Below are 57,671 nucleotides of genomic sequence, written 5' to 3' on the forward strand. Positions count from 1 at the left end.
CACTCAATCGCCACACATCATTTCGCCCGGCCCGACAGCAGGTGCCCGACCAGATCAGGAGTGGCCGTAGGGCTCCGGGCCGGCGTCGGCGTCGGCGGTGCCGGGGGGCTGGTCCGGGACTGAGCCCGGGGAGTGCGCGGCCACCCCGACCAGCTCGATGTCGGTCGGAGTCAGGTCGGAGGGGTCCTCGTCGAAGGGGACCGGCTCCGGATGCGCCGAGGGCGCGATCAGCGCCTCCGAATGGGCTCCGCAGCCGTGGTCGACGGCTGTGACCCGGCCGTCATCCGGGGCGAGCTCGTTCGCGCACACCCCGAACAGGCGGCCGAGCGCACCGACGAGCCGGACATGGAAGCCGCAGGTCAGGCAGGCCGCCGGCGCGACCTTGGCGATGGACGCGTCCGGCCCGGAGTCACCGCCGTACCAGCGCTCGGCGGCTTCCTCCCGGCCGAAGGTCGACAGCATCCGGGGGCGGCCGATCCCGAGCCCCATCCAGGCCTCGGGGTCGTCGATCTCCTCCGCGTCACTCGCCCGCAGCGCCAGCCGGGGGTCGTCCACGGCCGTCGGGAGCAGGTCGCCCACGCCGACGTCACCCGGCCGCAGGCGCTCGGACCAGGGCACCCAGGCCGGGGCGAGCACCGCGCCCTCGCCCGGCGTCAGTATGACGTCGTTGACGGTCGCCTTCCGGATGCGCGACGCACGCGCGACGACGACGGTCCAGGTCCAGCCGACGTAGGCGCGGGAGAGGCACTCGAACCGGTGCAGGACGAGCCGCTCCGCCTCGGCCTCGACACCGAGGTGCCTGCCGACCTCTGCGGGCGAATCGGCCTCCTCCTCGGCCGCGGCACGGGCGAGGTCCACCGCGCCGGCGCACACCGCGTCGAGGACGGGCTCCCGCAGCAGACGTCCCGTCCGCGCGATCCGCGCCCGCGCCGCCGGCGCGGGGGTTTCGGGCTCGGATGTCCCGGGCACCGCACTTTCGTGCCCCGACACCGCACCAGCCGGAACGTCGACGGACGCATCAGCCGGCCCACCGGCGGGCGGCCCACCGGCGGGCGGGTCACCGGCGGGCGGGTCACCCGATGCGTCGGCGGCGGAGGCTGGCGCGTCAGGTGACGTCGGGGGAGTGGGCTCGGCCGCTGCCGCCCGCGTACGGCGCGACGACCGGCGCACGGGCCGGCGTGGCTTCTCGTCCGCGGGGGACGGCGCCGTGGCCTCACTGTGATCCGTCGCAGTGCCAGCGGGGGGAACGCCGGCACCATCCGACGAACCCCGGGACCCACGGGCCCCAGCCGACTCGGAACGAACTTCTAGTGCTTCCACGGCACGTATTCTCACCCAACGACGGTCGCCCCGCCCGATGTGGTCGTGGTCTCGAGCGGTACTGGCGAGGACACTCGGCAGAGTGAAGCCGGGAAGCACGCTCACCGAAGGACTCAACCGCCTGCGTGCGACCATTCGCCGCGACGGCGCGCAACAGTCCGGGCTGTCCTCGCTGACCGAGTTGTCTTTCGTCAACGCGGCGGGCGACGCGCTCGTCACGGTGGCGCTGGCCGGCTCGCTGTTCTTCGCGGTGCCGACCGGCGAGGCCCGGTCCAAGGTGGCACTTTACCTACTGATCACGATGGTGCCGTTCGCCCTGCTGGCCCCGGTCGTGGGGCCGCTGCTGGACAGGGTGGCCTACGGGCGGCGCACCGCGCTCGCGGCCATCTGCCTCGGGCGGTGCCTGCTGGCCTGGCAGCTGGCCGGCGCGCTGGACGGGCTCGCGGTCTACCCGCTCGCCCTCGGGCTGCTCGTCCTGTCGCGGGCGTTCGGCGTCGCCCGCAGCGCCGTCGTGCCGCGAGTCACGCCGCCGGAGATGACCCTGGTCAAGGTCAACTCCCGGATCTCCCTGGTCAACATCGTCGCCGGCGCGATCGTCGCCCCGGTCGGCCTCGGGCTGGCCAACATCCCGTTCGTCGGCTATCCGTGGGTCCTGCGGGTGTGCGCGCTGATCTACATGGCCGGGGTGCTGCTGGCCTTCAACCTGCCCGGCCACGTCGACTCCGCGGCCGGTGAGCGGACGCTGCGCGAGCTCACCGGCCCGCGCCGGCGGGGCAACCTGCGCACCCGGTTCGCCGCGGCGCTCGGCGCGCTGCCCGTCGCGTTGCGGGCGACGCTGGTCCTGCGCGGACTGGTGGGCTTCCTCACCTTTTACCTGGCATTCCTGCTGCGGACGAACGGCGGCAACAACCTGTGGCTCGGCGCCCTCGCGGCGACGGCGGGATTCGGCAGCGGAATCGGCGTCCTCATCGGCGGGCGGCTCGGGCGCCGGCGTCCCGAGGGAATTCTCATGCTGGGCCTGCTGCTGGCGGCGAGCGGATGCCTCGTCGCCGCGGTGACGTACACCCGGTTCACCTCGCTGGTCGCGGCCCTGCTGGCGATGACGGCGGGCTCGATGGCCAAGCTGGCGCTGGACGCCATAATCCAGCGCGACATCGTCGAGGACACCCGGGGCTCGGCCTTCGCCCGCTCCGAGACTGCGCTGCAGCTCGGCTGGGTGACCGGCGGCGCGTTCGGGCTGATCGAGATGCCGGGCACGCTCGGCTTCGCGCTCGCCGCGGCGGCGGTCGGGCTGGCCCTCGTCCTGCAGTCCCGGGCGCTGCGGGAGGCCCGCCGCCAGGCCCGCGAGCGCCACCGGCCCACGGCCCGGGAGACCACCGGCGCCAAGCCGCCGTGGGCGGGCCCGCAGGCACCGGCGCAGCCGTCCGCGCCCGTCGCCGACACCGTTCCCGCGCCGGCCGGCTACGCGACAACCGGCTACGCGACAACCGACCACGCTGTCGCCGATCCCACAGCGACCGACCCCACCGCGGTCGGTCCCCCACCGGTCAGCACCGCACCCGCGGGTGCGGTGCCCACGGGTTCCATGAACGGCTGGTACGCCCCCGATCCGCGGGCCGACGTCCCGGTCAGTTGGCGGGGGCCCGTCGGCGGCGGGCAGTGGGCCGGCGGCGATCCCGACGCTACGAACCCGCTGGGGCACCCGCCCGTCCCCGGGCCGGCGGCGGCCGAGGGCCCGGGCGGCGCGTACGGCCCGGCACCGCAGCTGCACCATGCCTACCAGCAGCCCTACCATCTGGACTCCGGGCAACCGGGCCACCAGCAGAACGGCTACCGGCAGGGCCGACAGCAGTCGTACCAGCAGGAACCGGTCCAGGACAGGCCGCCGGGGCCGGACGCGGGCGGGACACCCGGGCCGGGTACGGCGGGGCAGGAGCAGCCCGGTGTGCCCACCCCCGCGGTGCCGCGGACGCTGGAGGATCCCGACCCTCCGGACGGCTCCGCCCGCCGTGGCCGCTGGCGCCGCGACCGGCCACGATAGCTCCCCCAGGGCAGGCCACCCGCCGCGCCTGGAGATAACCGTGAGCGCCAGATCACAGCGGGTGCTCGGAACCACGGAGGGTCGATCGCGGTGCTAGGGTCCGTCAACTAAGTCCGGTTTGCACCACATCACAGGGATCGTGCCGTCACTGCGCCGTCCGGCACGGTGGCCTGGTCGCAGACCGGCGCCCCAACGGCGCGACGGAAGACGAGGACACGTCCAAACCATGATCTTGAGCAGGTCATGACCCGCACCCTCATCGTCACCGCGGTGAACGCCGAGGCGGACGCGGTGTGCGCCGGTCTGATGGGGAGTTGGTCGCGCGGTCGCTCGCGCACTCCGTCCGGGCCCGGCGGCCTGGTCTCGCCCGACTGGGACCGGCAGTTGCTGACCACCTCGACCCTCGGGCCCTACGTCGGGCGCCGGCGCGGTCCGGTGACCGTTCTCGCCGCCGGCCCGGCTGGTCCGGCGTCCGCGGCCGGGACGGCCGTCGCCCTGGCGGTCGCGAGCGCGGCCGGCGAGCCGTTCGGGCTGGTCATCTCGATGGGGATCGCAGGCGGTTTCCGCGGCTGGGCTGAGGTCGGCGACCTGGTGATCGCCGACCGGATGGTCGCCGCGGACCTCGGTGCCGAGTCCGGACTCGACGAGCCGGCCGAGCCGGCAGCCCCGGTCCGGATCAACGAGATGGACCGCAACCTGGGCTTCCACCCCGCCGGGGCACCCCCGTACCAGCCCGGCCCGCCACCGGGCCCGGTGGCGGCGGGCGCGTTCCTGACCATGGACGACCTGGGCCTCGGCTCGTCGACCCTGCAGCCCGACGCCGACCTCGTCCGGCGGCTGACGACCGTTCTCGACATCACCGGGCGCAGAATCGTGAGTGGCACCGTCCTCACTGTGTCGACCGTGACCGGGACGGAGCGGCGGGCCGCGGCGCTCACAGCACGGCTGGACCCGGTCGCCGAGGCGATGGAGGGGTACGCCGTCGGGATTGCCGCGGGTGCGTTCGGTGTTCCGGTGACGGAGATCCGCGCGGTCAGCAACCCGGTCGGCCGGCGGGACCGCGCGGCGTGGAACACGCAGGCCGCGCTGGGCAGCCTGCGCACCGCGGCGGCGGCGCTCGTGGCACACCCGGAGGGCCTGGTACCCGCCCCCCGCGCGGAGAAGGAGTCGGGGCCGACGGGCTAGCCCGGGCCCTCGGGAGGCAACGGACCAGGAGGTCGCGCATGAGTACACCGCCGATCGGAAGCGAGGGCGGAGCGCCGGCGCCGGACCAGCTGACGCTCGCCATCTCACCGTGCCCGAACGACACCTTCGCCTTCCACGCGCTCATCCACGGGTTGGTCCCGGGCGCCCCGGCGGTGTCGACGACCTTCGCCGACATCGACGTGCTGAACGCCCGCGCCGCCGACGGCCGGGACGACCTGGTCAAGGTCTCCTACGCGGCCCTGCCGTGGCTGCTCGACCGCTACTCGCTGCTCACCGCCGGCGGCGCGCTCGGCCGCGGGTGCGGACCGCTCGTCCTGACCGCCGGGCGGACGGACCTGCGCGGCGCCTCGGTCGCCATCCCGGGCACCCGCACCACCGCCTACCTGCTGTTCCGGCTGTGGGCCGAGCAGCTCGGCATCGGCTCGATCAACGTCGTGCCGTTCGACCGGATCATGCCCGCCGTCCGGGACGGCCAGTACGACGCCGGGCTGGTCATCCACGAGTCGCGGTTCACCTACCCGTCCTACGGACTGACCGCGGTGGCGGACCTCGGTGACTGGTGGGAGGGCCGGACGGGGCTCCCGATTCCGCTCGGCGCCATCGTGGCCCGCCGCGGGCTCGACACCGCCGCGCTGTCGGCCGCCGTGCGGGCCAGCGTGGCCGCGGCCTTCGCCGACCGGGCCGCCAGCGCGACCTTCGTGATCGAGCACGCGCAGGAGATGGCCCCCGAGGTCGCGAACGCCCACATCGAGCTCTACGTCAACGACTTCACTCTCGATCTGGGGGACGAGGGCTTCGCCGCCGTCCGGGAGCTGCTCGGGCGCGCCGCCGCCGCCGGCCTCGTCCCGGAGCTGCCCGCCGGCGCCCTGACCGCCACCGCCCCGACCGCCACCGCCCCGACCGCCAGCACTCTGACCACCGGCGCGTAGCCAGAGCCGCGCCGGGCCCGTGAGCAGGGCCGGGAGTGTCACACTGACGTTCATGCCGGCGACGAGGTCGGCCAAGCTCCACGAGGCCGTCACCGGCGTGCTGCGCGACGCGGAGCGTGCCGCGCAGGGCCTGGCCGCCGGCGACCTCAAGGCGGAGAAGAAGCTCGGGCTGAACGTGCACGGCCAGGCCGGGCTACCCTGCCCGCGCTGCGGGGACACCGTCCGGGAGGTGTCGTTCGCCGATCGCTCGCTGCAGTACTGCCCCACCTGCCAGACCGGCGGGCGGGTTCTGGCCGACCGGCGGATGTCAAGGTTGCTCAGGTGAGCGCCACGCCGCATCCGCCCAGCCCCGCGGCGGGTGGCAGGATGGCGCTGTGAGTCCCCAGCAGATACCGACCGTGAACGTGACGGAGCTTCCCGTCCACCTGCCCGCCGAGGGTGGCCCGCTGCTCGTCGACGTACGCGAGCCCGACGAGTGGGCCGCCGGTCACATCGACGGCGCGGTCCACATCCCGATGGGCGACTTCCTGGCCCGCATCAGCGAGGTCCCCCGGGAGCGGGAGATCGTCGTGGTGTGCCGTTCCGGCAGCCGGTCGGCCGCCGTCACCGCGCACCTGGCCCGTGAGGGCTGGCAGGCCCGCAACCTCGTGAACGGGATGATCGGCTGGCAGGCCGCCGGCCGCCCCATGATCAGCGAGACCCCGCTCGCCCCCACCGTGCTCTGACCGTGCTCTGACCGCCGCCGCCGCCGCGGCTCACCGCGGCGGCGCGGCTCCGCCTAGTCGGCTTCCACCCGCGCTGGTTCCACCCGGACGACATAGTCCTCGATCACCGGGTTCGCCAGCAGCGTCGACGCGAGGTGCTCGATGCGCGCCAGCGCCTCGGCGTCGGCCTCGCCGTCCAGGTCCAGCTCGAAACGCTTGCCCTGGCGAACGCCGCTGATCCCGGCCACGCCGAGGCGCGGCAGCGCCGTGAGCACCGCCTGGCCCTGCGGGTCGAGGATCTCCGGCTTGAGCATCACATCCACCACAACCCTGGTCACACCCGCGGACCTTACCGGCTTTCGGCGGCCCGTCCGCCTGGCTGGTTAGGCTCGCCGGGTGTCCCCCTGGAGAACATCCACCCTGGTCGTCGGTTTCGACCTGGACATGACCCTGCTGGACGCCCGCCGCGGGATCGTCGCCACCTTCGCCGAGCTGGCCACCGAGACCGGCGTCACGATCGATGGCGAGGCCGCCGTGCGCCGTCTCGGCCCCCCGCTCGAGGACGAGATCGCCCGCTGGTTCCCGGCGGACGAGGTGGCCCGGCGGGCCGCCCGCTATCGCGAGCTCTACGCGGTGCACGCGGTGCCCGTCTCCGTCGCGATGCCGCACGCCGCCGAGGCCGTCGAGGCGGTCCGCAGCGCCGGTGGGCGGGTCGTGGTCGTGACCGCGAAGAGCGAGCCGCTGGCCCGGGCCAGCCTGGAGCACATCGGGATCACAGCGGACCACGTCGCGGGCTGGCTGTTCGCCGAGACCAAGGGCGCGGCGATCGAGGAGCACGGCGTGGACGTCTTCGTCGGCGACCACGTCGGGGACGTCCACGGCGCGCGCGCGGGCGGGGCGGCCTCCGTCGCGGTGCCCACCGGCCCCTGCCCGCCGGACGACCTGACCGCGGCCGGGGCGGACGTCGTCCTGCCCGACCTGGCGGCCTTCCCGGCCTGGCTGGCGGACGAGGTGCTCCGCCGGCGCCTGGGCACGCTCAGCGCACGGCTGGGTGAGCTCGGATCGGTGCTGGTCGCCTTCTCGGGCGGCGCGGACTCCGCCTTCCTGCTGGCCGCCGCCGCGCGGGAACTCGGCCCCGACGCCGTGGTCGCGGCCACGGCCGTGTCGGCGTCCCTGCCCGCGGCCGAACTCGACGCGGCCCGCCGCTTCGCCACCGGCCTCGGGGTGCGCCACCTGTTCCCGGCGACCGACGAGATGAGCCACGAGGGCTACCGCGCCAACAGCTCCAACCGTTGCTACTTCTGCAAGTCCGAGCTCGTCGACACACTCGCGCCGCTGGCCGTCGAGCTGGGTCTGGCGCACGTGGTCACCGGAACCAACGCCGACGACGCGCGTGCGGGGTTCCGGCCCGGCATCGGCGCGGCGGCCAGCCGGGGCGCGCGCACGCCGTTGCTGGACGCCGGTCTGACCAAGGCCCAGGTGCGCGCCGCGTCCCGGGCCTGGGGGCTGCCCACCTGGGACAAGCCGGCGGCGGCCTGCCTGGCGAGCCGGATCGCCTACGGGGTGCGGGTCAGCCCGGCCCGGCTCGCCCGGGTGGAGCGTGCCGAGACGGCGCTGCGGGTGGCCACGGCAGCGGCCGGCCTGCACATCCGCGACCTGCGCGTGCGCGATCTCGGGGACGTCGCCCGGATCGAGGTGGATGCCGACCACGTGGCCGGACTGGTGGCCCGTCCCGATCTGGTCTCGGTGGTCGTCGAGTCCGGTTTCGCCCACGCGGAGGTCGATCCCCGGGGCTTCCGGTCCGGCTCGATGAACGAGCTCCTTCCCGCCCCCGGGCGCCAGACCGAGCCGGCCTGACACCCGGATCGGGATCAGCGCCTCAGAAGGTCGGGGCGCCCTCGCCCTGCTGCCGGGCGCCCCGCTCGACGTGCTCGCGGTAGGCGGCGGCCTCACTCGGCGTCGCCGAGAGGCCGTCGGCCTCCCGCATCGCCGCGGCGTCGGCGGTACCTCCGTCGGCGTGCGCGTTCTCGTCGCGGCGACGGCTGTCCTCGGCCTCGGCGAAAGCGTCCGCGTCGCGGAAGTCGAGATCACGGTCGGGCTTCGACATGGAGCTCACTCCTCCGAACGATCGATTCTTTCTGGTTGCGCGTTGTGTGCTCCTGCTGGTGCGTCCGCTGGTGCGCGCCTTGTGCGCTTGTGTCCTGCAGCGCGACCGTTCCGCGTCACGCGCACGGCGGTCCTGCCCCGGATGCGTCTTCTGTAACGTCCTTGGGCTCCGGAAGAACTCGCCTTACCGGACAGACGCTCCATATTCCGCAGTCAGCCACGAAGTGTCCGGTGTCGGACGAACATCGGCGTGGTCATCCGGGGACGATGTCGGGCCCCGGCCACGCGGTGTCATCGTCCGCGAAGGGGCTACACATGAGGCGGGCGCCGGATAGCCTGGGAATCCGTCACCGCGTGTCAATCCGCCGATCCGCAACGCAGAACGAGGTCGCCCGTGCCCACCGGCAAAGTCAAGTGGTTCGACGTCGACAGGGGTTTCGGTTTTCTCAGCCGTGATGACGGCGACGCCGACGTCTTCGTCCACAAGGCCGCTCTGCCGTCCGGTGTGGATCGCCTCAAGCCCGGCGATCGGGTCGAGTTCGGCATTGCCGCCGGCCGGAAGGGCGATCAGGCGCTCTCGCTGCGCATTCTGAGTGCTCCTCCGTCCGTTGCCAAGGCCGCCGCGAACGCCTCACGGCGCAGCCCCGACGAGCTCCACAGCATGGTCGAAGACATGATCAAGGTCCTCGACGACGTCCAACGCGACCTGCGCCGCGGGCGCTACCCCGACCGCAGGGCGGCCCAGAAGGTGGCCAAGGTCGTCCACGCGGTCGCCAACGAGCTCGAGCGCTGACAGGCGCGACCCCCGGTCAGGCCCGGGGGTCGTCCGGCGGGGTGATCGTCACCCGGCGTCCGCAGCCCGCGCAGACCGCGACCACGGCGCCGGGCTCCTCGTCCGAGGGCACCAGGTGCGCCAGCGGCACCTGCCCACCGCACCAGGGGCAGGCCAGCCACGGCCCGGCGGTCTCGGTCATCAGCGGTGCTCCCGTCCGGGGTGTCGCGATGCGGACTGGTCCGGGGCGCACCGCTGCGCCGTCCGCTCTGGTATCGACGACTCTGACACCGACGACACCGACCCGCCGGGCGTTCCGCGCCGTGGCCGGAGAATCCGGCCATAGCTTCGGCACGCGCGGAGCCGTCGCCGCGTTGGTGCAGACTGCGAACAGGCGTAGAGCCGCTACCCCGGGCACCGAAGGTGGAACATCATCGTGGATCACAACGGGGAACGCGTCGCTCCGGCGGCGCGCGGGCAGCCGGGTGGCATGGCGCCACCCGGTGAGGTCCTGCACCCGCACGAACCCCGGGCGATCGGTCCGTACCGCCTGCTGCGCCGCCTGGGCGCGGGCGGGATGGGCACGGTGTACCTCGCAGAGTCCGCCGGCCGCCGGGTCGCGGTGAAGGTCGTCCGCCCGGACCTGGCCGCCGACGAGGAGTTCCGGCGGCGGTTCCGGCAGGAGGTCGACGCCGCCCGCCGGGTCGCGCCGTTCTGCACCGCCGAGGTGCTGGACGCCGACCCCGACGCGGCCGCCCCCTACCTGGTGACCGAGTTCATCGACGGCGTCCGGCTCGACCACGCGGTGGAGAACGGCCCGATCAGTGGCTCCACGCTGACCGGGCTCGCCGTCGGCGTGGCCACCGCGCTGACCGCGATCCACGGCTCCGGTCTCGTCCACCGTGATCTCAAGCCGAGCAACGTGCTGCTGTCGATGTCCGGCCCCCGAGTGATCGACTTCGGCATCGCGCAGGCGCTCGAGGGCGCCAAGGCGAAACCCACCGCGTGGGGCTTCGGGTCCGCCGGCTGGATGGCCCCCGAGCAGGTGAACGGCCAGGCCATCGGCCCGGAGGCCGACGTGTTCACCTGGGGCATCCTGGTCGCCTACGCGGGCACCGGTCACCACCCGTTCGGCACCGGGACGGACCTGGAGCTCAGCACCCGTATCGTCGGCTCCCGCCCGGCCCTGGACGGCCTGCCGCACGATCTGAAGGCGCTGGTCGCGGCCGCCCTCGCCAAGAACCCCGACGACCGCCCGAACGCCCGCGACCTGCTGCTGAGCCTGATCTCGCTGCCGCCCACCCGATCCGGCGACGGCCGGGACGACGGCACCGGGCGGCCGAGCGCCAGCGCCGTCGGCCAGGCCGAGGAACTGCTGAACCTCACCAGGGGCACGACCCTGCCCGGCCTCGCGCCGACCCGGATCGCCCCGGGGACGTCCGGTGAGCGGGCCCCGGCCAGCCACGGCGGCCACCCAGGTCACGGTGGCGGGGTGGGGCCGTCCGGTGTCGCTGTTCCGGCGCCGGCGGGCGCGCCGGCCTTCTCCGGGGCCCCCGGAGTGGCACGCGGGCCGGCTCCCGGCGGCGGCCCCGCGGGATTCGGGCCCTCCGGCTTCCGCCCCGCCGGTGCTGGCGCGGCACCGCGCCCACCCACGCACGGGCCAAACCCGCCGGTGCAGGGGCCGCGCCCGCCCGTCCCCTCTGGGACCAGCCAGCCTCGCTCCACGTGGCACCGCGTGCTCCTGTTCGGCGCTGCCGCGCTCGCAGTCGTCCTGGCCGCCTGGCTGATCAGCTCGGTCGCCGGCGGCTCGGACGATCCGGGAGCAGCCTCGGGAGCCGGCGACCGGCCCGCGGCGTCCCAGCAGCCGACGACTCCGCGCAGCGGGGGCCTGAACACACCCGTCCGCGACGACCAGCTCGAGTTCACCGCGAGCAAGATCAGCTGTGGCGCCGACCGCGTCGGCGACGGGTTTCTGGCCCGCCGCCCGAACGGCCAGTTCTGCCTGGTGGACATGAAGATCACTAATGTGGGAACGGCCGAGCGTGTTCTGAGCAACTCCAACCAGTACCTGCACACCTCGGACGGCGGCCGCCATGCCGCCGACTTCCTGGCCCGCTACTGGATCAACGACGGGATCTGGGACACGATCTCCGCCGGCGCCACGGTCACGGGCACCTTCGTCTTCGACATCCCCGTGGACGCGGAGGCCGAGGAGCTCGAGCTGCACGAGCGGCCGGAAAGCCAGGGCGTCACGATCCAGCCGTAACGACCCGGGCCAGCTGCGACGGCCCCCGGGGGGCGTCAGACGAGCGGCCTGGCCGCCGCCGAGATCGCGAGCGCGTCGAACGGCATCGGCCCGACGTCGAGGACGGCGTTGCCGGAACAGGGCCGCAGGCCGTCGAGCAGGAGATCGAGATGGCGCCGCCAGACCTCGGGTGCGAAACCGTCGGTCAGGTCCAGCACGACCCGCATCGACCGGACCAGCACGATCAGGTCGGAGAGCACGACGTCCGACCGCACCGCCCCGGCCTGCTGCGCCCGGGTGAACATCTCGCCGATCAGCGGGACCACATCGGCGAACAGCAGCTCGTTGGTCCGCCCGCTCCACAGCCGGCTCGACAGGAAGGCCCACTGGCAGACCTCGGTCGTGATCGACCGGATGAAGAACGACCGCAGCGCCACCGTCGGTGGCTCGGTGGCCAGCACGTCCTCGGCGATCGAGCGCAGATGATCGACGACCGTGCCGAGGATCGCCTCGATGAGCGCGTCCTTGTTCGGGAACCGCCGGTACAGCGTGCCCATCCCGACCCCGGCCCGCTTCGCGATCTCGTCGACGCCGACGTCCAGGCCCTGCTCGACGAACAGCTCACGGGCGGCGGCGAGCACACGCTCACGGTTGCGCTCGGCGTCGCGGCGCAGCGGCCGCGGCGAGCCGGGCGGCCGGGAGACCGACCTCGACCGCGCCGGCCCGGGTGGCACCGGGATCGAGCTCAGGTGCCGGGCGGGCGCGGTCTCCGCACCGGCCCGGCGCGAGAACACCGGCTCGGCACGCGGCCGGCCCAGATCATGGTCAGTCGTCCCGCCACCGGTTGGCCCGCCGTACATGCCAGAACACTGTATGGGCATCGGCCCGCCCATCCGGCCATTTCCCGGAGCCCAGCCGACGGGACCGGACACGGATCCGCATCGACGCAGGCTACGGTGGCCGTCACGGACGCAAACGGCCGTAGACGGACGGAACCGGACGTGCGAAGCGGGCCGGCCACGCCGAGCAGATCGGGGACAACAGTGGGCGAGAGCACGGCCGGCGCGGGGCCCACGAGCGCCACTGGCGCCAGGCGCCGCCGCGGAACGGGCCGTGGCGGAGCCGGCCTCGGCGGCGCGGGACGCGGGCGACTGGTCCGCGCCGCCGGCGCCCTGTGCGCGGTCGCGATCATCCTGCTGGTCGGCGGGTGCGACGAGGTCCTCGACGCCACGGCGGGAGACCCGACCGCCGCGCCCGCACCCGGCGGCGGGGTGAGCGGCGCGGGCGCCCCGCCCGGCGCAGGCTCGGCCCTCCAGGTGCTCGGCACGCTGTCGATCCGCGCCGAGGACAACTCCCCGCCCTACAAACGCAACGAGTTCGGGACGGCCTGGAGCGATGTCGACCACAACGGCTGCGACACCCGCAACGACATCCTGCACCGCGACCTGCGCAGCATCACCACCCGCAGCAACGACGACTGCATCGTCCTGACCGGCGAGCTGCGCGACCCGTACACCACCCGAATCATCCGGTTCGACCGCGGGCGCAACTCGTCGGCCGTCCAGATCGACCACGTGATCCCGCTGGCCGACGCCTGGCGCACCGGCGCACTGGAATGGACCGCGAAGGAACGCCTCGGCTTCGCGAACGACCCGGAGAACCTGCTGGCCGTCGACGGCCCGATCAACCAGCAGAAAAGCGACCAGGACGCCTCCGAATGGCTCCCACCGAGCCCCGGAATCCGCTGCGCCTACATCGCGCGCCAGGTCGGATTGAAATCCCGCTACGGCCTCTGGGTCGAACAGGCCGAGGCGGATGCCATGCGGCAGGTTCTGCAATCCTGCCCGCAGCAGCCACCGCTCGGAATGGCCGCGGCCTCCGGCTGAACACCGAACACCCGTCCGGCCGGCGACCCGCCACTGCGCGGGCCACCGGCCGGACGGCGAACGACTCCGGTCAACGCACCGGCGGGTACCCGGCGCGCCCGTCCACGTCATAGTCCGCCGGGACGTCCACCTGCCGGGTGGTGCGGCGGTGCACCCGCAGGGCCTGGGCCGGGGGCTCCTCGTACGCCCCGGCCTCGGGGTAGACGTCCACATCCGACCGCGTCACGAGGGCGCGCCGCCGCCGGGGCGCGAACACCGCGAGCTCCAGGACGAGCCCGACCGCCCCGGCCAGCATGAGGATGATCCCGACGACCGCGATGTCGAGCCCGGAGATCGTCACGTCGACCGCGAACGTGAGGATCGCGCCGAGCGCCATCAGAAATACTCCGGCACCGATTCCCATTGCGTTACTCCCTCCGAGGGCCTGTCCGGCGGAGGACGCTGACGAGGTGACCTCCGACCTTCGTGATCGGGGTCGGAGTACCCGGTGCGCCGACCGGTACTCATCCCGATGTGGGAGACATTCCGGACCGCCAACCGGTCCACCCCCCATGGCCGCCCGCCCTGACCACGGTTTTGACCCTGGCTTGTGCTGGTTAAGGGACCGAATCCCGCTTCGCACGATCTCGGGGGTTTGCTTCGCCTAAAACCGGGCATCGGGGCGTCAGCCGCTTCTCCGGGGTGAAGCGCGCCACTGGGCCGGGCCGTCAACTTGAGTCGCTGCTCGCAGCCCCAGTCATTCCGCACGCCGCAGAGGCGGCAACGGGATCAGCGGTGCCCGGCTTCACGCCCGCCACCCGTGGCCGACCGGCTGGCCGCGTCGGCGCCCTCTGCCCTGGACCCGGACTCGAGCTGGCGGGCCGGGATGCCAAGCATGTTTCCAGACCAGCAGAGAGAGGCTGAGACAACACGCTCCGGAGCAAGACCCACGCCCCCGAGATCGAGCGAAGCGAGACCGAGCCCCCCGGCCAGCCCCCAACCGAAAACCAGCCTTTGGGCCCCACGCACAGGAAGCCGAAGCGTTCGGAGCCACCGCACCCCAGCCCTCTGGGGGGTCTCGGGGGGTCACCCCCCGGAAAGCGTCGCGGCCCGCCGCGCAGCCAACCCGAAGGGGCTGGCAAGCACGACGGGCCGGCTCGTGGGCGAGGGGGGAGTTGAACCCCCACGTCCGTTAGGACACACGGACCTGAACCGTGCGCGTCTGCCATTCCGCCACTCGCCCGAGTGGGACTATCTCCTTGCCGTGGGACACGCTATCACGCTGGAGACGGTAGCTTGCGCCGCCCCCCGGCCGGCCGCGGAGGCATGTCAAGCTGCCGAGCCGAGGGTTGGACCGGCCTGGGGGCATACGATCTCACAGACCGGGAGAAGGGAGGTCGGGCATGGGCGTGCTGCAGCGCTTCGAACGGCGCCTTGGCGGCCTCGTCGAGGGTGCGTTCGCGAAGGTCTTCAAAGGCGGGGTCGAACCCGTCGAGATCGCCAGCGCCCTGGCTCGCGAGACCGACGACCGGCGTGCGAACAGCTCGAACCGTGTCCTCGTCCCGAACGAGTTCGCCGTCGAGCTGGCTGGTGGCGACTTCGCCCGGCTGGCCCCCTACACCCGGGCGCTCTGTGACGAGCTGGCGGAGATGGTCCGTGAGCATGCCGCGGAGCAGCGCTACACCTTCGTCGGCCCGGTGACTGTCCGACTCGCGGAGGCCGCCGATCTCGACATCGGCGTCTTCCGGATCCGCAGCAGTGTGGCCTCCGCGGATCCCGCGGTGGTCGGTGGCCGCCGGCCGCGGCCGGCGGCGCCGGGTACCCCGCATCTACTGATCACGACACGCGCGCCGGGCGGGTCGGGCAGCGGCGAGCGGGAGTACCCGCTGGACGCGGAGACCACGGTGATCGGGCGCAGCGTCGAGTGCGACATCCGACTGAACGACACGGGCGTCTCGAGGCGGCACGGCGAGATCCGCCGCCTGCCTGACGGGCAGTTCCTGTACGTGGATGCCGGCTCCACGAACGGCAGCCTGGTCAACGGGCGCGCGGCGACGCAGGTGAAGCTTGTCAACGGCGACCGGATCGAGCTGGGGACCGCGGTCGTGGAGTTCCGGCGTGAGGAGGCCCGCGGCGCAACCGGCCCGCGTGGGCCGCGCACGCCGGTCCCGGCGCGCTCGTCACCGCCGCCGGGCCGCCCGACCCCGCCTCCGGCGGATCACCGCACGCCGCCGCCGTTCGACCCGCGCCAGCCGACTCCGTCGACCCGCCGGGGTACTCCGTCGCCGGACGACCGCTATGCCCGCCCGGAGCCGGGTGGTCCGGGCGGGCGCGAGCCCGGTTACCGCGACCGCCCCGGCCGGGATCCACGCGATGGCGACTACCGCGAGGGGCCGTCTCCGCGTTTCCGGGACGACCCGCCCGGCCGGTCCGCCGGCGACCACCGGCCGGACGCGTACCGCGAGGGGCCGTCGCCCCGCTTCCGCGACGATCCGGGCGCGCCGCCCGACGGTTACCGCGAGGGGCCGTCCGCGCGTTTCCGGGACGAGCCGCCCGCCCGCCCGCCCGCCCGGCCGGCCGCCGGGCCCCGGCCGGACGGCTACCGCGAGGGGCCCTCGCCCCGCTTCCGCGACGACGGGGCTCCCGCCCGGGGCCGCCCCGGGCCGACGCCGCCGCCGAACGCGCGCCAGGGCGGGGAGCGGGGTGACGGCGGCCGGCGGGCCCCCGGGCCGGGCCGGGAGCCCGATTACGGGCGGGCCGGCAGGCCCGATCCGGGCCGCGGTCACCGCGGGGAGCCACCGCGTGCCGGCGCGCGCGGCGCGGGCGGTCCCGCCGACGAGATGTACCGCTCGTCCACCGATCCACGCCAGCGCCCGCCCGTGCGCGCCGACGACGGCCTCGAGGCGCTGGAGCCTCTCGACGGCTTCGACGACGCCGAGACCCGCCTGCCCAGCCGGGCGGCGAACCATCCCGGCGACGACCGCCGGCGCAGGGGCTGGTAGCCGATGGATCCCACCGCGCCGAGCGAGCTCGTCCTCCTGCTGGTGAAGATCGGCTTCCTGGCGCTGCTCTGGGGGTTCGTCCTGGTCGCCATCCGAGCTGTCCGCCTGGACATGTTCGGGCCGACCAAGCGCCAGCAGCGACGCCAGCCAGTAGTCGCGAGGGCACCGTCCCCCACTCCCGGGGGGCGTCCCGAACGTGTCAGATCGCCACGCCAGAGCCCACGCCCAGCCCCCGCGCCACCCATCAACCCGGCTCCGAGCCGGCTCGTGGTCACAAAAGGGCATCTTGCCGGCACAACAATCCCACTAGGTCCCGAGGCAATCACCATCGGACGGGCACCGGACTCGACTCTGGTCCTCGAGGATGACTTCGCGTCAGGACGGCATGCGAGACTCGTTCCTCACGACGGACAGTGGTTCGTCGAGGACCTCGGCTCGACCAATGGCACATTCCTCAACCGCACGAAGGTGACGAGTCCCATGCCGGTACCTCTCGGCGCGCCGGTCAGGATCGGGAAGACGGTCCTGGAGCTTCACCGGTGAGCCTCAGGCTTCACTTCGCCGTCCGCTCGGATGTCGGGCACGTCCGAGAAGGGAACGAGGACTCCGCCTACGCGGGAGCCCGCCTGCTCGCGGTGGCCGACGGTATGGGCGGCCACGCCGCCGGGGAGGTCGCGAGCTCGACCGTCATCTCCCGGCTGGCCGAACTCGACGAGCACCTCGACGCGACAGACCTGCTCGAGGAGCTGTCCGACGCCGTCCGGGACGCCAACCGTCGCCTGCGCGACATGGCGATGGAGAACAGCTCCCTGGACGGGATGGGCACCACGGTGACCGCGATGCTGTCCTCCGGGGAGCATCTCGGCCTGCTGCACGTGGGCGACTCCCGCGCGTACCTGTTGCGCGACGGCGTGCTGACGCAGATCACCCATGACCACACCCTCGTCCAGGACCTGGTCGACCAGGGTCGGATCACCCCGGAGCAGGCGAACACCCATCCGCAGCGGTCGCTGCTGATGCGGGCGCTCGACGGCCGCGAGGTCGAGCCGGACGTCTCGATGCGCCAGGCCGTCGACGGGGACCGCTACCTCCTGTGCACCGACGGCCTGTCCGGGGTGGTCAGCGAGGAGACGATCCTGGAGGCGCTGCTGCTTCCTGCGCCGCAGGATGTGGTGGACCGCCTGGTCGAGCTCGCCCTCAAGGGCGGCGGCCCGGACAACATCACGGTGGTGGTCGCGGACGTCATCGACGACGACCTCGACGACGACGCCCCGCTCGTGGCGGGCGCGGCCGCGGAGAAGCGCGTGGTCCCCGGGGCGGCGGCGGCCCGCACCGGACCCAACCCGCGCAACACCGACTCCGAGTCGGCGGCGGCGAAGGCGGCCCGCATCGGTCGGCCGGGCTTCCACCGCCGGGGCTCCGGCGACCGCCACGACGATCCCGACGACGACCCCGAACGAGGCACGGCCCACGGCGGCCGGCGCCGCCTGTTCATGTCGACGGTCGTGCTCGTCCTGGTGGTCGCCGGCGCGGCAGCCGGCTGGACGTACGTGCGCGGCCAGTACTACGTGGGCGTCGACGACGATCACGTGGCGGTCTTCCAGGGGCTGAAGGGGAGCATCGCGGGCATCTCGCTCTCGACGGTGCGCTCCCGCCACCAGCTCCTGTCCGAGGTCAACGAGCCCTTCCAGGACACCGTGCGCCAGGGCATCGAGGCCGACGACCTCTCCGAGGCCCAGCGCATCGCGGCCGACCTGCCCACGGCGTCCCCGGCCGCCTCGACCACCGACACCGCGCCGACCACGTCCCCCACCCGGGCGCCGGATGCGAAGACGTCCAGGTCGGATCCGCTCCCGACCGTCGACCCCACGTGCCTGGGCGCGGTGACCGGCGCCGCGCCGCCACCGGGCTGCCCCGGGGTGGGCGTGACGCCGTCCCCGTGAGTCCGGACGCGCAATGACCCTTCCCCCGCTGCGCCGGCCGAGGTCGGCGGACCTGACGGCGACGTTCGCCGGGTTCCCGCTGCCGAGCGGGCTCGAGCTGCCGCCGTACCGCCGCCGGGAGCTGTTCCTGCTCGGTTACGCCGGCGTGCTGGCGACGGGCGCGTTGGCCGCGCTGATGCTGGCCCACGACGGGACGATCGGCTTCCAGGTCTTCACCTACGGTCTCGGCTTCTTCTCGCTGTGGGCGCTGGGGCACCTGGCCGTCCGCCGGTTCGCGCCGGCGGCCGACCCGGTGCTGCTCCCGGTGGTGGCGGCGCTCAACGGGATCGGCCTGGTCATGATCTACCGGCTGGACCTGGCGAAGGCCGACAGCGCCCGGCGCGCCGGCAACCCGATCCCGACCGGCGCCGCGCAGACCCAGCTCGTCTGGACTCTGCTGGCGATCGTCGTGTTCGTAATGGTTCTGGCGGTCGTGCGCGATCATCGGGCGCTGTCCCGCTACGCCTACACGCTGGGCCTGGCAGGCCTGGTCTTCCTGGTCCTGCCGATCGCGCCCGGCATCGGGGCCACCATCAACGGGGCCCGGCTGTGGCTGCAGGTCGGGCCGTTCTCGTTCCAGCCCAGCGAGGTCTCGAAGATCGCCCTTATGATCTTCTTCGCCGCCTACCTGGAGAACAAGCGGGACGTCCTCTCCCTGGCGTCGCGGTCCTTCCTCGGCATGAAGATCCCGCGGGCACGTGACCTCGGGCCGGTGCTCGTGGCGTGGCTGGCCAGCCTGGGCGTCCTGGTGGTGCAGAAGGACCTCGGCTCGTCCCTGCTGTTCTTCGGGATGTTCCTGGTCATCCTGTACGTGGCGACCCAGCGCGTGTCGTGGGTCGCGATCGGCCTGGGCCTGTTCATGCTCGGCGCCGTGGTGGCGCACAGCCTGTTCAGCCACGTCCAGGTCCGCGTCGACGGCTGGCTGCACGCCTTCGACGGCAACAACCCGTCCAGCACGTCGTTCCAGCTGGTCCAGGGCCTCTACGGGTTCGCCGCGGGCGGGCTGACCGGCACCGGGATCGGCCAGGGCAGCCCGCAGCGGGTTCCGTTCGCCAACACCGACTTCGTCATGGCCAGCCTGGGCGAGGAGTTCGGGCTGACCGGCGTGATGGCGATCCTGCTGCTGTACGCGCTCGTGGCGGCCCGCGGCATCCGGGCGGCGCTCGGAGCCAAGGACCCGTTCGGCAAGCTGCTGGCGACCGGCCTCTCCGCGACCGTCGCGCTGCAGGTGTTCGTGCAGGTCGGAGGCGTCATGCGGCTCATCCCGCTGACCGGCCTGACGCTTCCGTTCGTCTCCTACGGCGGTTCGTCCATCGTCGCGAACGCCGCCATCATCGCGCTGCTGCTGCGGATCAGCGACGCCGCGCGGCGCCTGGAGGAGCCCGTCCCGGACGCCCCGCTGTTCGACCCGAACGCCGTGGCGGAGAGTCCCACCCAGGTGGTGAAGACCACGTGAACACCCCGGTTCGCAAGGTCGCCCTCGCCTGCATGGTGCTGTTCGCCGCGCTGCTGGTGAACGCCAACTGGATCCAGGTGGGCCAGGTGGACCGGCTCAAGACCGAGCCGACGAACGCCCGCCAGATCACCGAGCGCCTCGAGCGCCAGCGCGGCGGGATCATCGCCGGCGAGACCGTGCTGGCCACGTCCGTCCCGGTCGACGACGAGTACAAGTTCCAGCGGCAGTACCCGAACGGGCAGCTCTATGCCAACCTGACCGGCTACTACACGCTGTTCACGGCCTCGGGCCTCGAGCGCTCCGAGGACGTCTTCCTCTCCGGCGACGACGACCGGCTGCTGGCGAGCCGGGTCACCGACCTGTTCACCGGGGAGGAGCGGCGCGGCGGCACGGTCGTGACGACCATCGACCCGCACGTCCAGCAGGCGGCCATGGACGCGCTCGACGGGCGCCGGGGCGCCGTCGTCGCGCTCGACCCGTCCACCGGGGCGATCCTGGCGATGGTCACGACCCCGTCGTTCGACCCGAACACGCTCGCGACCCATGACGAGTCGGCGGCGACCGACGCCTACCAGCAGCTGTCCACCAACAGCGACCAGCCGCTGCTCAACCGCGCCGCGCAGCAGACCTATCCGCCCGGCTCGACCTTCAAGCTGATCACCGCCGCGGCGGCGCTCGCGCACGGTACCGAGCCGGAGACCCGGGTCGCCGCACCGGATGAGCTCACCCTCCCGCAGAGCACCACAGTGCTACCCAACTTCGGGGGGGAACGCTGTGGGGACGGCCGGACCGATACCCTGACCCACGCATTGACCATCTCCTGCAACACAGCGTTCGCCCAGCTCGGGATCGATCTGGGCGACGACGTCCTCCGTGCCCAGGCGGAGGCGTTCGGTTTCAACTCGACGATCGAGGACTTCCCGCTCCAGCAGGCCCGCAGCGTCTTCCCGTCCGACCTCGACGGCGCGCAGACCGCGCAGTCGGCGATCGGCCAGTTCGACGTCCGGGTCACCCCGTTGCAGATGGCGGAGGTGGTGGCGGCGATCGGCAACGGGGGTGTCCGGATGAAGCCCTATCTCGTCTCCGAACTGCGCGGGCCGGATCTCAAGCGGCTCGACCACACCGAACCGACCGAACTGAACAAGCCCGTCTCACCCGAGGTCGCCGCCAAGCTCACGACGATGATGGAAAGTGTCGTGACGTCGGGCAGCGGCCGCAGGGCCCAGATCGACGGAGTGGACGTCGCCGGCAAGACGGGCACCGCCGAGCACGGCACCGGCGAGCCACCGCACACCTGGTTCGTCGGCTTCGCTCCCGCCAGTGCCCCGAAGGTCGCGGTGGCGGTGATCGTCGAGGATGGCGGCGGCGAGTTCGCCACCGGCGGCGCCGTCGCAGCACCCGTTGCCAAGGAAGTCATGCAGGCCGCATTGGACACGCAACGATGAGCACATCCGCCAACAGCCCGTCGCCGTCGCAGCCGTTCGCCGGCGCCGCCTCCCCCAACACCGTGCTCGACAACCGCTACCGCCTGGACGGCCGCATCGCGACCGGTGGGATGGGCGAGGTCTGGCGTGGCCTCGACCAGACGCTCGGCCGTCCCGTCGCGGTGAAGCTGCTGCGCCCCGAGTACGCCAGTGACGAGTCGTTCCTGGTGCGCTTCCGCGGCGAGGCCCGGCACGCTGCGCGGCTGTCCCACCCCGGTGTGGCCTCCGTGTACGACTACGGCGAGGTCTCCACCGCCGACGACTACCCGACCGCCTACCTGGTGATGGAGCTGGTGGAGGGCGAGCCGCTCTCCGCGCTGCTGCACCGGGAGAAGCGGCTGAGCCCCGACCGGATGCTCGACATCCTCGGCCAGTCCGCCGACGCGCTGCAGGCGGCGCACGCCCTCGGCGTCGTCCACCGCGACGTCAAGCCCGGCAACCTGCTGCTCCGGACCGACGGAGCGGTGAAGGTGACCGACTTCGGCATCGCGCGCGCGGTCGACGCGGCCCCGCTGACCGCGACCGGGATCATGATGGGGACGGCGTACTACGTCTCCCCCGAGCAGGCGTCCGGGCGGCCGGTGACCCCCGCGAGCGACGTGTACTCGCTCGGCGTGGTTGCCTACGAGTGCCTGGCCGGGCGGCGGCCGTTCGACGACCGCAACCCCATCGTCGTCGTCATGGCCCACCAGCAGGACACGCCACCACCGCTTCCGTCGGACATCCCGTACCAGGTCAGGGCCCTGGTCGAGTCGGCGATGTCGAAGGACGCCTCGCGCCGGCCGAGCTCGGCGGGCGCGTTCGCCCGCTCGGCGGCCAGCATCCGGCGCAGCCTGTGGAACTCCGACGCCGGGCGGTGGAGCGGCACCCCGGGTGCCGGGGACGCCACCGCGCGCCATCCCGCGCCACCCGCGCCACCGCACCTGGGGCCGGTGCCCCCGCGGGCGCCGACCGCCCCGCGCACGCCGTCGTGGAACCGCTCCGGCGGCGCGTCCTGGACCCAGCAACCGCCACCGGCGGACCCGACCGCCGCGGCACCCGGCATGCCGGCCACCGCCCTGCAGCCCTCCCCGGGGCAGGGCGGCTCCGGCCCGGGCGCCGGGCGCGGCGGCGGCCCGGGACGGCTCTACGGGCCGGGCGACTACTCGTCCGACCCCCGCAACCCGTCCGACTACCGCAATCCCTCCGACTACCGCAACGACTATCCGCCCGGCGGCGAGCACGGCCCGGGGTGGCACGGCGGCCGGGACGACGGCGGGCACCGGGACGGCAGCGGGCACCGGGACGGCGGGCCCGGCGATCCGGCCAACACGCTTTACCAGCCGTCGCCGTCCTGGTCGGACCCGCCGGGCGACGGGCCGGGTGGCCGGATCGCGCACCGCCGGCCGGGCGCCGCGGCCCAGCGCCGGCGGCTCCCGCTGCCGGTACTCATCGCGCTGCTGATCCTCACCGTGTTGGTGGTAGCAGTGATCACTCGCACCGTCGCCGAGGCGGGCGGCTCCAAGGACGGGGCAGCCGCCACGTCGAATGTGCTATATCTCACACCCGCGGAGGGTGAGATCGTCGGCCCGGCCGGCGAGGCGGCTGGCACGGTGGTGGCCGGCGCTGCAGAGCCGACGACGGGTGACAACCTGTGACGGATGTAACTGACAGGTACGAAGCTCAACCGAGACTGGTCGGTGAGCGCTACGAGCTCGGTGGCTGCATCGGCTACGGCGGCATGGCCGAGGTCTACCGGGGCCGCGACATCCGGCTGGGCCGCGAGGTCGCGGTCAAGACGCTGCGCGCCGACCTCGCCCGCGACCCGACCTTCCTGGCCCGGTTCCGCCGGGAGGCGCAGTCCTCGGCCTCACTGAACCATCCCGCGATCGTCTCGGTGTACGACACCGGCGAGGACGTCATCAACGGGACCCAGCTCCCGTACATCGTCATGGAGTTCATCGAGGGCCAGACCCTGCGGGACGTCCTGCAGGCGCAGGGCGCCCTCGACGAGCGGCACGCCATGCAGGTCACCGCGGAGGTCTGCGCGGCGCTGGACTACAGCCACCGGATGGGCATCATCCACCGCGACATCAAGCCCGCGAACGTGATGCTGGCCTCCGACGGCTCGGCCAAGGTGATGGACTTCGGCATCGCCCGCGCCACCACCGCCACGACGTCGAACATGACCGCGACGTCCGCCGTGATCGGCACGGCGCAGTATCTCTCCCCCGAGCAGGCCCGCGGCGCCCGGGTGGACACCCGCAGCGACGTCTACTCCACCGGCGTGCTGCTCTACGAGCTGCTGACCGGCGAGCCGCCGTTCCGCGGCGACAACCCGGTCGCCGTCGCCTACCAGCACGTGCGGGAGATCCCGCCGCCGCCGTCGAGCCACGACTCCCGGATCTCCCCCGAGGCCGACGCGGTCGTCCTGAAGGCGATGGAGAAGGACCCCGACGACCGGTACGCCACCGCCGGCGAGATGCGCGACGACCTCGAGCGCGCGCTGAGCGGGCACCGCGTCCACGCCATGATGATGGGCGCGGGCGACGAGACGATGCTCGGCGGTGCGGGAGCGGGCACGGCCGGCACGGCGCTGCTCGGCCGCTCCCGCGGCGGCTACGACGACCGGTACGAGGGCGGCGGCTACCAGGGCCGCTACGACGACGGCTACGACGAGCCGGGCGGCTACGACGACGGCTACGGCGAGCAGACCCGCGTGCGCGGGGAGCCCTACGACCGCTACGACCAGACCGGGCCCGTCGACCGCTACGGCAACGCCGGCCCCCCCGGTCACCGCGCCGGCACCGACCGGGACCGCGAGGGCTCGTCGACCTGGAAGTTCGTCCTCGCCGGGCTCGGCGCGGTCGTCGTCTTCGTGGTGGTCGCGCTGCTCGCCTCCTCGCTGCTCGGCGGCGGGAGCGGCGGTGACGACACGGCCGGGGCACAGGTCACCATCCCGTCCGGGCTGAAGGGCCAGCCCTACGACGCCGTCGTGGGCCGGTTGCAGAGCGAGGGCTTCACCGGGCGCTTCGACAAGCAGACCCAGGAGAGCACGGACGTCGCCCCGAACTCTGTGCTGGAGATCTCCCCGGGCGAGGGCCAGACCATCGCGGCGGACGGCACGATCTCCATCACGGTGGCGATCGCGCCGGGCCAGGTGACCGTCCCGCAGGGCCTCGCCGGCATGACCCAGCAGGCGGCGACGGACGCGCTGACCGCCCTCGGGCTGCAGGCGTCGCCGATGCAGTACTACGAGGCGGCGAACCAGGGTGTGGGCAAGGTCGAGAAGACCGAACCCGAGGCCGGGCGCCCGGTCGACTCCGGTAGCTCGGTCACGATCTGGGTGGTCAGCTCGACGGTCAACGTGCCCAACGTGACAGGCAAGGCAGCGCAGGCGGCCATCTCCGAGCTGCAGCGGTACGGCCTCACCGCCGTCCAGGAGACCGTCGTCAACAACGCCCAGCAGCCAGGCACTGTCACTGACCAGAGCCCGTCCGGCGGCGCCGTCAACCGCGGCTCGAAGGTGAAGATCTTCATCGCGGCGGAGAACCAGCAGCCGACCACCCCGCCGGCGACCGCCACCACGGCGCCGCCGACCGATACTCCACCGGTCATCATCGATCCGACGACCCCACCGGCGACGACCCCGCCGGCGACCACCACGCCGCCGACCGGCGGCGGGACGCCGACGAACGGCCAGCAGCCCGGTGCCGCCGGGCCCCTGCGGGGAGCGCTGAACCGATAGCGCTCCTCTGAGTAACGGCTGATCCCCCGCCCGCCCAGCCCGCCGCGAGGGCGGGTGGGGCCGGCGGAAAGGATCAGGCGAAGGCGGCCAGGCGGAGGGTCTCGACCTCAGCCGCCAGGGCGGGGGCGAGCCGCATGGCCGCGCCGCCGTCGCCGCAGATCTCCAGCCAGCGGGCGAGCATCAGGTGCCCGCCCTGGGTCAGCACCGACTCGGGGTGGAACTGGACACCCTCCAGCGGCAGCTCGCGGTGCCGCATCGCCATGACCACCCCGCTGTCGGTGCGCGCGGTCACCTCGATCTCCGCCGGCAGCGTGCTCTCCTCGACCGCCAGCGAGTGGTAGCGGGTGGCGGTGAACGGCGAGGGCAGATCCGCGAGCACGCCGACGCCCTCGTGGTGGACCACCGAGGTCTTGCCGTGCAGCAGCTCGGGCGCCCGGTCGACCGTGGCCCCGTGGGCGACACCGAGTGCCTGGTGGCCCAGGCACACGCCGAACAGCGGCAGCCGCCGCGCCGCGCAGGCCCGCACCATCGCGATGCTGACCCCGGCCGCCTCGGGGGTGCCCGGCCCCGGCGAGAGCAGGACGCCGTCGGCCCCCAGCTCGTCGAGGTCGCCCGGCTCGACCTCGTCGTTGCGGCGCACCACGCACTCGGTGTCGAGCTGGCCCAGGTACTGCACCAGGTTGAACACGAACGAGTCGTAGTTGTCGACGACCAGGATCCGCATCGGGCCTCCCCGGAGCACGGCACCCGGTGAGGTCATCCGCCTGGGCGGGGAGCCGGACACCGGGCGCGGCGCGCCCTCGGGTGCTGGCTCCATCCTGCCTGACCCCACGGGGCAACCGAAACGATCACTCGATCAGATGATCACTGGCCGCCGGGCGCCGACGGGGTACCGGACGCGGGCCGGGCCACCGCCCCGGGCCCCGCCAGCAGACTCCCGGCGTACGCGGGCAGGACGACGTCCGTGCCGGACGTCACCTGGTACCCCAGACCATAGGCGTCGACGTACTCCCGGTAGAGCAGGACGCCGGGGTCGGTGTCCAGCGCGGCCCGCAGCACGTCGGGGTCACCGATCGCGCTGATCCGGAACGGGGGTGAGTACACCTGCCCCTCCAGCAGCAGCGTGTTCCCCACGCACCGCACGGCCGTCCGCGGGGTCACCCGGTGATCCATGATGGCCATGGCCTCGGCGCCACCGGCCCACAGCGCGTTCACGACCGCCTGGACGTCCTGCTGGTGCACGACGAGGTCGTTCGGGCCGGGCGGGGGGACGCCGGGGGGCAGCGACCGGCCCCGGCTCTCCCGCGGCGCGTCGTCCAGCTCGACCGTGACCGCCGGCCCGCGCATCGCGGTGAGCCCCACCTGGGCCGCGAGCGCGGCACGACGGTCGAGCGGATCATCCACCGCCGGCTTGGGAAGTGTGGGCGTCGTGGCCGGCGCGGCCGGGACCGCCGACGATGCCGGGTTCGCCGCCAGCGCCTCGCGCTCGGTCTGGAGCCGGTCAAGTTCCGCGTCCACCCGGCGGCGGTCCTGGGCGACCAGCCCGGCGACGCTGACGACCCCGGCGCCCCCGACGCGCCCGCCCGCCGATGGCCGCACGGCCGCCGCGGTGAGCAGCGCGGCGCAGGCCACGACCAGGCCGACCAGCGCGATCCGCCAGGCCGTGGCCCGCCGCCGCGCCGCCGGCGTGGGCGCCGGCCCTTCTGTCTCGTCCGTCTCGTCCGTCGTGCTTCCGGCCTTCCGTGCCGGGCCACCGCCGGGCAAGGCCCGGGTGCCGCGATCGTCCCCCGCCGCAGGGTACGCCGCGGACCACGCTCCGCTGCCAGGGCGGTCACTCGCGGCGCGCCGGGGCGCGGCGGGAGCGCCCGTCACCACGTCCGTGGCGGTGCACTGTCTACGCTGGTGGTGAACATTTGGACGGTGCCGGCCCGGCGGCCTGGTCGGCGCACCGTGAGAACCTGGTCACGAGGAGCCCGCAGTGCCCGAATCCCGACGCCGGAAGCCGAAGAAGACCACGGTGGCGGCCCCGCAGACCAGCACGCGCGCACCGAAGCGCAAGCCGCCGTCACCGCCATGGTTCGGCGGCATGATCCTGGCGTTCTTCCTGATCGGCATCGCCTACCTGCTCGTGTACTACTTCTCGAACGGCGGCGTGCTGGGGATGGAGAGCCTCGGCGGCTGGAACATCCTGATCGGCTTCGGTTTTGTCGTCGTGGGCCTCGCCGTGTCCACCCAGTGGCGCTGACCGGCCGGTTCCAGGCAGCGCCCGGCGTGCCTGGCGGACCGGTCCGCCAGGCACCCTGACACAGGCGCGACTTGCACAGCTGTCATTCATCCACAACCGTTGTCCACAATGTGGATATCGGGGTTCTGACCCCCCATCCGGGTGGTTGTGTGCCCGGTGCCCGGTCCCGCGCGCCGGAGCCGGGCGGCGCCTCAGCGCCCCGGCGGCTAGGAGCGGGTGAAGGACTCCCCGGACTCGGCCCGGATCACGTACATGACCGCGTTGATCAGCGCCAGGTGGGTGAAGGCCTGCGGAAAGTTGCCCAGGTGCCGACCGTCGGCCGGATCGATCTCCTCGGCGTAGAGGTCCAGCGGGCTGGCCAGGCTCAGCAGCCGCTCGCACAGCTGCCGGGCCCGGGTGAGCTCACCGATCTCCACCAGCGCGGAGACGAGCCAGAACGAGCAGATGAGGAAGGCGCCCTCCTCGCCCTCGACCCCGTCGTCGGTCTCGTCCGTCCGGTAACGCAGCACCAGGCCGTCCACCGTCAGCTCGTCGGCGATGGCGAGCACGGTCGCCTTCACCCGGTCGTCCGTCGACGGCAGGAAACCCAGCAGCGGCATCAGGAGCACCGAGGCGTCCAGCGACGTCGAGCCGTAGTACTGGGTGAAGACACCGCGGTGGTCGACGCCGTTCGCGAGCACGTCGGCGTGGATCTCGTCGGCGATGTCGTCCCAGCGGCCCGCGGTTCGCAGGTCACCGCGCATCTGCGCGAGGCGGCGCCCCCGGTCCAGCGCGACCCAGCAGAACATCTTCGACGAGGTGAAATGCCGCGGCTCGCCCCGGACCTCCCACATGCCGCGGTCCGTCTCCCGCCAGTGCGCGGCCGCCGCCTCCACCAGCCGGACCAGCACCGGCCACAGCCGCTCCGAGAGATAGTCCCGCGACCGGGTGTGCAGGTAGACCGAGTCGAGAACGGCCCCCCACACGTCATGCTGGCGCTGCTTCGCCGCCTCGTTACCGACCCGCACCGGGACGGCGCCGTCATAGCCGGACAGATGCCCGAGAATCTCCTCGTCGATCTTCGGCTCGCCACCGACCCGGTACATCACCTGGATGTCGTCGGCGTGCTCGGCGACGTCCGCGATGAAGGAGAAGAAGTCGTTGGCCTCGTAGTCGAGCCCGAGGGTGTACAGGCCCCACAGGGCGAACGTGGAGTCCCGGATCCAGCTGTAGCGGTAGTCCCAGTTGCGCTCGCCCTGCGGCGTCTCCGGCAGCGAGGTGGTCGCGGCGGCGAGCAGCGCCCCGGTCGGGGCGTAGGTGAGGCCCTTGAGCGCCAGTGCGCTGCGCTGCAGGTGCCGGCGCCACGGATGGTCGGGGAACCGCCCACGTGAAAGCCACTGCCGCCAGAACTCGGTGGTGCTGTCGACGGCGGCGCAGGCCTGCGGATAGTTGCCGGGCAGCAGCGGGTCCTCGGCCCGCCAGGTCATCGCCACGAACGCGGTGTCGCCCTCCCGCAACGTCGTCCGGGCCAGCGCGCGGCGGCCGTCGAACCCGAGCCGCAGGTCGGTGCGCAGCCGCAGCGCGACGCCCGCTGCCGGGTCGCCGGCCGGGGAGTCGTGGGTGATGATCCCGGTCGAGTAGTCCTCATCCTCGTACCGCCAGGACGCCGGGCTGCGGCCGTAGTCGAAGTTGGGCTCGCAGACGAGGCTGAGGTCGACGTCGCCGTGCTCGCAGCGGGCCAGCCGGAGCAGCACGTGGTCGGCGTCCCAGTCGCCCGGGGTGCGCCGGTGCGTCTTGGAGCGCCGGTGCGTCCGGTGCCAGCGGCCCACGACCAGGCAGTCGGTGACGATCAGCCAGCCCGTGGGCGTCTGCCAGGTCGTCTCAAGGACGTTCGTGCCGGGCAGGTACCGCCGGCCGGCCGGAATGAAGGTCCGGTCCGGGCCGAAGCGGAACCCGCCGGCCGAGCGGTCGAGGACGGCACCGAACACGCTCGGCGCGTCCGGGCGTGGCACGCACATCCACTCGACGTTGCCGCTGGGCGCCACGAGGCAGTTCGTCTCGCAGTCGGAGAGGAACCCGTACTCGGCGATCGGCGGGAACGGGCTGCCCCCGCCACGCCGCGTCGGTGTGTGCGCCACCGCTCCCCCTTCACCCGCGCCGCCCGCGCGGCGCCGTCGCGTGCGACCGGACGCCGTCACCGACGGATCAGGGCAACCGTGTCGCTACTTTAAGTAAAGTTAAGAACGCGAATGGTAGCCGTCGGGCCGTGGTGCGCAAGCCCCCCTGCCGGGGAGTCGCCAAGGCGACAGTCAAGGTGACACCCGGCCGCGATGGTCGACGAAGGCCTCCTCCGCGACCCAACCGGCGAACCGGTCCGGCCCCAGCGCCGCCAGCGCGCCCGCGGTCTGCGAGGCGTGCGCCCGCAACGCGGCGACCTTGCGTTCCAGCAGCCGTCCAGCCAGGTTCAGCCGTACCGCGAGCGCGCCTGGCGGGACGACCGGGCCGTCGTCGCCGTCAAGGTCCGCGCCATCCACCGCGATGCCGAGGAGTTCGTCGACGTCCCTCGTCCGCTCACGGTGGTCGGTCGACGCGGCCGCGTACAGCAGGCGGGCGCCGTCCGGGGCCGCCCGCGCGAACGCGGTGGTGGTCCAGGCCGAGACGGCGCGGTGGTCCGGATGGCCGGTGAACCCGTCCGGCCCGAACGTCACGACGACCGCCGGACGGAGCTCACGGATGATGCCCGCGATCCGCTCCACCGGGCCGGCCGGGCCCGGCGGGCCGGCCGGGCCCGCCGCGGCGGCCTGGGCGACCTGGGCGCAGCCGCCGTCGGGGAGTCCGAGCAGAACCTGCTCGCGCACCCCGAGGACGTCCAGCGCCTCGGCCAGCTCGGCCACCCGCAGCCGGTCGAGGGTCAGCCCCGGGGGCGAGCCGGGCGGGACCGGCCCGCCCAGCTCGCCGCGGGTGGCGGTGACGCAGACGACCCTGGCGCCGAGATGCGCGGCGGTGGCCATCAGCGCCCCGGAGAGGTAGGTCTCGTCGTCCGGGTGCGCCCAGACGCCGAGCAACGGTCCCGGGGACGGCGCCCCCGCCGGTGCGGTCACCGGGGGTGCCGCCGCGGCGCGGCCCGCGGTGAGGAGGTCGAGGACCACCGCCGCCACCTCGGGATCGACCGGAGCGGCGGCCTCCGTCGCGGCCGGCCCGGAGGTCACGACCGGGCCTCGACGACGATGTTCACCATGGTCTCGGCGGCCACCCGGACGGAGCCGAACCCCGCCGCCGTGAGGACCTCGCGCAGCCGCGCCGGCCCGGCCATGCCGCCGAGCGCGTCCGTGGCGCCGCCGTCGCCGTCGCCGTCGTGGTCGTGGTCGTGGCCGTGCTGGGACAGCGCGTCCGGCAGGCACACCAGGGTGGAGGCGGCGTAGAAGGTCAACCCGACGACGTCGGTGTTCTCCTGCACGCTGTCCCCCGCGCGCGGCTCGACCAGCATCAGCGTGCCGCCCGGCGCCATCGCCCGGCGGCACGCCGCGGCGGCCGCCACCGCGTCCCGGACGTGGTGGAAGGAGTCGAAGAAGCAGACGAGGTCGTACCCGTTGCCGATGTCGCCGGTTACCGGGGCGACCGAGAACGTCGTCCAGTCGGCCACCCGGGCGCGGTTGGCGGCCGTCCGCGCGGCATGGATCGACTCGGGGTGCGGGTCGACGCCGTGGAAGGTGGACATCGGGAACGCCTCCGCCATGAGCAGCGTCGAGGTGCCGTGGCCGCAGCCCACGTCGAGGACCTTCGCGCCGGCACGCAGCCGCTCGACGACCCCGTCCAGCGCGGGCAGCCACTCGCTCACCAGGCTGGCGCGGTAGAGCGGACCGAAGAACCGGTCGACACCGCTGTAGAGCCGCGGGTCGTGGGTATCCCAGCCGATGCCGCCGCCGGTGCGGAACGCCTCGACCAGCCGGTCCGCGGCCGCGTAGAAGCCCATGAGCGACTCGTAGCCGCCGGCCGAGGCCACCGGCGAGTTCGGGTCCGCGAGCACGGCGGCCCATTCCGCGGGCAGGTGGAACCGCCCGCTCGCCGGGTCATGGCGCAGGTTGCCCGCGGCGAGCTGGGACGCGAGCCACTCGCGCAGGTACCGCTCGGCGAGACCGGTCGCCGCCGCGAGCTCCGTGCTGGTGACCGGGCCGGCGGCCGCGAGGGCCGCCCACAGCCCGAGCCGATCGCCGAGCCAGCCCAGCGCGCCCACGGTGGCGACCGCCTGGTCCTGGGCGATCTTGTAGGTGAACCGCTCGACCTCCGCGAGGTCCAGGCCCGCGGGCGTACCAGCCTCGGCGACCGCCGCTCCAGCCGTCTCGGGGGCACTCCCGGGGACGGTCCCGTCGGTGGTCCCGGGCGTTGCCTCTCGGCTCGTCTCGCCGGCCGTCGTCTCGATGGTCGTGCTCGTCATGGTCGTGCTCGTCATGGCTGCCTCCTCGCTGTGTCGGATGGCCGGCGAGGTGTCAGGCACCCGTCCGGACGATCCCGGTGATGAACACCTCTGAGACTGCGGTCACGGACTTGAATGGGACCTGCACGCGGGATGCGCGACGGTCCCGGCGGATGCACGGCCACCGAACGGCGGATGCACGGCCGTCCCGGGGGGGCGGAAACGTCCCGGTGGGCGGAAATCGAGGGATTCGGGGGGCGACAACGTGGACGACGCGGACACGGGCGTGGAGATCGACGTGCTCGGCCCGATGCGGCTGCGTGTCGACGGCGCCGAGGTGGACGTCCCCGGTGCACGGCGGCGGGCGTTGCTGGCCATGTTGGCGATGTCGCGGGCGCGGGTCGTCGGGGCCGGCGCGCTGATCGACGCGCTCTGGGGCGCCGACCCGCCCGCCTCGGCGGACGGCACGCTGCACAGCCATCTCTCCCGCGTCCGGGGCCATCTGGGGCCGCGGGCCGGCCGTCTCGTCCGGGACGGCGCCGGATACCGCCTGGTCCTGGGCGCGGACGCGCTCGACGCCACCCGTGCCGAGGCGTTCGCCGCCCAGGCCCGCGCGCTGCGCCCCACAGACCCGGCCGCCGCGGTGGACCGGCTACGGCAGGCCCTCGATCTGTGGCGCGGTGACGCCCTGGCGGAGTTCGGCTCCGCCGGTCCGCTCGGCGCCGAGGCGGCCCGGCTCACCCGGCTGCGGCAGACGCTCGTGGACGGCCTGCTCGACGCCCGACTGGCCTGCGGCCCGGCTGGCGCGGTGATCGGAGATGCCGAGCAGGCGGCCACCGCCGACCCGTTACGCGAGTCGGCGCTGCTACTGCTGGTCCGCGCGCTGGCCCTGGACGGCCGGGCACCCGAGGCCCTCGCGGCGGCCCGTGACTTCCGCCGCCGGCTCGCCGACCAGACGGGCCTGGAGGCGTCGCCGGCGCTGGCCGACCTCGAACGCGCGGTCGCCCGCGGCGACCTCGCCGGCCCCGTCCCAGGCGCCGTCCAGCCCGGCCCACCGGTCACGGCAGGCCAGCCGGTCACGGCCAGACCGACAGTAACGGCAGGCCAGCCGGTCACGGCCAGACCGGCAGTGACCGCGGTCACGACACCGGCACGGCGGCCGGATGACCCGGACGGCCGCGGTGCCGGGCCGGCCAGGGCGCGCGTCCCGCGCTCGCCCACCCCGCTGCTGGGCCGCGCGGAGGAACTGGACCGGCTCGCGGAGCTGCTGCACCCCGACCGCTGCGTCACCGTCGTCGGCCCCGGCGGAGTGGGAAAGACCCGGCTGATGCTGGACCTGGTGCACCACGCCGCCCCACGATGGCCGGACGGAGCCACCCTCGTCGAGCTGGCGCCCGTCCGGGACGAGGCGACCGTGCCGTTCGCGCTGGCCCAGGCCCTCGAGGTCACGACCAGAGGGGACCTGCTCCGCGCGGTCATCGACTATCTGGCGACCCGCCGGCAGATCCTGGTGATCGACAACTGCGAGCACCTCCTGGACGCCGTCCGCGACCTGGTGGGCGAGCTGCTCCGCTGGGTACCCAACCTCACGGTGCTCGCGACCAGTCGCGCTCCGCTGGGAACGTCCGGGGAATGGGTGTTCCGCCTCGGGCCGCTGCCGCTGCCCGCCCCGGACACCGATCCCGCGGGCGCCGCCGCCGTTCGGCTGTTCCTCGACCGGGCACGCCAGGCACGGGGCGGCCGGGATCTGCCCGCGACGGCCCTCGAGGACGCCGCGGCGATCTGCCGACGCCTGGACGGGCTGCCGCTGGCCATCGAGCTCGCCGCGAGCCGGCTGACGGCGCTGAGCCCGGCCGACCTGCGCGCGCGGATGGACGCCGGGCTCGACCTCGGGCGAGGCCGGCGACCGCCCGTCGACGACGACCGCCATCACACCCTGCGCGGCACGATCGCCTGGTCCTACCGGCTACTCGACGCCCAGGCCCAGCGTCTCTTCCGCCACCTGGCGGCGGTTCCCGGCCTGTTCGACCTCTCGATCGCGGAGGCCGTCGCCGACGCCGTCACCTGCTCCGAGGATCCCGAGCCGGCGGAGGATCCGATCGCCGCCCTCAGCACACTTGTCGACGCGTCGATGGTGGAAACGGTCACCGACCCGGCCCATCCCGATGACGGCACCGCGTTCCGCATGCTGGACAGCATCCGCGCGTTCGGCCTGGAGGCCGCTCGGGCCGCCGGGGAGCTCGAGACCGCCCAGATCCTGATCGCGGCGTGGGCCCGCGAGTTCACCCGGTCGGCGGCGGGCGGCCTGCATGGTCCGGACGGGCCGCGCTGGGGCCGGCGGATCCTGACCGCGCTGCCCGTGCTGCGTGCCTGCCGCGAGCGGATGCTGAAACACGGCGACCTGGCCGGGGCGGCCCGGATCAGCATCGATCTCGGGGAGTTCGCGGCCTGGCACAACAACGCCGAGCTGTGGGCCTGGGCCCTGGAGACCGCGGACGACCCCGGCCTCGCCGAGCTGCCCGAGGCCCCGCTGCTGTACGCCGCGGCCAGCCACGCGGCCTGGCGGGCCGGCAGTCTCGGGAAGGCCCGCGAGCTGGCCGACCGGGCCCTCGCCACCGCCGTGGACGACGCCGGTGTCGCGACCGCCCGGTACGCGCTGGGCGTGACCGACCTCTTCGCGGGCGAGTTCGCCTCATCGATCGACCACCTCGTCGCGGCGGCCGCGCTCGACGCCGACCTGGCCGCCAACGAGATGGCCGTCGCGGCGTTGGCCGCGGCCTACGGCGGCGATGCCGACCGGGCGGACGCGCTGGTCACGCGGGCACGTCAGCTCGTCGGCACGTCGGGAGGGCCGATCATCTGGTCGTTCGTCGAGTACGTCCAGGCCGAGATCCACATCCACGACGATCCCGTTACGGCGCGCCGGCACGCCGAGCGTGCCCTGGCCGCGGCCCGCGCCGGCGGCGTCACCTTCGCGGTCGGGATCTCGCTGGTCACCCTCGCCTCGTCCGCGGTGCGGACGGGTGACCTGGTGACCGCGACCGCCCACTACCCGGAGGTGATCCGGCTGTGGCTGCGCACCGGTAGCTGGCCGCAGCAGTGGACCACGCTGCGCAACGTGGCGGACCTGTTCGGCCGGTTGGGGCGGGACGCCGAGGCGCTGCTGCTCTCAACGGCCGCCGACGCGGACCCGGACTCCTCCGCCGTGGTCGGAGCGGATGCCGAGCGGGTCCACAACCTGGTTGAGCAGCTGCGGGACAGGCTCGGCGCGGACGCGGTCGCGGCGATCCGGCGGCAGGCCGCCCAGCTGACCCGGCTGGAGGTCGTGGACCGCGCCCTGACCACGCTCGCCGAGCTGGAGCACCAGGGGGCCGGGACGCCCGCGCCACCTGTGGTTGGGTGAGGCGGGTGAGCACGCCCCCGGTCGACCTCTCCTGGTCGCCGCCGCTCTGGCGGTGCGTGGCCTACGCCGCGGGCGGCGCGGTGCTGCTCGTTGTGGCCGCCGTCGAGGACCTCGCCTGGCGGGTCGCCTCCCTTGACGGCGCGGGACGGCTGCTGGTCGGGCTGGTCGGGCTGGGCCTGGTGGCGCTCGCGATCAACGACGCGGTGTCCCGGCCGACGCTGCGGCTCGGCCCCGGCGGGATCGACTACATGGAGGGCCTGCGGCGCCGGCACCTGCCGTGGGCCGCGGTGACCGGCGCGCGGTCAGGCACCCTCACCCACGGACGGCGCCTCGTTCATCTACGAACCCTGGAGATCGAGACCATCGACGGGCCCGTGCTGCTCAGCCGCCGCGCACTGGGCACCGACCCGGAGCGGGTGGCCGAGGCCGTCGAGGAACTCCGCCTCCGCCTGGGCTGACTCCCGACGGCGGCAGGGGGCCGCTAGGCGAAGGCGGTGGTCAGGTCCGCGCTCTTGATGACGGCCGCCGCGAAGAGCAGGCCGACAAGCGCCAGCACCCCGGCCGCCTGCACGACCGTTCGGCGCGGCGGGACGTAGGCGTAGAGCAGGCCGACGAGCACCCCGGCCGCCAGCCCCCCGACGTGGCCCCAGCGGTCGATGAAGGACAGCGTGAACGTGAGCGCGAAGTTGATCCCGATCAGGATCAGGATCTGCGTCGTGTCGGCGCGCAGCCGCCGGGCGATCACGTAGTACGCGCCGAAAAAACCGAAGATCGCGGTGGACGCCCCGACCGAGTTCACGGACACACCGTTCACCAGGTAGCTCAGGGTGTTCCCACCGACGGCGCAGGCGACGAACAGGGCCACCAGGCGAAGCCGCCCGAGAATCGCCTCGAGCTGGTAGCCGAGCACGAACAACGCGTACAGGTTCACCAGGACGTGCAGGTAGTTGACGTGCAGGAAGGCGGCGGTGAGGAGCCGGTAGTACTGGTCGTCCCACGCGAGAGACACGCCGTACAGGCGGAAGTCGGCGCTGAACTGGTTCAGGGAGCCGGAGTCGCGCGCCAGCCCGGGCAGGCCCTGCAGGACGAACGCGACGAGGCACAGGCTGATCAGAACCTGGGTGACCAGCCCGCGGCGACCGGCTCCCGGCCGGCCACCGAAGTCCGTCCGCGGCTCTCGGCGCCGCTCGGGGCGCCCGCCACCGCCGGCGCCGGACTCCTCCGGGCAGTGGAAGCCCACAGCCGCCGGGCGCATGCAGTCCGGGCAGATGGGACGCCCGCACCGCTGGCAGGTGACGTACGTCTCCCGCTCGGGATGCCGATAGCAGTGGGGCAGGCTCGGCGCTCCCGCCGGCGGTGGGGTCCACCCGGCGTGGCCGGCGGGCGGGCCGGTCTCCGGCCGCCATCCGACCTGCTCGTGCGGCGGGCCGCCCGACGCAGGGCCGCCGTTGGGAGGGCCGCCGGCGGGCGGCGGCTCGCCTGCGGCGGGCAGGGGGGACGCGGGACGCGGGATCTCGGCTTCGCCGGCACTACCGGCCCCACCGGAACCCCCGGGCGCATCAGAAGAGCCTTCCGGCGCACGGGTCGGATCACCCGCTGGCGAGTCCGTCACCGCCGGACCCGCCGCGCCGGGCACCTGCGATCATCCCGGTCGGTCGCGCGCGCCGCCCCTGCCCTCATGATCGACGCTTCAGGCCGGGCGGCGTTCGACGACGATCTCCTGAACCACCACGTCGGTCTTGGGGCGGTCCTGAGCGCCGGTCGACGTCTTACCGATCTTGTCGACGACGTCCGTCCCCCGGGTGACCTCGCCGAAGATCGTGTGCTTGCGGTTCAGCCAGTCGGTGGCCGCCGTGGTGATGAAGAACTGGGAGCCGTTCGTGCCCGGGCCCGCGTTCGCCATCGCGAGCAGGTACGGACGGTCGAACCGCAGGTCGGGGTGGAACTCGTCGGCGAACTGGTAGCCGGGGCCGCCCCGGCCGCTGCCGAGCGGGTCGCCGCCCTGGATCATGAAGTTCGGGATCACCCGGTGGAAGATCGTCCCGCTGTACAGCGGCACACCGGTCTTCTTCTCGCCGGTCGCGGGGTCGGTCCACTCCCGGGACCCGGTCGCGAGCCCGACGAAGTTCTTGACCGTCTTCGGCGCGTGATCCGGGAACAACCTGATCTCGATGTCGCCCTGAGTCGTGCGCACCGTCGCGTACAGCTCCTCGGCCATGGGGCCTCTCTTCTCTCCGTCTTTTCGGCACGTACGGCGTGTCCTGGCCCCGATCGTATGCCGCACCTCCGACCGGAACCTGGCGCGCCGCCCGCGGCCGGCTCCCGGACATCCCGACAGGCACGCCGGACGCCGCCCCGGCCCCGGGCCGTACCCGAGCGGCACCACGGTCCGCGCCCACACGGGACCACGGTGATCGTCGGTACCCGGGACAGCACAGGGCATGTGTCGCAAGGGTAGGTGACACGACCCGACGTCCCGTCGCGTTGTTAGGAGCCACCGAACGGGGTACGGGACACTGCACAGATCTTGACGGCGCGTATCAACACACGCCGGTGGAGCCGTGGCCGGCCGCCGGGCGCGATCCGGCACCAGGATCGCGACAGGCCACGACGCAATAAGCGAAGGGATGCCATGAGCACGACACTCAAGGACAGGCTCGCGCACGTGACGGACGCCGCGCCGGTGAGCGGGCTCCCTGGCGCGGCGAAGAACGCGGCGGATCGCGCCGGCGCGGCGGCGTCGAAAGCCGCGTTGAAGGCCGGCAGCACCGCGGGCTCGGCGGCGCACGCCACCCGTGACGCCAGCAGCACACTCGTGCACCGGGTCTCCGACGTCTCCGGCGCCGGGGGGACGGCCGCGGGCAAGGCTGCCGGCAAGGCCGCGGGGCTCGCCGTCGGCAAGGCGTCGGCGGTGTCGGGCCGGACGGCCCGGCGGATCGAGAAGGCCCGCTCCAGCGCGGAGCTGTCGGCCGAGCGGGCGCGGATGGCGACCGAGCTCCGGTTGGAGAAGTCGCGGTCGCGCAAGGCCGTCCGCTCCGAGTCGAAGGCCCGCCAGCGGGCCGACCGCGCTCAGGAGCTGCTGGAGAAGCGACTGGAGAAGGCCGAGGTGAAGCTCGCCCGGGTGCACCGCCGCCGGCGGCGCGGAGTCGTGACGCTGTTCCTCATCGGCGTCGGCGCGGCCGCCGCCGTCGCGGCGCGCCGCTACCTGGCCAGCGCCGACACCGAGACGATCACGGCCGAGCCGGTCACCCCGCTGCGCTCCGACCTCGCCGACGGCGTGAGCCCGGAGGTCACCTCCGGGCTCGAGGAGATGCCCGGCGTCGACACCATGACCGAGGCTGGCCGGCGCACCTGACCGGCGCGTGGTGCCCGGCCCTTCCTCGGGCCGGGCACCGTCTGCCGTCGGCTCAGACGCCCCGCTGGTTCCGATACCGCCGGCTCTCGTCCGACGCCGTCAGTTCAGACGTGGCCGGGAACGGGCTGGGATGCGCCCTCGGCTGCACCGGCCGACTCCAGCCGGCCGGCGGCCGACGTGATCATGAACAGCCCGGCGAGCATCGCTGCCAGGCACATCCCCGCCCCGACCAGGAGGGCGTCGGCGTACCCGGCGACCGAGGCCTCGATGATCGCGGCAGGCGAGGGCCTGGCCGACCCGGCGGCGCTGGCCGCGTCCGCCGCGTGGTTGTTCGCCACCGTGCTGGCGACCGTGGCGAGAACCGCCAGCCCGATGGCACCGCCGACCTGCTGGGTGGTGTTCAGCAGACCGGAGGGCAGGCCGGCGTCCGCCGCGTCCACGCCGGCAACCGCGACGGCGGTGAGCGGGACGAACGAGATCCCGACCCCGAAGCCGAACAGCACCGTCGCGGGCAGCAGCAACGTGGGGTAGGACGAGTCCGCCGACAGGGTCGACAGCCAGAAGAGCGCCCCCGCCGCGATCAGCGGGCCGATCACCAGCAACGGCTTCGCCCCGAACCGGCCGAGCACCTGGCCGGAGACTCCCGCCGCCACCATGATCGCGATACTGACGGGCAGGAAGGCGAAGCCCGTCTGGAGCGGGCTGTAGCCGAGCACGCCCTGCACGAACAGGGTGAGGAAGTAGAAGACACCGAACATCGCCGCGGCGACGGCGAGAATGATCAGATTGGCGCCGCCGCGATCCCGGTTCCGGAACAGCCACAGCGGAACCAGCGGCTCGCGGCACATCGCCTCCCGGAGGAGGAAGAGCCCCAGGAGCGCGACCCCGCCGATCAGGCAGAGCAGAGTCAGCGCGTCCGACCATCCGTGGGTGGTCGTCCTGGTCAGGCCGTAGACGCCGACCGTCACACCGGCGGTGACCCCGACCGCGCCGGGGAGGTCGAACGTTCCCGTCCGCCGGGGTGCCTCGGTCAGGACCCGCGGCGCCAGCAGGGCCACGAGCAGGCCGATCGGCGCGTTCACGAACAGGACGAAGCGCCAGGACAGCAGGTCGGTGAGGATGCCGCCGAGGATCAGCCCGATCGCGGCACCCGATCCGGACATCGCGGCGTAGATGCCGAACGCCCGGTTCCGTTGCTGGCCCTCCGGGAAGGTGGTCGTCACCAGCGACAGTGCCGCCGGTGCCGCGATCGCGCCGCCGACCCCCTGTACGACCCGGGCGACGTAGAGAAAGGCCGGGGTCGTCGCGAACCCGCCCACCAGCGACGCCAGGGCGAACAGCAGGACACCGACCACGAACATCCGGCGGCGGCCCAGAATGTCGCCCGCCCGGGCGCCGAGCATCAGCAGGCCACCGAACGCGAGGGTGTAGGCGTTCAGGACCCAGGGCAGGTCGACCTCGCTGATCCCGAGATCGTCACGCATGCTCGGCAGCGCGACGTTCACGATCGTCGCATCGAGAACGATCATCAACTGTGCCCCACAGATGACCAACAGAGCGAGACCGAACCGCCCCGACGTGCCGGCCGGCGGCTGCGGTGTTGTTCCTGTGTCGGGTGGAGTCGACATGCCTGGGAACATAACGGGGGCCGCCGACGGAATTCGGCCACGAGACTGCCGCCAGCCATATCCCCAGGAAATGTGACTCTGATCATATATTGCGAGGAGTCTCCCGGCCACCGCCAGCTACCACATCCCGGGGAATATCCGTATTCGTCCTGGTCAGGGCACTTATTTCATAATGTCCCGGTGCGTCCGCGGGCACCGCCGGGTTCCGCGGTACCACCGGCGCGATCCGCCGGTACGCCGCGCCCACCGGCGGGCGGGGGTCGGTGTCGCCCCGGTTCGGCCAGAAGGCCATCGCCCGCTCCGCCATCGCCGTGATCGTCAACGAGGGGTTCACCCCGAGGTTCGCCGGCACCGCCGAGCCGTCCACAACGTGCAGGCCGGGATGGCCGAAAACCCGGTGATACGGGTCGATCACGCCCCGGGCGGGATCAGCGGCCAGGACCGCCCCGCCGAGGATGTGCGCCGTCAGCGGGATGTCGGCCAGCTCGGTGATCGCGCCGCCCGGATGCCCGCCCAGCCGCTCCGCCACCAGCCTCGCCGCCTGGTTGCCCTCCGGTATCCAGGTCGGGTTGGACTCCCCGTGGCCAGCGTGGCTCGTCAGCCAGGACGTCCCGAACGGCCCGCGGCGCCGGCTGACGGTGAGCGAGTTGTCCCGGGACTGCATGACGAGAGCGATCATGGTTCGCTCCGACCACCGCCACGGCAGGGCGAGCAGCGTGAGGTACGGGCGGCGGGCCAGCAGCAGCAGGTGCTTCGCCCAGCGTGGCAGGGAGCCGCCGCCGTCGGTCATGGCACTCGACAGGAACGCCATGAGGTTGCTGCCCCGGCCGTACCGGACAGGTTCCACGTGCGTGTGATCGTTCGGGTAGAAGGACGACGTTATGGCCACCCCCCGGGTGATCCGCTCATCCGGCCGCAGCCGGGTCGCGCCCAGGATCGCCTCGGAGTTCGTCCTGGTCAGGTGGCCGACCCGGTCGGAGATGCCGGGCAGGTGCCCCTGTTCGCGCATGCCGAGCAGGAGGCGCTGGGTTCCCAGGGCGCCCGCGGCGAACACGACCTGGCGGGCCGTCCAGCGCCGCGCGTCCCGCCGCCGGCTGCCGGTGCGCACCGTCTCGACCTCGTAGCCACCGCGCCCGTCGGGGCGCACCGAGCGCACGGTCGTGTCCGCCACGATGCGGGCGCCCAGCCCTTCGGCCAGGTGGAGGTAGTTGCGGTCCAGGGTGTTCTTCGCGCCGCGCCGGCATCCCGTCATGCACTCGCCGCACTCGACGCAGCCCGTCCGGGCCGGGCCGGCGCCGCCGAAGTAGGGATCGGGAACCGTCACCCCCGGCTCGCGCTGGCCGTCGCGGCCGAAGAACACGCCGACGTCGGTCAGGCGGAAGGTGTCCCCGACGCCCATATCCCGTGCGACGTCCCGGAAGACCTCGTCCGCCATGGTCATCGACGGGTTCCGGGTGGAGCCGAGCATGCGCTCGGCCTGGCCGTAGAACGGCCCGAGCTCGGCACGCCAGTCGGCGATGTCCGCCCACTGGGGATCGTCGTAGAAATCGTCCAGGGGCCGGTACAGCGTGTTCGCGTAGACGACCGATCCACCGCCGACCGCTGCTCCGGAGAGCACCAGCACCCGCCCGAGCAGGGTGATCTTCTGGATCCCGTGGCACCCGAGCCGCGGCAGCCACAGGTACCTGCGGATGTCCCAGCTCGTCTTCGGCAGTGTCGCCGGGGTGAACCGGCGGCCGGCCTCGACGACCGTGACGCGGTAGCCCTTCTCGGCCAGGCGGAGCGCGGTCACGCTGCCCCCGAACCCGCTGCCGATCACCAGGACGTCGCAGTCGTCCCGAGGCTCGATGTCCGCGCCCGACCGCTCGGTCTCGTCGCCGCCCATGTGCCCCATCATGCCGCCAGGCATTCAGGTGCGCCGGGGCGCCGGGAACGGAGCGTGACGGACGACCATCGCGCTCTACTCAATCTTCCGTGAGCGGCTCCGCTTCCTGGCTCGTACCGTTCTGCACGCCCGCGGTGCCCGGCGGGGTCTGGGCCGATGAGCCCTCAACAATCGAGTCACCGCCCACCAGGTCACCAGGCTCCGAGTCACCGGCTGCTGAGATACCGGCCGTCTGGAGTCGCTTCGCCTCCTCGTTGCGTTGGGCCTCCTCCGCTCCGGCGGCCGCCGCCGCGGCGATCGCGGCGAGATCCGGCGGGGGTGGCGGGGGCGGCGCGGCAGGCGACTGCTCCACCGGGCCCGCCCGATTCACCTGACTAGCCGATTCAGCCGAACTCGCCTGGTTCGCCACGACGTCCGAGGTCGAGGCCGGACGGGCCGGCGGCGCCGGAGAGTTCGCGGCGGGGGAACGCCCGGGCCGCGCCGAACCCGCCTTCGTCGCGGCGGCGGTGGTGACCGCCGCGACCGGACCGGCCGGTGGCGGTCCGGCGGCCCGCACCGGGGTGGACGTTCTCGCGGACGCCCCCGCCGCGGACGGCCCAGGCGCCGACGGCGGTGCCGGTCGCGGCGGACGCTCCGGGGCGGCCCGCCAGCCCAGGCAGGACTTGCAGCCACACTCGGTCACGCCCAACGGCAGCCGGTCCATCCGCCACCGGATGTTGTCGGCCACATCGTCGCCGTTCACCCAGACACCGTTGGCGACGAAGTTGACCAGGTGGGTGGCCAACTCCACCGGAGCCCAGTCGCCTTCGGAGAGAACCTCGTAGACCCGCCTGTCCAGCTCCGCGAAGTCCTCGACCTGGCGGCGCAGCATCTTCGCGAGGATTTCGATCACCTGGCGGGTTGCCATCCGGATCTCGTCCACGACAGGTGACTCGACCGGTTCCGGCTCGGCTTCCGGCTCGGGTTCCGACTCCGGCTCGGGTTCCGACTCCGGCTCCGGTGCCGCTGCCTGCGGCTGCGGCTGCGATTCAGGCGACGGTGCCTCGGCGGTCGGCGCAGTCGTAGCCGGCGCAGTCGTAGCCGGGGCGGGCGCGGGCGCGGGCGGCTGAGGCTCGGGCATCGTCGGCTGGGACGCGGGCGCGGTCGGCGCAGGGGGCTGAGACACGGGCGCGATCGGCCCGGGCGCCGTCGGCTGAGGCGCGGGCACGGGCGGTGCAGGTGTGATCGGCGGCTCGGCGCTCGTCGCGACCCCGCGGAGGGAGGCCTCCGGCACCCGGGCCGCACCGGCTACCCGCTCGCTCACGGGAACGATCGGCCGCGGCCCGAGTGAACGGCCCGAGGCCGCCGATGCCGAGATGGCCGACGCGGACGCCGACTGCGCGGACGCGGACTGCGCCGTCGCAGAAGGTACAGACGATGAAGGCGCAGACGCCGACTGTGCGGACGAGGCTGACTGTGCCGTCGGAGACTGTGCCGCGCCGACGGCCCCTGTCGAGATGTCGGACACTGCGCGGACCGGGCCGCCCGCTGTTCCGGCAGCGACGTCGGAGCCCATCTGGCCGCCGCCGAACGGCACGTAGCTCGTCTCGCCGACGGCCATCGGGCGCGCCTCGTCCACCTGCTCCGGGCCGGCCGCGGAGGCTGTGTCTCCCACGGTCACCGGCGCCACCGAGGACGCGGCCACGATCACGTCCGTGACCGCCGACGGGGGGAGCGTGCGCGGCTTGCGCCGCACCCGGACAACCCCGCGACCGCCCGCGCTGTACGTCGCGCGCTTGCGGCGGCGGACGAGCGCCGGCCGCTCCAGGGTTCCGGAGGCGAGACACCCGAAGCCCCGGCCGGGCTCCGACGGCCCGCCCGGTGCCGGGGGGGTCGTGAGCATGCGATCGGACGACGTCACCGCGGCGAGGCCGGGGGTGCGGCGGGCCGGCGCGGCGGTCGCGCCAACCAGCTCCGTGTCACGCTGCTCGGCCCGCTCCGTGTCCCGCTGCTCGACGTCCTCGCCGGCAAGCCGGTAGCCGCCCGCACGCGCGACCGCGACGGGCACGCTCAGCAGGTACCGCGCCGGCCGGCCGGCCGCGGGCCGGGTGATCGTCACGAGCCAGCCGTTCGCCCGCAGCAGCGACAGCTGCCGCTGCACGTGGGTACGGCTGAAGTTCGTCTGCTCGCAGAGCAGCGACAGGCCGGGCGAGGTGACGTAGGCACCGCTCGGCGCCGGCCGGTCCGCCGGGGCGCAGTGCGTACAGATCGTGAAGGCGACGAGCTTCATCGCGGGCGTGACGCCCGACTTGACGTTCAGGAGAGCGTCGTGCCAGTCCGCCGTGCTCGCGACCGGGACACCTCGATCGGGAGTACTGACCATCACTAGGGCGCCAGGAATGACTAACTGGGTCATGGTGTCGGAAGCCACGTTCCTCCTTCCCTCAGATGGCGGGCGTCTCCCGGTGCCGGAGGCCGCCGCCCCCGCGGCTCCTCCGCTCGCGACCGACCGGTCACGGGTACGCAGCCGCCGACTGGCGCGTTCGATGGTCTTTGGTATCAGTCGTGGAGGCCGTCCAGTGATGCTGAGATCGCGTTGTTGTGCGGTCTCGTAGTTGTCCGATCGCTTTATCGGGCATTTAGCCAGGAACTCAGGGCGCGCGCTCCCGGGGGCACGGCGCTCACCCCCGGAGCGCGCAGGTTGTCGAATGCACCTTTGTCATCTGAGCCAGGCCGCTCCGGCAGCACCCGGAACCCCGGCGGGGAGACAACGATACGCGGGCCTTCGTCCGCTCACGTACGTTACTCCGCCCCCCGCGGCGACGCGCCGGGGCCGACCACCGCCCACCCACGTCCAGAACACAGCTCCCTCACCGCGTCGTGTGACCGCGAAGTCACCGGGTGCTCCAACCGTCGGCGGTGACCTCGATGCGCGGACGCAGAGCATACAAAGAGCGCACACCGGCCGGGGAGGGAATCGTCCGTGACAGTCCGGAATGATCGGCACCACCCGGTTGGGCCCGCCGGCTCCGAGCCAGACTGCGCACAGCGAGGCCACGCTCCGGCCACGGCGCATGATTCGATCGAATTTTCTCTGCTGCGCCGAGGTCAAAAACCTCTCGCGAATCACAACGTTGAGGATCTTTATTCGCAATCATCGGCACACATCAGAGTCGAGCTCAACCCAAAAAAGCGACAACTGATTGATGTCACAGCGGTGTCCGGCCGCCCGCCACCCCCACCCGGCAACAACGATCTGCTCGCCAGACAGCTCGGGTTCCCGCTTGACGAGCCGGGTAGGTCCGCTCCGACGGCACGTCCCGCCGCCGTCGCCGAGGCGCGACCCGGGACGGACAGATCGCGCCGAGCAGGAGGACAACGATGACCGACGGCGCCCCGACCGGCACGCAGGCGGACCAGACCCCGGAACGAACCGGCGCGCCGGCGACCGAGCGGCACAGCGGACCTACGGTGGGCACAGCAGCCGACATCGTGGTCGGGATCGACGGATCCCTCGGCTCCGCGGCGGCGTTGACCTGGGCGGTCGCCGAGGCCGGCCGGCGCGGCCTGCGGGTGCGCGCCGTCCTCGGGTCCTGCGCCGACGAGCAGCCCACCGCCGTACGCAGGTCCGCCGACGCGATCGCCGGGCCGCACGACGAGGCCACCTTGGCCTTCGCGGCCAGCCACCTCCTTCATGAGACGATCAGTGCTGCCCCCATCCCCGCGGGACTCGAGGTCCTCGAGGAGGTGGTGGACGCTCCTGGCGCCGAGGCCCTGCTCACCGCCGGCCGGGACGCCGCCATGATCGTCGTCGGAGCGCGCGGGCGCGGGCTCCTGCACCGCCTGCGGCTCGGATCGGTGAGTACGTCCGTGGCCGTCCATTCCCCCGTGCCAGTGGTCGTCGCGCGACTCCCCCGTTCGGGGGATGCCGGCGAGCCCGATGCGGACGGCCTCGCCGGTGCCGGGCCGGTCGCCGACGGGCGGCTGAGCCCCACGAGCGCACCGGGGCAGGGCCCGCCGCACCGGCGGCCGGTGGTCGTCGGGGTCGACGGCTCACCCAACTCGCTGGCCGCGCTGCGGTGGGCCGCGGTCACGGCGGCACTGCGTGGGGCACCGCTGCATGTCATCCACAGTTGGCTCGCCGCGGTCCCCCTCCCGCTCGCCGAGACGTCCGGGGAGATCGTGCAGGCGCTCGAAGGCCAGGCGCGGGCCGTGCTGGACGAGTCCATCGAACAGGTCCTCGGCCCGATCCCCGGCGGCGAGCCAGGGAAGCCCGCCGAGCCGGGCGGTACGGAGCCCGCCGTGCTCCGGCTCGCCGCTCCGGCGCCCGGCTCCGGGGAGATCGACGTCTGCCGTCAGCTGGTACCCGCCTCTGCCACCCGGGCCCTCCTCGAGGCCAGCCACGACGCCGACCTGTTGGTCGTCGGAGCCCGGGGCAGGGGCGGATTCACCGAGCTCCTCCTGGGCTCGGTCAGCCACCAGACGATGCTGCACTCCGCCGCCCCCGTAGCGATCATCCGGGCCTGACGCCTGACGCCCGGAGAAGGCCGCTCAACGAGGCGGCGGACCGCGGTCGGTCGAAGCCCACTGGACGCCCGCCAGCGCCGGCTTCAGGCCGTCCCAGTCGCGCCAGTCCAGCCGGTTGTCGGTGCCGGTCTGATCCCACGGGTTGCGGAGGAGGACCTGCCTCGTCCGCGCGTCCGCCTTCAGTACCGCGTAGGCGTGGTTGGGCACCAGCCCGCAACCCGGCGGCGGGTCCGAACGCGTCACGACGGTCACCACCCCACCGGCTGCCAGCCTGGCGGCGAGCTCGTCGACACCCACGGCGGACGGCGGGCGGCGGGCGGCGGGCGGCGGTTGTGCCGGTCAGGTACTCCATCGCGGTGGCGGGGTCACCGCCCTCGAGACGCGCGTAACTGCCGGCCGTCCGCGCACAGGCCTTCTCGTAGAGCGCGGCCCAGAGCTCCGGCTCGCCCGCGGCGTTGTCCGCGTCCGCGGCGATCTCCTGCCCGGCCTCCGCCCGGGCAGGCAGGCTTCTGGTGACCGTGACCGGGACCGCGCCGGTAGGAAGGTGGACGGTGACGCTGACCGTCCCGTTCGGGTTCTCCCGCAGATTGCGGCGCAGCAGCCCCGGATCGGCCTGCGCGATACCGATGAGCGCGGCCAGGAGGTAGCAGTCCCCCACCGCGCCCTGGCCGACGTCCGACGGGGTGACACCGCTCGCCCAGACCGGATCGCGACCGTGGTCGCGCATCGTCAGGTCGCCGGTGGACGGCGGATGCCCCGCGGTGTATGCCCACGGCCGGTACCGCCCGCCCATGGACGGTTCGAGGCCGGGGAACAGCCGCGCGATCTCGGCCACCATCGACGCCGGCGCCCCGCGCAGGAGCAGGTCACCAAGGGAGAGGACGGCCGGCAGGAGGCCCAGCGTGCGCAGCTCCACCCGGGTCGGCGCGATACGGACCGCGGCGGCGAGCACCTCCAGCGGGCGCCCCCGCAGCCCGCCGATGACCGCCCGCAGCTCGGCCGGGCCGAGCCGGCCCAGCCGGGTGGACAGCTCGCTCAGCTCACGCGGATCGAGGCGGAACGGGTCCGCGCCGATCGACGCGGTCAGCTCGGCCACGGTGCGCGCTGTGTCCGCGCCCGCCGACCGCGGTTCGGTGAGCCGGGCGGCGTGCTGCATCTCGGGACCCGGCGCCCGCTCCACGGCCGGAGCGGATGTCGCAAACCCGCCGGACCCGCCGGACCCGGCAGACGCGCCAGACGCGGCGTAGGCCAGTCTGCCGTCGATGGCGCCGGCCATGTCGGGTGCCTCGGCCGCCACCCGGTCTAGGCCCCGACAGCACCCCTCCGCCGCCAGGGCACCACCCATGTCACCGGGCAGGGCGTGCGCCACGCGCCTGACCTCGGCCGCGAGCCGGGCCGCGTCGTCCGCGGCACGCCGGAGCCGGCGGGCCAGCTCCGCGAGCCGCTCCGGAGAGAAGGCAACGCCCACGACGGCCGGATGAGAGACGGGCGAGCGCGGGGCGCTCACCGCCGCCGGCCCGAGCGTCACGGCCCCCCAGGCGCCCCGAGCCGCAAGGAACTCCAGACGCACCGCCTGCTCCCGCGCCGCACGGGCGCCGGCCGCGAGCGCGGACGTCCACTCGTCGATGCGGCCATGGCAGCGGCGCTGCCAGGGTGACCGCCAGGTCTCGTCGTCATCCAGGACGATCACCGGCGCAAGCAACGACGAGCTCTCCACCGCGACCCGGCGCAGCAGCACCGCCGCCGCGGCGGCGACCGGAGCCCCTTCGGCCCACTGCCCTTCGATCCACTGCCCTTCGATCCGCTGCCCCTTGATCGACAATAGTCACACTCCGACCACATCCGTGACACGAAACGTGATGATCAACGGTATCCGCGTTCCACCCGCGGTGGACCAGCGCGTCGGTAGAGGACAACAGACAGTTCCGTCAGTCAGAGCAGCGGCCGCAGGTCGAGGGCGGCGCTAGAGGCCGGCCGCCGCCATCACGCGCAGGCACCGCTTCTCGAGGTGTGTGACGACCTGCCAGTACTCGCGGAACGCTGGGTTGGTCGTCTGGCCGTGGTGGTAGCGGAAGTAGATCTGCTGCGCGATGACAGCCAGCCGGAACAGCCCGAACACCTGGTAGAAGGGCCATCTGCCGACGTCCAGCCCGCGCCGTGCCGCGTAGTACTCGACGATCTCCGCCCGGGTGGGCATGCCCGGGCTGTGGGTCGGCTGGCGCCGGGTGAGCCGGAAGAGGTCGTCGTCGTCAGCCTGCACCCAGTACGCGAGGGCACCCCCGAGGTCCATCAGCGGATCGCCGAGGGTGGCCATCTCCCAGTCGAGGACGCCACTGATTCGGGGGAGGCCGTCGTCGTCGATACGGGCCACGTCGAAGACCACGTTGTCGATGCGGAAGTCGTTGTGGATGACGCACGTCGCGACGTCCTCGGGGGCGTACTCCATGAGCCAGCGCACGACGACCTCGAAGGAGGGCACGTTCGGCGTGCGGGCCTCCCGGTAGCGCCGGGCCCAGCCGGTCAGCTGCCGATCGACATACCCGGCACCGCGTCCCAGGTCGGACAGCCCGTGGGCGACCGGGTCGATGTCATGCAGGGCGACCAGGAGATCCACGACGTGGAAGGCGAGACGGCGCGTCCGCTCCGGGTCGAAGGTGAGTGAGCGCGGGAACTCCGAGCGCGGGATGACGCCGGGCACCCGCTCCATGATGTAGAACTCCGAGCCGATCACCGTGGGGTCGTCGCAGAAGGCGACCATCCGCGGGACGTACCGGAACGCCGGGCGCAGCCGGGCCTGCACCCGGTACTCCCGTGCCATGTCGTGTGCGCCGGACGCCTTCCGCCCGTGCGGCGGCCGCCGCAGGACGAGGTCGCGGTCCTCGTAGCGCAGGAGGTAGGTCAGATTGGACGCGCCGCCGGAGAACTGCCGGACCTGCGGGCGGCCCGGCGGCGGGATGGAACGGGCGACGGGCGGGCGCTCGGTCAGCACCCCCGCGCCGGTCGCGACCCCCATCTCGGCCGCGCCGACCGCGGCCCGCTCCTGCAGCCGGCGCCGAAGCCAGCCGTCCACCGCGGGTACGTCGAACGCGTCCTCGTCGCGCACCGGGCGTGACCCCGCGAGATCATCCACCGCCATCCGCCGAGCCTAGTGCCGGGAACGGCTGTCCGACCGAGGCATCGGCAGGAGTGACCGCGGACGATCGGCGGCGGTCAGCCGCTCTCGCCGTCGGCGGATTCCACCGCGGCGACGTCGGCCCGCGCCGCCGTGGGCGGACGGTCCTCCGGCTCGGTGCCGCCCGATGGGAGCGGGCCCGGTGGGAACGGACGCTGTGCGGGCAGGTCAGCGCGGGGAGGCCCGCCGCGCGCGGCGGGAAGCACCGCCGTGAGGACCACGGAGGAGGGCACACCCACCGGGTGGTCCGTACCCGTCCCGTGGTCTGTTCCAGTCCGCGGATCCGTATCAGTCGTGTTCCCGACACCCGTGCCGACACCCACGCCACCGAGGGCTCCGGACGGCGAGCCGGCAAGCGACGCGGTGGCCTCACCCGCCCGTCCCCACAGCCGCTGGCCGGCGGCGATGGTCCACAGTCGCATCCGGGCGTGCGCCTCGAGCCGGGTCAGCTGAACCGCCGTGGCCACCAGGCTGCCGCCGATCACGCCGTCCAGCCAGTAGTGGTTCGCGGTGATCACGACGACGACGGTTGTGATCACCGGGTGCGCGATGATGAGCCACCGCGCGCGTGAGCGCAGGATGCTCACCACTCCCCAGGCGACCAGGATCGACCAGCCGACGTGCAGGCTCGGCATGGCCGCGTACTGGTTGGCCACCGCGTCACCGGCGGTGTACGGGGACGGCCCGAAGACCGCGCCGGTGTCGACGAGGGTGACGTGCGGCAGTTCCTGCGGCAGGAACCGGGGCGGCGCCAGCGGGTACAGAATGTGGATCATGAGCGCGGCGCCGGTCGACACGAGGATCACCGTGCGCACCCGGGGCCAGTAGTCCCGGTGGCGGATCATCACCCACAGCAGGAACGCGATCGACGCCGGGAAGTGGACCCCGACGTAGAAGCGGTTCGCCAGCTCCAGCAGCTCCGTGGAGTGCAGCGCGAGCTGCTGGACCGCGGACTCGTTGGGCAGGTCGAGCAGGCGTTCCAGGCTCCAGACGTCCCGCGCGTTGGCCAGCGCCTCGGGCTCCCGGCCGACGGCCATCTGCCGCCCCATGCGATAGATCATGTAGAGCGCGGCGAGCAGCAGCACCTGGCCGGCGAAGAAGAGCGTCGTGGCCGCCACGCGACCGGTGCGGGTCGCCCGCCACCCGGCGCTCCCCGAGCCGACCGTGACAGAACCGGTCGCGGACCCGGCCCGCCCGTGCGAAGGAAACGGAATGCTCACCATGAGCCGCCCCGGTGCATCTCACGCCCTCCCGCCGACATGCCCCGTTAACCTCACGTTCTTACCGGCCGATCGGTAAGTAGAGCAAGCTCCTGGGAAGTGTGACCCCGCACTCATCCCCCGGAGACGGCCACGCACTGACCCTCAGTCGCCACGCTCGCTGCGGTCCGCCATCAGCCCGGCACGCATGCGACACGCCGGTCGCCACGACGGGTGACAGTGAGATAAACCAACGGCGAACAACCCTCGGCTATTTCCACCACATCGGGCACTTTCACCCACCGTCGTGTCAGATGCCCGACACCTGTCAGCCACACTTGTGCCCGGCTTGGGCACCGGCATGCCAACAACATGCGGATTCGGCGGTCCGTGGGCGAAGTGTCCGGACTGGACCCACCGTGCACGTCAGGGCGAGACATGGCGCACACCGGGACGTCGGAGCCGACGACTATAGCCGAAATCACATAGTCAGCTCACGGCCGAGGCCGCCGCGGCCGCCGCGGCACCACCCGACGTCCCGCCCCCCCGCGCAAAATTGATGAAACGGACCTTCGCGGCGTTCCTCCCCCTCCAAGCTGCCCGTGGCCGCGAACCGTGTTACTCCGGAACTACCGCTCCACCGGGGCGGCGCCGGCGCTCGCACCCCGGGCCGGCCGCGCCGGAGGAGCCCGCCGGACAGCCGTGGCGGGCGCGCAGCGATGCGCGTCGCCTCGGTCGGCGGCGTTGCGCACCAATGGCCGAAGGGAGACACATCATGTACGCATCCGTCGGGGACCGCTTCGTCGTCCACGGCCGGACGGTCGGGTGCCCTGAGCGCCATGGGGTGATCATCGAAGTCCGCGGCGTCGCCGGTGGCCCTCCGTACCTGGTCCGCTGGGATGACGGCCATGAGGGCCTGTTCTTCCCGGGTGCCGATTCCACGATCGAGCTGCGGCCGGCGCGGGAGCACGCGAGGGCCTGACAACACCTGATCTGACAGCACCTGACAGCAACCGAAGGCGCCCGTCGCCCGGTCCGCCGGGCGTCCGGGCACCTCGCCCGGATGTGACGGACGCTCCGCACATTTCCTGAGCGCCCACACACGCTCGTCCGGACACCCGTTTTTCCGGAGATCGATAGACCGCACGTGCAGTGCCGATCCGAACCCGGCGCACCCGCTCGTACCGGCGGGACTCCTCCTACCAGGGTCAAAGTCCCGCTACCAGCATCGACTGGTCGGTGGTGAGCGGAACCGTCCGAGGCCGTATGCCGGCCTCGGGATGATTTTCTCCCGCGCAAGGGGTCGGCATGCGGATGTGACGTGCGCTATACACCTTGGAAACCGTTCACGGACGGACCTCACAGGCCCCCCGCGAACATCTTCGATCCCCGGAGCAGCCTGATGCCAAGCTCGCCAGCGCCGTCCGACCCGTCCGCCCCATCTGGTGGGTCGGCGCGATTCTGGTCGGGCCTCGGACGCACGGTCGGCCGCCGGACGGGCGTGGTGGCCGCGGTGACCTTGATCATCACCGCGGTGCTCGGTCTCGGCCTGACCAAGCTGGAGTTCACCACCGGCCAGGACAACTATCTCAATTCCGACTCGCAGGTCGCCAAGGACAACGTCGCCTACCAGAACCTCTTCGGCGGCCAGGCGATGATCGTCCTGTTCACCACGAAGCCTGGCGCGGATCTCGTCGACCTCTTCACCACCGGCAATGTCAAGAAGTTCCGCGATCTCTCCGCGCGACTGGAGAAGGACCCGCGCATCGAGAGCGTGATCACCCCGCTCACCGCGCTGCAGTTCACCGCGAACCTGGTCACCAGCCCGGACGGGAATCCGATCAGCAGCCCGGCGGGGCAGATCCTGCTCGATGCCCAGAGCCGCGATCCGAATCCGGACTCCGCAAAGCGGCGGCTTGCCGACTCGCTGCGCACCCTGGAACGAATCAACGCGATACCCGCGGATCGGCGTGAGTTCGACGATCCCGACTGGGCGGACTTCCTGCTGCACGACAACACCGGTGCCGTCCGCAAGTCGCTCGAGTCGTTCTTCCCGACCGACCGGACGGCGCAGATGATCGTCCGGTTGAAGGGGAACGCGTCCATCAAGGAAGAGGGCCACGGAGCGTCCGCCACCGAGGCCGCGATGCAGGACCTGACCTTCGACAACGCCGACGTCATGACGACCGGCGCCGCCGTGCTGCTCCGTGACATCAACGACTACCTGCGCGGCGGCTTCCTCACGCTCGGAGCCATCTCGCTGGTCATCATGGCCGGGCTGCTGCTGGTCGCCTTCGCCGTGCGCTGGCGGCTGCTGCCGCTCGGGGTGGTGGCGGTCGGCCTCGTCTGGGCGTTCGGGCTCGCGGGCTATCTGGGCGTGCCGCTGTCCGTCGTGACCATCGCCGGCATGCCCGTCCTGCTCGGGGTCGGCATCGACTTCGCGGTCCAGCTGCACAGCAGGGTCGAGGAGGAGGCACAGCTCGACCGGGCCCGCGATCCCGTCGCCGAGGCGCTGGCCCGGCTGATGCCGGCCCTGGCGGTGGCCACCGTCGCCGGAATCGTCGCGTTCCTCGCGCTGGAGTTCAGCAAGGTGCCGATGATCCGCGACTTCGGCGTCCTGCTCGCGATCGGCCTGCCGGTCATCGTCGTCGCGACCGTGCTGCTGAGCGCCGCCTCGCTCGGGTTCCGGGAGCGCCGCTCCCCCACCGCGCCGAAGGACTACTCACGAGGCCCGCTCGGACGCGCGGTGGTCGCACTCGGCTCGCTACCTCGAGTGACCGCCATCCCACTCGTCGTGCTCGCGGCCGCGATCTTCACCGGTGGGCTGGTCGTCGAGGGCGACCTGAAGGTCCAGACCGACCCGGAGAAGTGGGTGAGCCAGGACTCCCAGGTCGTGCACGACATCCAGGACCTCAAGGCGCAGACGGGGTCCAGCAGCGAGCTGGGCGTCTACATCCAGTCCGGTGACGTCTTCGACGACAGGACGGTGAAGTTCGTCCACGACTTCACCTACCAGCAGCTCAAGGAGCACCCCCAGAAACTGCTGACGGCGTCCAGCCTGGTGACGACGATCAGCTTTCTCATGGAGGTGCCCGACACCACGCTCCTCGCCCCGACCGGCGCGGACATCGAGCGGGCCTACCGGGTCACGCCGGAAGCGATCCAGAAGAGCACGGTCAACCTGGACGGCAAGGCACTCAACCTGATCTTCCGGACCGGGCCGGGCGCGCTGGAGGAACGCGCGGTCGTCGTCGACGACATCCGGGCGACGGTCAGCCCGCCCGAGGGGATCCGCGCGACGCCGTCCGGCCTGGCCGTCGTCGGCACCGGCCTGCTGGAGAACTTCGAGAAGAACCGCGTCGAGCTGACGTACTTCGCGCTCATCGGCGTGTTCCTGATCCTGCTGCTGTGGCACCGGAACATCGTCCGCGCGGTGGTGTCGGTGATACCCGTGCTGATCGCGGTGGGGCTCACCGCGATCGTCTCCTGGCTCGCCGGCTTCGACCTCAGCCCGCTGACGGCGGTCGGCGGGCCACTCGTGATCGCGCTGTGCACGGAGTTCACGACACTGATCGTCATGCGGCACATCGAGGAGCGCCGCCGCGGGCGCGACCCGCTGGCCGCCATCGAGGAGGCGGCGGCCCGCACCGGGCGTGCCTTCATGGTGTCCGCGCTCGCCGCGGTGATCGGGATCGTGGTCCTGGCGTTCAGCTCGTTGCCGCTACTGCGCGACTTCGGCCTGGTGGTGGCCCTGAACGTGGGCGTCGCCCTGCTCTCCGCGCTCGTCGTGCTGCCGCCGCTGCTGCTGTGGGCGGACGAGCGCGGCTGGGTCTACCGCGGCCCGCGGCTCGCGGCCGGCGCGATCCCGCTGCCCACCCCGGCCCCCGCCGGCGCCGGGGTGGGTGGGCCGCCCGGGCCGGACGGCAGCTCGGCACCGCCCGCCGGCAGCTCGGCACCGCCCGCCAGCAGCTCGGCACCGCCCGCCAGCAGCTCTACCCCGCCCGCCGCAGGGGGCTCGGCCGGGCCCACCCCCGAGAGCTGACGGCGCGGTCGGCTCCGCCCTTACCGGGCGGGCCGACGGACCCGGTCCGGTGTGACGCGGCCGGACCGGGTCTTCGTCGTTCGGCACCCCTGTGGCACGCTCGACTGACTCGCGCTGTCGCGGCGGACGGCTGTCCGCCATGCCGGCAGCCCGGAAGCGGAACGTGACACCGCCGTACAGGCTCGGCAGCCACCGAGCGCAATGAGGAGAGGGCATGACTTTCGACTTCAAGGTCGCGGATCTCGCGCTGGCCGAGTTCGGCCGCAAGGAGATCCGGCTTGCCGAGCACGAGATGCCCGGGCTGATGGCCACCCGCGCCGAGTACGCGGCCAGCCAGCCACTCAAGGGCGCCCGGATCATGGGCTCCCTGCACATGACGATCCAGACCGCGGTCCTGATCGAGACGCTCGCCGCCCTCGGCGCGGACGTCCGGTGGGTGTCCTGCAACATCTTCTCCACGCAGGACCACGCCGCGGCCGCGGTGGTCGTCGGGCCGAACGGCTCCAAGGACGACCCGAAGGGCGTGCCGGTCTTCGCCTGGAAGGGCGAGACCCTCGATGAGTACTGGTGGTGCACCGACCAGGCGCTGTCCTGGCCGGACGGCGGCGCGCCGAACATGATCCTCGACGACGGCGGTGACGCCACCCTGCTCGTCCACAAGGGCGCCGAGTTCGAGAAGGCCGGCGCCGTCCCGGCGACCGACGCCTCGGACTCCGAGGAGTACGCGATCATCCTGGAGACGCTGCGCCGCACGATCTCCGAGAAGCCCGGCCGGTGGACGACGACCGCGACGTCGGTCAAGGGTGTCACCGAGGAGACCACCACCGGCGTGCACCGGCTGTACGAGATGGCGAAGGCCGGCACGCTCGCCTTCCCCGCCATCAACGTGAACGACTCGGTCACCAAGTCGAAGTTCGACAACAAGTACGGCTGCCGCCACTCCGTCATCGACGGGCTGAACCGGGCGACCGACGTGCTCATCGGCGGCAAGGTCGCGGTCGTCGCCGGCTACGGCGATGTCGGCAAGGGCTGCGCGGACGCGCTGCGCGGCCAGGGCGCCCGCGTCATCGTCACCGAGATCGACCCGATCTGCGCGCTGCAGGCCGCTATGGACGGCTTCCAGGTCGCCACGCTCGAGGACGTCGTCTCGACCGCCGACATCTTCGTGACGACCACCGGCAACTACGACATCATCACGGCCGCGCACATGGCCGCGATGAAGCACCAGGCGATCGTGTCGAACATCGGGCACTTCGACAACGAGATCGACATGGCCGGCCTCACGAAGACTCCCGGCATCGAGAAGATCAACATCAAGCCGCAGGTCGACGAGTGGGTGTTCCCGGACGGGCACTCGATCATCGTGCTGGCCGAGGGCCGGCTGATGAACCTCGGCTGCGCCACCGGCCACCCGAGCTTCGTGATGTCGAACAGCTTCACCAACCAGGTGATCGCCCAGATCGAGCTGTTCACCAAGACCGAGCAGTACCCGGTCGGCGTCTACACGCTGCCCAAGCACCTGGACGAGAAGGTCGCCCGGCTGCACCTGGACGCCCTGGGCGTCAAGCTCACGACGCTGACGAAGCAGCAGGCCGACTACATCGGCGTGCCTGTGGAGGGCCCGTACAAGCCGGACCACTACCGCTACTGAGCACAGGCGCTCGCCTCGCCGAGCCGCCGTGAACACGAGGGCCGTCCCGATCGATCGGGACGGCCCTCGTCGTCACCGGGCCCCGGCCTCCGTGCACCGCCCGGAGAGTTCGCGGCCCGCGGTGCGGGGAGCTCAGGCGGCCGGGACGCCGGGATCGGTCTGGGACCAGCACACGGTGGTCCAGACGACCGTGCCGGCGCCGTCCGAATCCGGCGCGGTGCCGCTGTCGGTGAACGCGCCGACCTCGGTCGCGCCGCCCTCGGTCGCGGGGCTGGTGGTCGCGGGGCTGGTGGTCCCGGGGCTGGTGCTCCCGGGGCTGCCCGCGACCACGGACTGGGCGCCGGCCGGTGCCGACTCGGGATCCAGCGACGGGAGCGAGTACCAGCCGGCGGGCAGCAGCGCCCCGGAGTCCGCCACGACGTGCGTCTCGAAATCGGCCGGGATCACGTCAGGGACCACCAGCTCGGAGGCACCGGACGGGCAGGTCAGGCCGGGTGTGTGGGTGACCTCGGCGGATGGCTGGTCCGTGCCCGACTCCGTGCGGCACAGCACCGCGGACCGGGGCGGCCAGAAGGACGCGGTGTGCGCGTAGTAGCCGCCCTCGAGCCGGACCGGCGGGCCGGGATCAGGTTCGTCGCCGGTGGCGGCGACCTCGAACTCCTGCCCGCCCGGGCACTCGGCCCCCGGGGTGCCACCTGCTCGGGCCGCCGTCTGGCCGGTGAACGCGAACGTGCCGGCGATCAGAACGGCCACGAGCCCCGCCCGGCCCACTGAGAACGATCGTGCGACGGTCATGGTGACACCCTCCCTCTACGGACGATCAGACAAACACGCCGGATGAACATCGGCGCCGAGTTCGTAGGCAACACACGGCCTGTCAGCTTGGCGACAGGGCACAGCCGGACCACCAGAGCCGCGGCGCGGCGACGCCCACCGCGCCGGCACCGGCGCACCAGCCGCGGCACGGCACCCCCGGCTCATGGCGCGACCGAGGCACGGCGGTACTCCAGTTCAGGTGCTCCCGCACGCTCCCGCGCCCCACGCTCCCGGCCCGTACGCGCGTAGCCGAGACGCGCGACGACGCGGAGCGCGTCCGGGGAGGCGCCGCGGATCCACAGCTCGCCGACCCCGGCGTGCCGTGGATCCCGACCCGGATCGAGGCGCGGCCCGGGTTCGAGGTCGCGGCGCAGCCAGATGTGGTCGATGCCCGCCTCGCTGTCGCGCACCGGCCCGAAACGGGCGGGCCGCGGCCGGTAGCCGGCCCGCCGGTAGAACTCCTCGGCCCTTTGCTGCGCGTGCAGTTCGATCGCGGTCAGCCCCCGCTCGGCCGCCAGTTGCTCGAGGGCCTCGGTG

The 57,671-nt window shown here is 73.0% G+C and carries 45 protein-coding genes and 1 tRNA gene (1 of these 46 running past the window's edge); 24 read left to right on the plus strand and 22 right to left on the minus strand.

Annotated elements, in window-relative coordinates:
* Positions 1–54: 54 nt before the first annotated feature.
* Complete coding sequence (locus AC559T_RS18345) at positions 55–969, minus strand: DUF3027 domain-containing protein (RefSeq protein ID WP_498869530.1); 915 nt, start codon at positions 967–969, stop codon at positions 55–57.
* 388 nt (positions 970–1,357) lie between these two features.
* Here AC559T_RS18345 and AC559T_RS18350 point away from each other — a divergent pair, with 388 nt between their 5' ends.
* The 5 genes from AC559T_RS18350 (at position 1,358) to AC559T_RS18370 (ending at position 6,221) form a co-directional block, all read left to right on the plus strand.
* Positions 1,358–3,361, plus strand: a complete 2,004-nt coding sequence (locus AC559T_RS18350; RefSeq protein ID WP_498869531.1) for an MFS transporter — start codon at positions 1,358–1,360, stop codon at positions 3,359–3,361.
* A gap of 243 nt (positions 3,362–3,604) precedes the next feature.
* On the plus strand, positions 3,605–4,546 hold the full coding sequence (gene mqnB, locus AC559T_RS18355) for a futalosine hydrolase (protein WP_012157596.1): 942 nt from the start codon (positions 3,605–3,607) through the stop codon (positions 4,544–4,546).
* A gap of 38 nt (positions 4,547–4,584) precedes the next feature.
* Positions 4,585–5,496, plus strand: a complete 912-nt coding sequence (locus AC559T_RS18360; RefSeq protein WP_498869532.1) for a 1,4-dihydroxy-6-naphtoate synthase — start codon at positions 4,585–4,587, stop codon at positions 5,494–5,496.
* A 52-nt stretch (positions 5,497–5,548) separates the two neighbouring features.
* The gene (locus tag AC559T_RS18365; RefSeq protein ID WP_498869533.1) at positions 5,549–5,821 is read left to right on the plus strand and encodes a zinc finger domain-containing protein; all 273 of its coding nucleotides are present in this window, start codon (positions 5,549–5,551) and stop codon (positions 5,819–5,821) included.
* 49 nt (positions 5,822–5,870) lie between these two features.
* A complete protein-coding gene (locus AC559T_RS18370) occupies positions 5,871–6,221 on the plus strand; it encodes a rhodanese-like domain-containing protein (protein WP_071063959.1) in 351 nt (116 codons plus the stop codon).
* A 53-nt stretch (positions 6,222–6,274) separates the two neighbouring features.
* Here AC559T_RS18370 and purS read toward each other — a convergent pair whose 3' ends face one another.
* Positions 6,275–6,538 (minus strand): phosphoribosylformylglycinamidine synthase subunit PurS, encoded by a 264-nt coding sequence (gene purS / locus AC559T_RS18375; protein ID WP_012157592.1) that lies wholly within the window; start codon positions 6,536–6,538, stop codon positions 6,275–6,277.
* A 58-nt stretch (positions 6,539–6,596) separates the two neighbouring features.
* Here purS and larE point away from each other — a divergent pair, with 58 nt between their 5' ends.
* Entirely contained in the window at positions 6,597–8,057 is a 1,461-nt protein-coding gene (gene larE, locus AC559T_RS18380; protein WP_498869534.1) for an ATP-dependent sacrificial sulfur transferase LarE, read from the plus strand.
* Between the two features lie 22 nt (positions 8,058–8,079).
* Here larE and AC559T_RS18385 read toward each other — a convergent pair whose 3' ends face one another.
* Complete coding sequence (locus AC559T_RS18385; protein WP_112109371.1) at positions 8,080–8,307, minus strand: hypothetical protein; 228 nt, start codon at positions 8,305–8,307, stop codon at positions 8,080–8,082.
* 393 nt (positions 8,308–8,700) lie between these two features.
* Here AC559T_RS18385 and AC559T_RS18390 point away from each other — a divergent pair, with 393 nt between their 5' ends.
* Entirely contained in the window at positions 8,701–9,099 is a 399-nt protein-coding gene (locus AC559T_RS18390; protein ID WP_012157590.1) for a cold-shock protein, read from the plus strand.
* Between the two features lie 16 nt (positions 9,100–9,115).
* Here AC559T_RS18390 and AC559T_RS18395 read toward each other — a convergent pair whose 3' ends face one another.
* The gene (locus AC559T_RS18395; protein ID WP_165938627.1) at positions 9,116–9,280 is read right to left on the minus strand and encodes a hypothetical protein; all 165 of its coding nucleotides are present in this window, start codon (positions 9,278–9,280) and stop codon (positions 9,116–9,118) included.
* A gap of 234 nt (positions 9,281–9,514) precedes the next feature.
* On the opposite strand from AC559T_RS18395, the gene AC559T_RS18400 reads away from it, so the two are divergent.
* Complete coding sequence (locus tag AC559T_RS18400) at positions 9,515–11,344, plus strand: protein kinase domain-containing protein (protein WP_498869535.1); 1,830 nt, start codon at positions 9,515–9,517, stop codon at positions 11,342–11,344.
* 35 nt (positions 11,345–11,379) lie between these two features.
* On the opposite strand, the gene AC559T_RS18405 is transcribed toward AC559T_RS18400, so the two are convergent.
* Positions 11,380–12,183 carry a TetR/AcrR family transcriptional regulator gene (locus AC559T_RS18405; RefSeq protein WP_498869536.1) on the minus strand — a complete coding sequence of 268 codons (804 nt, stop codon included), beginning with the start codon at positions 12,181–12,183 and terminating at the stop codon, positions 11,380–11,382.
* A 183-nt stretch (positions 12,184–12,366) separates the two neighbouring features.
* Here AC559T_RS18405 and AC559T_RS18410 point away from each other — a divergent pair, with 183 nt between their 5' ends.
* Positions 12,367–13,209, plus strand: a complete 843-nt coding sequence (locus AC559T_RS18410) for an HNH endonuclease family protein (RefSeq protein ID WP_112109367.1) — start codon at positions 12,367–12,369, stop codon at positions 13,207–13,209.
* 70 nt (positions 13,210–13,279) lie between these two features.
* Here the strand turns inward: AC559T_RS18410 and AC559T_RS18415 are convergent, their stop codons facing one another.
* Both AC559T_RS18415 and AC559T_RS18420 read right to left on the minus strand, forming a co-directional pair.
* Positions 13,280–13,612 (minus strand): DUF6458 family protein, encoded by a 333-nt coding sequence (locus AC559T_RS18415; protein ID WP_071063968.1) that lies wholly within the window; start codon positions 13,610–13,612, stop codon positions 13,280–13,282.
* Positions 13,613–14,348: 736 nt separating this feature from the next.
* Positions 14,349–14,431, minus strand: a tRNA-Leu gene (locus AC559T_RS18420).
* A gap of 160 nt (positions 14,432–14,591) precedes the next feature.
* On the opposite strand from AC559T_RS18420, the gene AC559T_RS18425 reads away from it, so the two are divergent.
* From AC559T_RS18425 to pknB, 7 genes are read left to right on the plus strand one after another with little or no spacing between them, the layout of a single operon-like run.
* The gene (locus AC559T_RS18425) at positions 14,592–16,190 is read left to right on the plus strand and encodes an FHA domain-containing protein (RefSeq protein ID WP_498869537.1); all 1,599 of its coding nucleotides are present in this window, start codon (positions 14,592–14,594) and stop codon (positions 16,188–16,190) included.
* 3 nt (positions 16,191–16,193) lie between these two features.
* Positions 16,194–16,733: an FHA domain-containing protein FhaB/FipA gene (locus tag AC559T_RS18430; RefSeq protein ID WP_083391044.1), complete on the plus strand. Its 540-nt coding sequence runs from the start codon at positions 16,194–16,196 to the stop codon at positions 16,731–16,733.
* A complete protein-coding gene (locus AC559T_RS18435) occupies positions 16,730–18,133 on the plus strand; it encodes a PP2C family protein-serine/threonine phosphatase (RefSeq protein ID WP_012157582.1) in 1,404 nt (467 codons plus the stop codon). The genes AC559T_RS18430 and AC559T_RS18435 overlap by 4 nt, the downstream gene beginning before the upstream one ends.
* Before the next feature lie 13 nt (positions 18,134–18,146).
* Positions 18,147–19,628 carry an FtsW/RodA/SpoVE family cell cycle protein gene (locus tag AC559T_RS18440; protein ID WP_112108762.1) on the plus strand — a complete coding sequence of 494 codons (1,482 nt, stop codon included), beginning with the start codon at positions 18,147–18,149 and terminating at the stop codon, positions 19,626–19,628.
* The gene (locus tag AC559T_RS18445) at positions 19,625–21,073 is read left to right on the plus strand and encodes a peptidoglycan D,D-transpeptidase FtsI family protein (protein WP_112108763.1); all 1,449 of its coding nucleotides are present in this window, start codon (positions 19,625–19,627) and stop codon (positions 21,071–21,073) included. Before AC559T_RS18440 ends, AC559T_RS18445 begins: the two co-directional genes overlap by 4 nt.
* Positions 21,070–22,749, plus strand: a complete 1,680-nt coding sequence (locus AC559T_RS18450) for a serine/threonine-protein kinase (RefSeq protein ID WP_498869538.1) — start codon at positions 21,070–21,072, stop codon at positions 22,747–22,749. Before AC559T_RS18445 ends, AC559T_RS18450 begins: the two co-directional genes overlap by 4 nt.
* A complete protein-coding gene (gene pknB, locus AC559T_RS18455; protein ID WP_498869539.1) occupies positions 22,746–24,839 on the plus strand; it encodes a Stk1 family PASTA domain-containing Ser/Thr kinase in 2,094 nt (697 codons plus the stop codon). Before AC559T_RS18450 ends, pknB begins: the two co-directional genes overlap by 4 nt.
* A 73-nt stretch (positions 24,840–24,912) precedes the next feature.
* Here the strand turns inward: pknB and AC559T_RS18460 are convergent, their stop codons facing one another.
* Positions 24,913–25,563, minus strand: a complete 651-nt coding sequence (locus tag AC559T_RS18460; protein ID WP_071064030.1) for an aminodeoxychorismate/anthranilate synthase component II — start codon at positions 25,561–25,563, stop codon at positions 24,913–24,915.
* A 140-nt stretch (positions 25,564–25,703) separates the two neighbouring features.
* Complete coding sequence (locus AC559T_RS18465; protein WP_498869540.1) at positions 25,704–26,714, minus strand: DUF881 domain-containing protein; 1,011 nt, start codon at positions 26,712–26,714, stop codon at positions 25,704–25,706.
* 103 nt (positions 26,715–26,817) lie between these two features.
* Here AC559T_RS18465 and AC559T_RS18470 point away from each other — a divergent pair, with 103 nt between their 5' ends.
* Complete coding sequence (locus AC559T_RS18470; RefSeq protein ID WP_112107966.1) at positions 26,818–27,084, plus strand: cell division protein CrgA; 267 nt, start codon at positions 26,818–26,820, stop codon at positions 27,082–27,084.
* A gap of 206 nt (positions 27,085–27,290) precedes the next feature.
* On the opposite strand, the gene AC559T_RS18475 is transcribed toward AC559T_RS18470, so the two are convergent.
* From AC559T_RS18475 to AC559T_RS18485, 3 genes are all read right to left on the minus strand, one after another.
* Entirely contained in the window at positions 27,291–29,201 is a 1,911-nt protein-coding gene (locus tag AC559T_RS18475; protein WP_071063985.1) for a glycoside hydrolase family 15 protein, read from the minus strand.
* A gap of 171 nt (positions 29,202–29,372) precedes the next feature.
* Positions 29,373–30,272, minus strand: coding sequence for a PIG-L deacetylase family protein (locus AC559T_RS18480; protein ID WP_498869541.1), 900 nt, complete (start codon positions 30,270–30,272; stop codon positions 29,373–29,375).
* Entirely contained in the window at positions 30,269–31,513 is a 1,245-nt protein-coding gene (locus AC559T_RS18485) for a class I SAM-dependent methyltransferase (RefSeq protein WP_498869542.1), read from the minus strand. Before AC559T_RS18485 ends, AC559T_RS18480 begins: the two co-directional genes overlap by 4 nt.
* Positions 31,514–31,742: 229 nt before the next feature.
* On the opposite strand from AC559T_RS18485, the gene AC559T_RS18490 reads away from it, so the two are divergent.
* Positions 31,743–34,880, plus strand: a complete 3,138-nt coding sequence (locus AC559T_RS18490; RefSeq protein WP_498869543.1) for an AfsR/SARP family transcriptional regulator — start codon at positions 31,743–31,745, stop codon at positions 34,878–34,880.
* A gap of 5 nt (positions 34,881–34,885) precedes the next feature.
* On the plus strand, positions 34,886–35,338 hold the full coding sequence (locus AC559T_RS18495) for a PH domain-containing protein (protein ID WP_498869544.1): 453 nt from the start codon (positions 34,886–34,888) through the stop codon (positions 35,336–35,338).
* 23 nt (positions 35,339–35,361) lie between these two features.
* On the opposite strand, the gene AC559T_RS18500 is transcribed toward AC559T_RS18495, so the two are convergent.
* A complete protein-coding gene (locus AC559T_RS18500) occupies positions 35,362–36,135 on the minus strand; it encodes a rhomboid family intramembrane serine protease (RefSeq protein ID WP_112107961.1) in 774 nt (257 codons plus the stop codon).
* 435 nt (positions 36,136–36,570) lie between these two features.
* Complete coding sequence (locus tag AC559T_RS18505; RefSeq protein WP_498869545.1) at positions 36,571–37,098, minus strand: peptidylprolyl isomerase; 528 nt, start codon at positions 37,096–37,098, stop codon at positions 36,571–36,573.
* A gap of 414 nt (positions 37,099–37,512) precedes the next feature.
* On the opposite strand from AC559T_RS18505, the gene AC559T_RS18510 reads away from it, so the two are divergent.
* Complete coding sequence (locus AC559T_RS18510) at positions 37,513–38,235, plus strand: hypothetical protein (RefSeq protein ID WP_071063995.1); 723 nt, start codon at positions 37,513–37,515, stop codon at positions 38,233–38,235.
* A 104-nt stretch (positions 38,236–38,339) separates the two neighbouring features.
* Here the strand turns inward: AC559T_RS18510 and AC559T_RS18515 are convergent, their stop codons facing one another.
* The 3 genes from AC559T_RS18515 to AC559T_RS18525 all read right to left on the minus strand — a co-directional run bounded on the left by AC559T_RS18515 (position 38,340) and on the right by AC559T_RS18525 (position 44,158).
* Positions 38,340–39,875 carry an MFS transporter gene (locus AC559T_RS18515; RefSeq protein WP_498869546.1) on the minus strand — a complete coding sequence of 512 codons (1,536 nt, stop codon included), beginning with the start codon at positions 39,873–39,875 and terminating at the stop codon, positions 38,340–38,342.
* Between the two features lie 70 nt (positions 39,876–39,945).
* Positions 39,946–41,748: an FAD-dependent oxidoreductase gene (locus AC559T_RS18520; protein ID WP_498869547.1), complete on the minus strand. Its 1,803-nt coding sequence runs from the start codon at positions 41,746–41,748 to the stop codon at positions 39,946–39,948.
* A 79-nt stretch (positions 41,749–41,827) separates the two neighbouring features.
* Positions 41,828–44,158 carry a hypothetical protein gene (locus AC559T_RS18525; RefSeq protein ID WP_498869548.1) on the minus strand — a complete coding sequence of 777 codons (2,331 nt, stop codon included), beginning with the start codon at positions 44,156–44,158 and terminating at the stop codon, positions 41,828–41,830.
* Positions 44,159–45,108: 950 nt separating this feature from the next.
* Between AC559T_RS18525 and AC559T_RS18530 the strand changes: the two genes are divergently transcribed.
* Positions 45,109–46,254 (plus strand): universal stress protein, encoded by a 1,146-nt coding sequence (locus tag AC559T_RS18530; protein WP_498869549.1) that lies wholly within the window; start codon positions 45,109–45,111, stop codon positions 46,252–46,254.
* Here AC559T_RS18530 and AC559T_RS18535 read toward each other — a convergent pair.
* From AC559T_RS18535 to AC559T_RS18545, 3 genes are all read right to left on the minus strand, one after another.
* On the minus strand, positions 46,241–48,076 hold the full coding sequence (locus tag AC559T_RS18535; protein WP_498869550.1) for a C2 family cysteine protease: 1,836 nt from the start codon (positions 48,074–48,076) through the stop codon (positions 46,241–46,243). The genes AC559T_RS18530 and AC559T_RS18535 overlap by 14 nt on opposite strands.
* Positions 48,077–48,217: 141 nt before the next feature.
* Entirely contained in the window at positions 48,218–49,390 is a 1,173-nt protein-coding gene (locus tag AC559T_RS18540; RefSeq protein ID WP_235013775.1) for a phosphotransferase family protein, read from the minus strand.
* A gap of 74 nt (positions 49,391–49,464) precedes the next feature.
* Positions 49,465–50,544 (minus strand): phosphatase PAP2 family protein, encoded by a 1,080-nt coding sequence (locus AC559T_RS18545; RefSeq protein WP_498869551.1) that lies wholly within the window; start codon positions 50,542–50,544, stop codon positions 49,465–49,467.
* Positions 50,545–51,400: 856 nt separating this feature from the next.
* Here AC559T_RS18545 and AC559T_RS18550 point away from each other — a divergent pair.
* The 3 genes from AC559T_RS18550 to ahcY all read left to right on the plus strand — a co-directional run bounded on the left by AC559T_RS18550 (position 51,401) and on the right by ahcY (position 56,318).
* Positions 51,401–51,607: a DUF1918 domain-containing protein gene (locus AC559T_RS18550; RefSeq protein WP_112105383.1), complete on the plus strand. Its 207-nt coding sequence runs from the start codon at positions 51,401–51,403 to the stop codon at positions 51,605–51,607.
* Between the two features lie 420 nt (positions 51,608–52,027).
* Positions 52,028–54,667, plus strand: coding sequence for an efflux RND transporter permease subunit (locus AC559T_RS18555; protein ID WP_498869552.1), 2,640 nt, complete (start codon positions 52,028–52,030; stop codon positions 54,665–54,667).
* A gap of 214 nt (positions 54,668–54,881) precedes the next feature.
* The gene (ahcY, locus tag AC559T_RS18560) at positions 54,882–56,318 is read left to right on the plus strand and encodes an adenosylhomocysteinase (protein ID WP_071064009.1); all 1,437 of its coding nucleotides are present in this window, start codon (positions 54,882–54,884) and stop codon (positions 56,316–56,318) included.
* Between the two features lie 132 nt (positions 56,319–56,450).
* Here the strand turns inward: ahcY and AC559T_RS18565 are convergent, their stop codons facing one another.
* Both AC559T_RS18565 and AC559T_RS18570 read right to left on the minus strand, forming a co-directional pair.
* Positions 56,451–57,113 (minus strand): hypothetical protein, encoded by a 663-nt coding sequence (locus tag AC559T_RS18565; protein ID WP_498869553.1) that lies wholly within the window; start codon positions 57,111–57,113, stop codon positions 56,451–56,453.
* Positions 57,114–57,295: 182 nt separating this feature from the next.
* Positions 57,296–57,671, minus strand: the 3' portion of a protein-coding gene (locus AC559T_RS18570; protein ID WP_243657642.1) for a GNAT family N-acetyltransferase. It continues 332 nt past the right edge of the window; only the last 376 of its 708 coding nucleotides appear in the window; the start codon falls outside the window, past its right edge; its stop codon occupies positions 57,296–57,298.

The sequence above is a fragment of the Frankia sp. Hr75.2 genome, from assembly GCF_949319125.1.
Classification (GTDB): Bacteria; Actinomycetota; Actinomycetes; order Frankiales; family Frankiaceae; genus Parafrankia; species Parafrankia soli.

Coding starts and splice junctions, on each gene's coding strand:
- AC559T_RS18555 (WP_498869552.1), top strand. CDS start 52,028: ATGCCAAGCTCGCCAGCGCCGTCCGACCCGTCCGCCCCATCTGGTGGG.
- AC559T_RS18565 (WP_498869553.1), bottom strand. CDS start 57,113: ATGACCGTCGCACGATCGTTCTCAGTGGGCCGGGCGGGGCTCGTGGCC.
- mqnB (WP_012157596.1), top strand. CDS start 3,605: ATGACCCGCACCCTCATCGTCACCGCGGTGAACGCCGAGGCGGACGCG.
- AC559T_RS18425 (WP_498869537.1), top strand. CDS start 14,592: ATGGGCGTGCTGCAGCGCTTCGAACGGCGCCTTGGCGGCCTCGTCGAG.
- AC559T_RS18530 (WP_498869549.1), top strand. CDS start 45,109: ATGACCGACGGCGCCCCGACCGGCACGCAGGCGGACCAGACCCCGGAA.
- AC559T_RS18485 (WP_498869542.1), bottom strand. CDS start 31,513: ATGACGAGCACGACCATGACGAGCACGACCATCGAGACGACGGCCGGC.
- AC559T_RS18505 (WP_498869545.1), bottom strand. CDS start 37,098: ATGGCCGAGGAGCTGTACGCGACGGTGCGCACGACTCAGGGCGACATC.
- AC559T_RS18415 (WP_071063968.1), bottom strand. CDS start 13,612: ATGGGAATCGGTGCCGGAGTATTTCTGATGGCGCTCGGCGCGATCCTC.
- AC559T_RS18405 (WP_498869536.1), bottom strand. CDS start 12,183: ATGTACGGCGGGCCAACCGGTGGCGGGACGACTGACCATGATCTGGGC.
- AC559T_RS18500 (WP_112107961.1), bottom strand. CDS start 36,135: ATGCGCCCGGCGGCTGTGGGCTTCCACTGCCCGGAGGAGTCCGGCGCC.
- AC559T_RS18350 (WP_498869531.1), top strand. CDS start 1,358: ATGTGGTCGTGGTCTCGAGCGGTACTGGCGAGGACACTCGGCAGAGTG.
- AC559T_RS18440 (WP_112108762.1), top strand. CDS start 18,147: ATGACCCTTCCCCCGCTGCGCCGGCCGAGGTCGGCGGACCTGACGGCG.
- AC559T_RS18365 (WP_498869533.1), top strand. CDS start 5,549: ATGCCGGCGACGAGGTCGGCCAAGCTCCACGAGGCCGTCACCGGCGTG.
- AC559T_RS18385 (WP_112109371.1), bottom strand. CDS start 8,307: ATGTCGAAGCCCGACCGTGATCTCGACTTCCGCGACGCGGACGCTTTC.
- AC559T_RS18450 (WP_498869538.1), top strand. CDS start 21,070: ATGAGCACATCCGCCAACAGCCCGTCGCCGTCGCAGCCGTTCGCCGGC.
- AC559T_RS18395 (WP_165938627.1), bottom strand. CDS start 9,280: ATGACCGAGACCGCCGGGCCGTGGCTGGCCTGCCCCTGGTGCGGTGGG.
- AC559T_RS18540 (WP_235013775.1), bottom strand. CDS start 49,390: ATGGCGGTGGATGATCTCGCGGGGTCACGCCCGGTGCGCGACGAGGAC.
- AC559T_RS18460 (WP_071064030.1), bottom strand. CDS start 25,563: ATGCGGATCCTGGTCGTCGACAACTACGACTCGTTCGTGTTCAACCTG.
- AC559T_RS18360 (WP_498869532.1), top strand. CDS start 4,585: ATGAGTACACCGCCGATCGGAAGCGAGGGCGGAGCGCCGGCGCCGGAC.
- AC559T_RS18550 (WP_112105383.1), top strand. CDS start 51,401: ATGTACGCATCCGTCGGGGACCGCTTCGTCGTCCACGGCCGGACGGTC.
- AC559T_RS18430 (WP_083391044.1), top strand. CDS start 16,194: ATGGATCCCACCGCGCCGAGCGAGCTCGTCCTCCTGCTGGTGAAGATC.
- AC559T_RS18520 (WP_498869547.1), bottom strand. CDS start 41,748: ATGGGCGGCGACGAGACCGAGCGGTCGGGCGCGGACATCGAGCCTCGG.
- ahcY (WP_071064009.1), top strand. CDS start 54,882: ATGACTTTCGACTTCAAGGTCGCGGATCTCGCGCTGGCCGAGTTCGGC.
- AC559T_RS18515 (WP_498869546.1), bottom strand. CDS start 39,875: ATGTTCCCAGGCATGTCGACTCCACCCGACACAGGAACAACACCGCAG.
- AC559T_RS18510 (WP_071063995.1), top strand. CDS start 37,513: ATGAGCACGACACTCAAGGACAGGCTCGCGCACGTGACGGACGCCGCG.